Source organism: Bradyrhizobium sp. Kon56 (genome assembly GCF_055807635.1).
In genome coordinates this window covers 166,694-222,796 of the sequence record NZ_JBVVOU010000003.1, presented here as the reverse complement: position 1 = coordinate 222,796, position 56,103 = coordinate 166,694, and the positions used below count along the sequence as shown (strand labels likewise).

Here is a 56,103-nt window from a genome sequence, read left to right as displayed (position 1 = left end):
CACTATCTGCTGCACGAGAGCGTCGCGGGCTCCGCGGACGAAGTCTCGAAATTCTTCGTCGCACCGCTGCTGGATTTCCATCGCCGCCTGCTCGCCGAAGGCGTCAGTCAGGGCGAATTCCGCGCCACCGATCCCGTGCTGTTCTACACCAGCCTGATCGGCGCCTGCGATCATTTGTTCTTCGGCCGGCACGCGATGTCACGCGCGACCGGCGTCGGCCCGGTCACCGACGACGTCTGCCGGCAATATATCAAGCACATGGAAACGCTGATCTGCGGCGGCATTCTCACGAATATCGAGGAAGCCGCCGCGGCCGGATGATCCGGCCAGAACGCAGAAGTCTAGAGAAGAAACGCCCAAGAAAAGGTTCGAGGAAAGGTACAAGCGATGCAGTTGAAAGACGTAGCCGTTCTCATCACCGGCGGCGGGTCGGGCCTTGGTGCCGCGACTGCCCGCGCCATGGCCGCCAAGGGCGCCAAGATCGGCGTGATCGACCAGAGCAAGGAAAACGCCGAGAAGGTCGCCGCCGAAGTGAAGGGCATCGCGCTTCATGCCGACGTCACCAGCGAGGAGCAGATCAAGGCGGCGATCGCCAATGCGGAAGCCGCGCACGGCGTCGCGCGCGTGCTGATGAACTGCGCCGGCATCGGCGGCTCGCAGCGCATCGTCGGCCGCGATGGAGTCTACCCGCTGGAAAAGTTCGCGCGCATCATCAACGTCAATTTGATCGGCACGTTCAACTGCCTGCGTCTGTTCGCCGAGCGCTTGGTCACGATCGAGCCGGTCGGTGAAGAGCGCGGCGTCATCGTCAACACTGCTTCGGTCGCGGCTTACGAAGGCCAGATCGGCCAGATCGCCTATGCAGCGTCGAAGGGCGGCGTCGTCGGTCTCACGCTGCCGGCCGCGCGCGACCTCGCGAGCCAGAAGATCCGCGTCAACACCATCGCCCCCGGGCTATTTCTGACGCCGCTGCTGATGGGCTTGAACGAAGAGGCCCGCAAGAGCCTCGGTGCCCAGGTGCCGCATCCCGCGCGTCTCGGCGACGCCAATGAATACGGGTCGCTGGCCGTGCACATCGTCGAGAACCCAATGCTCAATGGCGAAACCATTCGCCTCGACGGCGCGATCCGCATGGCGCCGCGGTAGAGCTCTTTTTCCTTCTCTCCTTGTGGGAGAAGGTGGCGCGCTCCTGAGCGCGCCGGATGAGGGGTTCTCTCCACGATCTCACCTGTGGAGGCAGACCCCTCACCCGAGCGAATGCGCGGCGCGTGACGTACATGCCCTCTCCCACAAGGGGAGAGGGCGCAGTAATCGGCACCATCGTTGCGGATGAAGGAAGTCGCGCGCATGTCCCAACCGCTGCTGATCGAGCACAATGACGGCGTCGATACCGTGACGCTCAATCGTCCGGAACACCTCAACGCGCTCGATCCTGCGCTGATCGACGCGCTCAATGTCTACTTCCAGGGCCTCCAGCGCAACCGCGACACGCGCGTCGTGGTGCTGAAGGGCGCTGGCAAGAATTTCTGTGCGGGCCTCGACCTCAAGGCTGCAATGCAGCGTCGTGCCGGGCAGCAGGAGCCGCCTGATGTCACCGAGTCGCTGGATTCGCAGCGACGCATCGCCGACATCGTGATGCTGATGCGGCGCTGTCCGCAGCCGATCCTCGCGCTGGTACAGGGCGCGGCCGCCGGCGGCGGCTTTGCACTCGCGCTCGCCTCCGATATCCGCATCGCGACGAGATCGGCGCGGATGAACTGCGCCTTCATCAAGCTCGGCCTTGGCGGCTGCGACATTGGCACCAGCTATTTCCTGCCACGCCTTGTCGGTGTCTCCGTGGCATCGGAGCTGATCCTCACCGGACGCTTCATCGGGGCCGAACGCGCACTCGCGGTCGGGCTGGTCTCCGAGGTCGTCGACGAGGACAAGCTCGCTGAGGCCGCCGAACCCTATGTCGACGCGATGATCACGGCCTCGCCCGTGGGCCTACGCCTGTCCAAAGAATGTCTCAACATGAGCGTCGATGCCGGATCGCTGGAAGCCGTAATCGCGATGGAGGATCGCAACCAGGTCCTGTGCAGCCGCTCCGAGGAATTTTCGGAAGGCATCAGGGCCTTCCTTGAGAAGCGAAAGCCTGTCTATATCAGGCGCTGACAATGAAGATCCGTAAAGGACGAGAAATTCCGGGAGACGCACTATGAGTGGAAGCGCGGCGGCGGTGATGACGAAACCCACCTTTCGCAAGGTCAAGTGGCTTGCGCGCGACATCGACGTCGAGCGCCGCGACGACGGCACGGTGGTGCTGAAGTCGCGCATCCCGCTGCAGACCTACGAGAAGCATATTCCGGCTTCGCTGGCAAAATGGGCGAAGGAAGCGCCAGAGCGGATCTGGCTTGCCCAGCGCGGTGGCCCGAACCGCGAATGGCGCAAATTGTCCTATGGCGAAGCCAAGCGCACCGTGGATGCGCTGACGCAGGGCCTGCTCAATCTCGCGCTCGATGGCCGCCCGGTCGCGATCCTCTCCGGCAATTCGATCGAGCACGCGTTGATGACGCAGGCCGCGATGCAGGCGCGCGTCCCTGCCGCGCCGGTCTCGCCGGCCTACTCATTGATGAGCCATGATCACGTCAAGCTGAAATACCTGTTCGACCTCATCAAGCCCGGCGTGGTGATGGTGCAGGACGGCCCAACCTTCGAGAAGGCGCTGAAAGCGCTCGATCTCACCGGCGTCACCGTCGTTCACGTCTCGCGGCCCTGCGAGGGTATCGAGAGCGTCAGCTTCGCCGAGCTCGCGGCGACAGCCGTGACCGCCGATGTCGAAGCGTCGATCGCGAAGATCACGCCTGAGACCGTCGGCAAACTGCTGTTCACGTCAGGTTCGACCGGCATGCCCAAGGCCGTCATCAACACGCAAGCGATGATGTGCGCCAATGCGGCGATGATGATGCAGGTACGGCCGCGCGATCCCGGCGGTCCGATCTCGACCATGCTGGACTGGATGCCCTGGAACCACACCATGGGCGGCAATGCGGCGTTCCATCCGATCCTGGTCGATGGCGGCACGCTCTATATCGATGACGGCCGGCCGATGCCGGGCCAGTTCGATGAGACGCTGCGCAATCTGCGCGAGATCTCGCCGACCTATTACGCCAACGTCCCCGCGGGCTATGCCGCGCTCGCCGCCGCCATGGAAAAGGACGACGCGCTGTGCCGATCCTTCTTCAAGAACCTCTCGATCATGGCTTATGGCGGCGCGCGACTGCCGGATGATCTCTACGACCGCATGCAGGCCCTCGCCGTGAAGACCACCGGTGAGCGCATCGTGTTCTACACCGGGTGGGGCTCGACCGAGACCGCGCCGACATCGACCGGTACCTATTGGGACACCGAACGCGTCGGCCTGATCGGCCTGCCGTTCCCCGGCGTCGAGTTGAAGATGGTGCCCTGCGGCTCGAAATACGAGCTGCGTCTGCGCGGCGTCAACGTCACCCCGGGTTATTTCGGCCAGCCTGACCTGACGAAAAAAATGTTCGACGAGGAAGGTTTTTATTGCATCGGCGACGCCGGAATCTTCGTCGACGACACCGATCCGGTGAAGGGCATCATCTTTGCCGGGCGCGTCGTCGAGGATTTCAAGCTGACCACCGGCACCTTCGTCCATGTCGGTTCGCTCCGTACGGATGCGATCGCCGCCGCGACGCCCGTCGTGCATGACGCGCTGGTCGCGGGGCAGGATCGTGCCTTCATCGGCCTGCTGGCGTGGCCGAACCTGCATGCCTGCCGCCAGCTCGTCGGCAATCCCGATCTCAGCTTCGAGGATGCAGTGAAGCATCCCGAGGTGATCGCTTGCTTCAGGCGCGGGCTGGAAGCTCACAACAAGGAGTGCGAAGGCGCCAGCAGCCGTATCATCGCGCGCGCCATGCTGATGGCGGAACCGCCATCGATCGACGGTAACGAGCTCACCGACAAGGGTTACATCAACCAGCGCGCCGGCCTGGAGCGCCGCGCCGGGCTGGTGGAGCGCCTTTATGCGGAGAATCCTGATCGGGACGTCATCATTCTCAAGTAATCGACATCATCAACACGGGTACGCGCCATGAACTTCGATTTCTCCGACGACCAGAAGCAGCTCCGCGACCAGGCGCGCAAATTCCTCACCGAGAAGTGCCCACCGAAGGCGGTGCGCGCAGTTCTCGACGGCAAGGCGCCGTACGACAAGGACCTGTGGAAAGGCCTCGCCGAGATGGGTTTTCTCGGTGTCGCAATCCCGGAGGAATTCGGCGGCGCGGGCGCCGGTCATCTCGAACTTTGCGTGATCGCCGAAGAAATGGGCCGGGCGAACGCGCCGGTGCCGTTTTCCTCCACCGTCTATCTGGCTGCCGAGGCGCTGCTGATCGCCGGCAGTGACGCGCAGAAGAAGAAATGGTTGCTGGCGATTGCCTCGGGCGAGGCGATCGGAACGCTGGCGCTGTTCGAGGGAAAAGGCAATCCGTCACCGAAGACCATCAAGCTGACGGCTGCGAATGGCATGCTCAACGGTGTCAAGAAGCCGGTCGCCGATGGCGCGATCGCGGACTTCGCGGTGGTCGCGGCACGCACGGGATCGAGCGGGCGCGACGGCGACATCTCCTTGTTCATTGTCGATCTCAGGGCCGGCGGAGTCGAGGTGAAAAGCCTGACCAATCTCGATCCGACCCGCGGACAGGCCGAGATCACTTTCAGGGATTGCAAGGCCGAGCCGCTGGGCGCGGCCGGCGAAGGCTGGAGCATCTTGACTCAAGTGCTCGATCGCGCCGCGGTGCTCTGCGCATTCGAGCAGGTGGGCGGCTCCGACCGCGCGCTGGAGATGGGCCGCGACTACGCGCTCGACCGCATCGCCTTCGGGCGACAGATCGGCTCGTTCCAGGCCGTCAAGCACATGCTGGCGGACATGTACGTGTCGGCGACGCTGGCGCGTTCCAACAGCTATTACGGCGCCTGGGCGCTCTCGACCAACGCCGCGGAGCTGCCGGAAGCCGCCGCCGCGGCCCGCATCAGCGCGACGCAGGCGTTCCAGCACTGCGCCAAGAACAACATCCAGGTTCACGGCGGCATGGGTTTCACCTGGGAGTTCGACTGCCACATGTACTACCGCCGCGCCAACGCGATGGCGCTCGGGCTCGGCAGCCTGTCCTATTGGGAAGACCAGTTGATCGACCGCATGCGCAAGAAGAACGCGGCGTAGGCGAAAGGCAACGTCATGAACTTCGACGACACTCTGCAAGAAGCCGAATTTCGCGCCACGGCTCGCGCCTGGATCGCGGCAAATGCGCCCAAGCAGTACGAGGAGGAGCTTCGCAAGTCCTCGCTCGGCCGCACGCAATTGAAGAACGCCAACATTCTGGAAGTGGCAAAGGCCTGGCAGAAGAAGAAGGCAGATGCCGGCTGGGCCTGCCTGCATTGGCCGAAGGAGTATGGTGGCCGCGGTTCGTCGCCGATCGAACGTGTGATCTGGCAGCAGGAAGAAGGGCCGTTCGGCCAGCTATCCCGCATGTTCATCATCGGCCACGGCATGTGCGGGCCGACCATGATGGCGTTCGCGCGCGAGGAGCATAAGCGCGCCTATTTGCCGCCACTCGCCTCCGGCGAAAAGGTCTGGTGCCAGCTGTTCTCCGAGCCCGCCGGCGGCTCCGACGTTGCGGGCCTACGCACGCGCGCCGAGAAGGATGGCGATGACTGGGTGATCAACGGCCAGAAGATCTGGACGTCGGGCGCGCACTATTCCGATTACGGCATTCTGCTCACCCGCACAGATCCGACCGTGCCCAAGCACAAGGGCCTTACCATGTTCTTCCTGGACATGAAGAGCCCTGGCGTCGAGGTGCGGCCGATCAAGCAGGCGAGCGGCGCTTCCGACTTCAACGAAGTCTATTTCACCAACGTCCGCATTCCCGATCACCAGCGCCTCGGCGAGGTCGGTGACGGCTGGAACGTCTCGCTGACCACGCTGATGAACGAGCGCAGCGCGATCGGCGCGGCCGTCTCGACCGGCTTCCCCGAGCTGTTCGAATATTGCTCCAGCCTGATGCTGGACGATGGCCCGGCAATCGAGGACCGCGCGGTGCGCGCGAAGCTGGCGAGCTGGGCGGCGAAAGCGAGCGGACTGAAATACACCAGCATGCGCGCGATCTCGGCGCTGTCGAAGGGCGAGCGTCCGGGACCGGAGAACTCCATTGGCAAGCTGGTCGCGGGCTCCATGATCCAGGATGTCGCGACCTATGCGCTGGATCTGCAAGGCGCTGCCGGTGTGATCAGCGGTGCCGAAGATTCCGAACTCGCCGGCCGCTTCCAGGCGATGCTGCTGCGCGCGCCGGGAACCCGTGTCGAAGGCGGCACTGACGAGATCATGCGCAACATCATCGCCGAGCGGGTGCTGGGCCTGCCCGGCGACATCCGTGTCGACAAGGACGTGCCGTTCAACAGGATCCTGACGAAGGGAAGAGGCTGATGATCCTCATCCTGAGGAGCCGCGGAGCGCGGCGTCTCGAAGGATGCAGGCCCAACTGGGGCCTCGTGGGTGGAGACGGCGCTGCGCGCCACTCACCATGAGGGACTAAGACAGAGCAAGAACGAAGAGGTCCGCCATGAATTTCGACGACACCCCGCAGGAAGCCGCCTTGCGCGAGACCGCGCGCAAATGGGTCGAGGCCAACGCGCCGAAGGAGTTTTTGGCTGAGCTGTCAAAATCCTCGCTCGGCCGCATCCGGCTGGCCAACCACGACATCGTCGATGTCGGCAAGGCCTGGCAGAAGAAGAAGGCCGAAGGCAATTGGGCCTGCCTGCATTGGCCCAAGGAATATGGCGGCCGCGGTGCGACGCCGATCGAGCGCGTGATCTGGCAGCAGGAGGAAGGCGTCTATGGCAAGCTGACGCAGCCGTTCCAGATCGGCGAGGGCATGTGCGGGCCAACCGTGATGGCTTTTGGCAGCGAGGAGGCCAAGCGGCGCCATTTGCCGAAGCTGGCCGCGGGCGAGGAGATCTGGTGCCAGCTGTTCTCCGAGCCATCAGCGGGCTCTGACGTCGCGGGCTTGCGCACGCGCGCGGAGAAGAAGGGCGACAATTGGGTCGTCAACGGCCAGAAGATCTGGACCTCGGGTGCGCACTATTCCGACTACGGACTTTTGATCGCGCGCACCGATCCCAATGTGCCCAAGCACAAAGGTCTCACCATGTTCTTCCTGGACATGAAGAGCCCCGGCGTCGAGGTGCGCCCGATCAAGCAGGCCAACGGCATGCAGGAGTTCAACGAGGTCTATTTCACCGACGTCGTCATTCCCGACAGCCAGCGTCTTGGCGCCATCGGCGAGGGCTGGAGCGTGTCGCTGACCACGCTGATGAACGAGCGCATGTCGATCGGCTCGCGGCTTGCGACCGGCGTCCCGGAGATGTTCGAGTTCTGCTCCAACCTGATGCTGGAGGATGGCCTCGCCATCGACGATCCCGCCGTGCGCTCAAAACTCGCGAGCTGGGCGGTGAAGTCGAGCGGGCTGAAATACACCAGCTACCGCGCGATCTCGGCGCTGTCCAAGGGCGAGCGGCCGGGACCGGAAAATTCGATCGGCAAGCTCGTCTCCGGCATGATGCTACAGGACATCGCGACCTATGCCATGGACCTCCAGGGCGCGGCCGGCGTTCTCACCGGCACGGACGAGGAGACCGTGCAGGGCCAGTTCCAGCAGATGCTGCTGTCCTCGCCTTCGATGCGCATCGCGGGCGGCACCGACGAGATCTTGCGCAACATCATCGCCGAGCGCGTGCTGGGATTGCCGGGCGACATCCGCGTGGACAAGGACGTGCCGTACAACAAGATTCCGACCAAGGGGCGTTGACATCTCGTGTCCCGGACGCGCGAAGCGCGAGCCGGGACCCAGGAGCCGTAACAGACAGGCCACAATGGGCCCCGCCTCAGCGCCGCATCACTTCGTGCTGCGTCGCGTCCGGGGCACGAAAGCGAGCTTAAGCAATGGACGCTGCAGTCAATCATAACAACCGCATCGGCGTGCTCGAAGAGCTGCTCAACGAGCGCTACTCGGTGCGCGCCTTCCTGGCCAAGGAAGTCGATCGCGCGACGATCGAGCACGTGCTGACCACCGCGCAGCGCACGGCGTCCTGGTGCAACAGCCAGCCCTGGCAGGTCGTCATCGCCAGCGGCGAGGCCAAGGAGCGTTTCCGCAAGCTGATCTACAAGGAGGCTTCGGGCGGGCTCGGGGACGACTATGATTTCACGCCGCCGCGCGAATATCTCGGCGCCTATCTCGAACGCCGCCGCGAGAGCGGTTTTCAGCTCTACAACACGCTCGGCATCGCGCGCGGAGACAAGATGGCCTATGCCAAGCAGGCGCTGGAGAACTACAATTTCTTCGGCGCGCCGCATGTGGCCGTCATCCATACCGACGAGCCGCTCGGCATCTACGGTGCGATCGATTGCGGCGCCTATGTCTCGAACTTCATGCTGGCCGCGCAGGCGCTCGGGCTCGGCACAATTCCGCAGGCGGCGCTCGCGCGCCACTCCGGCCTGATCCGCCGCCATTTCAATTTGCCTGATGATCGCCGCATCGTTTGCGGTATCTCGTTCGGCTATGCCGACAATGCCCACAAGGTCAACAGCTACCGGACGTCGCGTGCGAGCCTGGCCGAGACCGTGACCTTCGTGGACGAGTGATCGAGGCGATGCACGCTCCGTATTGGACGTGATCCCGTTCGCGCGAAAAGACGGCCGCGGATGCGGCCGCCTTCATCGCGGTCTCAGTTCGATTGACGCCGGCCGTCAGCCGCCGCTGCCGCCGATCACGGCGCGAATGGTCTCGTCGGGCCCGAAATCCTCGGCGCCGTCGACATAGAGCAGCGCCGCGAGCTTGGAGCGCGCACGGTTGACGCGGCTCTTGATCGTGCCGACTGCGCAGCCGCAGATCGAAGCCGCGTCCTCATAGGAGAAGCCGGAGGCGCCGACGAGGATCAGCGCTTCACGCTGGTCCTGCGGAAGCTTGTCGAGCGCCGTGCGGAATTCCTCGAACTCAAGATGGGCGTTCTGCGAGGGCTGCGTCTTCAGCGTCTTAGCATAATTGCCTTCGGCATCCTCGACTTCCCGCCGCCGCTTGCGATAGTCGGAGCGGAACAGGTTGCGCAGGATCGTGAACAGCCATGCCGGCAGATTGGAGCCGGGCTGGAACGAGTCGATGTTGGCGAGCGCCCGCAACAGCGTCTCCTGGACCAGATCGTCGGCGCGGTCCGCATTGCCGCTGAGCGAGATGGCAAACGCGCGCAGACTGGGCACGGCCGCCAGGATGTCGTTACGCAGGGAATCCGTGAGAGGCATCAATCCCTCCCATTGTTGTCGTTAGAGCCGCCACCATTTTCCACTTGGGGGGTCGCTCCCGGCGCATCAAGTTTCTTGATCAGTTCCGCGAACCGGTCCGGAACCCCCTGCCGCACCACGTCGTCGTACATGGCGCGCAGCTGGTGCCCGATCCGGGACTGGATCTCCGGAGTGAGCCCCCCCTTGCCGGGGGTCGTGCTTTTGCTGGCTTGAGACTTGAGATCTTTCATGACCTGTTCCACGTTTCCCCGAGTTAAGTAACTGTAAAATCGAGAAGTTCTCTCAACCGGGAGCCGTTCCCTGGATAGGCTCAATGCGAGCTGCGAGAAAAAGTTCCGCCCCCATGCGGAACTTTTCTCAGGCTGAGGCGTAATCAGCCCAGCAGGGGAACCCGGGCCCCCCGCCTAACGCCTGCACGTCAAGGTCGGCCCGATGATGATATGGAGTGGGGATGTCCCGTTCACAGCTTGTTGCTGAACACTTGCCGTTGTTGCGCCGGTACGCACGCGCCCTGACCGGCAGCCAGTCCTCCGGTGACGCCTATGTCGCAGCCATGTTGGAAGCCATGCTGGGAGATCCGTCGGTGCTCGACGAGAGCCACGGGCCGCGCGCCGGCCTGTTCCGGCTGTTCACCCAAATCTGGAATTCCGTTTCCGTCAACGACGATTCCGAGGTGACGAACCTGCCGATGCCGCCGGAGCGGCGGCTGTCCAACATCACGCCCTTGCCGCGGCAAGCCTTCCTGCTGCTCTCGCTCGAGGGATTTTCGGAAGAAGAGGTCGGCTACATTCTCGGCACCGACGTCGGTGAGACGCGCCGGCTTGCGGATGCCGCAGGGCGTGAGATGGCAGCCGAGATCGCCACCGACGTGCTGATCATCGAGGATGAGACCTTCATCGCCATGGATCTCGAGAGCCTGGTGAAGAACCTCGGCCACAATGTCGTCGGCGTCGCCCGCACCCACGCCGATGCGGTCGCGCTGGCAAAGAACAAGCGACCGGGCCTGATCCTCGCCGACATCCAGCTCGCCGACGGCTCGTCGGGCCTCGACGCCGTCAACGAGCTGCTCCGCACCTTCGAGGTGCCGGTGGTGTTCATCACCGCATACCCCGAGCGCTTCCTCACCGGCGAGCGACCGGAGCCGGCCTTCCTGATCTCGAAACCGTTCCAGCCGGCGATGGTGTCGGCGGTGGCGAGCCAGGCGCTGTTCTTCCAGCGCAACTCCCGCAACCGCGCGCCGAAGGTACCGGCGGCGTAACGAAGGCGCCAGCGCCCGGCATTTTGACGAAATCCGATCCGGCGTGCCGCAAGGTGCGCCGGATTTTTGTTGATCCGGTTGTCACGCTTGACGGCCATCGAATTCGCCGCTCATACCTCGCGCAGCGGCCGTTGCAGCCGCGGTGCCATCGGAGACGTGTTCATGGACCAGCAACTCCTCGATCGCCTCGCCATCCGCGACGTCGTCGAGAACTGGGCGGTGTGGCGCGATGCCGGCGATTGGGAGCGCTTTGCCACCGTCTGGCACGAGGAAGGCTGGATGTCCGCCACCTGGTTTCAGGGGCCGGCGCGGGATTTCATGCGGGTCAGCCAGGAGGGGTTCGCCAAGGGCGTGCGCATCCTGCATTTCCTCGGTGGCTGCAGCATCGATCTCGAGGGGGCGCGCGCCATCGCGCAGACCAAGATGACCATCTCGCAGCGCGCACCGGTGCACGACGTGCCCTGCGACGTCGTCTGCACCGGGCGCTTCTACGATTTCCTGGAGAAGCGGCAGGGAAAATGGGGCATCGTCCGCCGCCAGCCGATCTACGAGAAGGACCGGATCGACCCGGTTGATCCCTCCGCGACGCTTCAGCTCGACCAGAAAGCCCTTGCCGCGCTGCCCGAAGGCTACCGCCACCTCGCCTACATGCAGGAGCTGATCGGCTACAAGGTCAAGCGCGACATGCCAGGCCTCACCGGGCCCGAGGTTGAGAAGCTCTATGCGGAGGGGCGGGAGTGGCTTGCGGGGAAGGCGAACTGAACGCCAGACAAAAGTAAGGCGCGACTGGCATCACCACAGTCGCGCCCTACGTCGCCGGCTTATGGGGCAGGGGGGAATAGCCGGCTGTTGATACGACTCCCGTCCCTGAAAGTCGTTCCAGGGGGTTGCAAAATTTTTCGTGGGGCCATCCTTTTCGCACCCTGCCTTTTCGCACACGGTTAAGTGATCTTAACGCCTGAGAACTCTGGGTCCTCTCCTCGCGTTGTTCCCGCGATCGCCATGGGGCGAGGGACCGACAGCCATGTCACAGATTCAAAAGGTATTTTTAGGCGCCGTCGCGATCGCCGCGACGCTTGGCGCCGTCCAGGTCGGCGCCGTGCAGCTGGCCTCCGGCCATGATCCGGCCGACCGCTGGCAGGCGGTCGCTGACAAGCCGGGCCATAACGTCAATCGCTCCAGCAAAGCGGACCGGCTGGCCGACATCAAGCAGGCTGAGGTTCCGACCCGCACCGTGTCGATGCGGCTGAACGATCTGGCCGACACGTCGGTGCTGCTGCGGGTCCCCGCGGTGATCGAGACCGGCAACGCCAAGCCGCCGGTGTTGCTCCCGGACCAGAAGCAGAGCCGCAAAAAGCCGACGATCGCCTGCGAGCCGATGGTCAGCTCCCTGACCGAGGTCGCAAAGCTGCTCCAACCCGGCCGCTGTGTGACTTGATCGGCTTTGGCCACGGACAAGTCGCCCTCCGCCCGGAGGGCGATTGCTGACGTCTACTTGATCCCCTGCCCCCTCGCGTTATATCCCGGGTTTCTTCCTCTTTGGATTGACCGGGTAAACGCATGACGACGTCAGACACGGCTGTGCATACGCAGCCCTTCCAGGCCGAGGTTTCCGAGCTTCTGCACCTGATGGTGCATTCCGTCTATTCCGAGACCGATATCTTCCTGCGCGAGCTCGTCTCCAATGCCTCTGACGCCTGCGACAAGCTGCGCTATGAGGCCATCGCGAATCCGGCGCTGCTGGGCGAAGGCGACGCGCTCAAGATCCGGATCATTCCGAACAAGACGGCCGGAACGCTTGCGATCGCCGACAATGGCATTGGCATGGAGCGGCAGGAGCTGATCGACCACCTCGGCACCATCGCCCGCTCGGGCACCAAGGCCTTCGTATCGAAGCTCAAGGAGGCCAAGGATGGTCTCGGCCTGATCGGCCAGTTCGGCGTCGGCTTCTATTCCGCCTTCATGGTAGCCGACAAGATCGTCGTGGTGAGCCGCCGCGCCGGCGAGAGCGACGTCTGGACCTGGACGTCCTCGGGCGGCTCGGGCTTCGAGATCGCGCGTGCCAGCGAGGAGGATGCGGGCCGCGTGCAGCGCGGCACCGAGATCGTCCTGCATCTCAAGGACGATGCGAAGAAATATCTCGAAGCTTACGAGATCGAACGTATCGTCGGCGCTTATTCCGACAACATCCTCTTCCCCATCGAGCTCGTGCCTGAAGGGGGCGAACCGCGTCAGATCAATTCTGCGAGCGCGCTGTGGCAGCGCTCGAAATCCGAGCTCACGCCGGAAGACTACAAGAAGGCCTATCAGCAGATCGCCTCCGCCTTCGACGATCCCGCGATGACGCTGCATTATCGCGCGGAGGGACGTTACTCCTACGCCGTGCTGCTGTTCGCGCCCTCGACGAAGCCGTTCGACCTGTTCGAACCGAACCGCAAGGGGCGCGTCAAGCTCTATGTCCGCCGCGTGTTCATCACTGACGATGCCGATCTGCTGCCGGGCTATCTCCGCTTCATCCGCGGCGTCGTCGACAGCGAGGATCTCCCGCTCAACATTTCCCGCGAGATGCTTCAGAACAATCCGCAGCTCGCGCAGATCCGCAAGGCCGTGGCGACCCGCGTGCTGTCCGAGCTCGAAAGCCTGGCGGAGAAGGATCCGGAGAACTTCGCGAAGATCTGGGAGGCCTTCGGCGCGGTGCTGAAGGAAGGCATCTACGAGGATTTCGAACGCCGAGAAAAGCTGCTCGCGCTGTCGCGTTTCACCACGACCTCGGGCGAGAAGCGCTCGCTCAAGGACGTCGTCGCCGGTTTCAAGCCGAACCAGACCGAGATCTATTATCTCGTCGGCGACAGCATCGACCGGCTGAAGTCGAACCCCCGGCTCGAGGCGGCGACTGCGCGCGGCATCGAAGTTCTGCTGCTGTCCGATCCCGTCGACGCCTTCTGGACCTCGATGCCCTCGGAGTTTGACGGCAAGCCGCTGAAGTCGCTGAGCCAAGGCGATCTCAATCTCGACCTGATCCCGCGCGTCGACGAGGCCGACGAGGCGAAAAAGGACGAGCCGCTCGCCGACGAGGCCGCCACCATTGCGGTGATCAAGGCCGCGCTGGGCGAGCGCGTCAGCGACGTCAAGGCCTCGACGCGTCTTACCAGCTCCGCTTCCTGCCTCGTCGCCGACAGCCAGGGCCCGAGCCGCGAGCTCGAGCGCATCCTATCTCAGCAGAACCGTGGCATGCGCACCAAGCCGATCCTTGAGATCAACCTGCGCCATCCGCTGGTGACGGCGATCACGAAGGCTCAGGCCGGCTCCAAGATGGTTGACGATCTCAGCCTGCTCCTGCTCGAACAGGCGCAGATCCTAGACGGCGAGCTGCCGGAGGACCCTGCGGCGTTTGCGGCAAGGTTGAACCGGCTGGTGTTGCAAGGGCTCGGCGCGTAGCGGGCGCAGTGCACCGCACTCACCTTGCCGTCATCTGCGCGCAGGAACGGTCGCCTCTGCCATGGTGTTATGCCATACGAGGTGGCCGGCATCCGGGCCGCCGACATGGCCGACATGACAGATTCGAGGATTTCTCCATGCGTTTGCCGATCCTGACCCTGACCGCAATTGCCACGCTGTTCGTGGCGGCAGATGCCAGCGCCCAGACCTACGATCCGCGTTACCCGGTGTGCATGCACGTCTATACGCCCGGTAGTTTTGGCGGGGGCGGTGGCGATTATTTCGATTGCTCCTTCACCTCGCTGCCGCAGTGCCGCGCCACGGCCTCGGGCCGCTCGGCAAGCTGCGACGTCAATCCCTACTATGCGTTCGACCAACCCCCGCCGCCGCCGCGCCGGCGCCACAAGAACGTGCACTAGCGATCCGCAACGGCCTTCAGGGGGAATTTTCATGCATCGCTTGTTCGGCCTGATCATGACCGTCGGTGCCCTGCTCACGGCCGCGCCGTCGCATGCACAGACCTTCGATCCGCGCTATCCCGTCTGCATGCACGTCTATTCCGGTGCAAACGGCGGTGGCGGGGAGTGGTACGATTGCTCCTTCACCTCAGTGCCGCAGTGCCGAGCTACGGCTTCCGGCCGCTCCGCCAGCTGCGATCTCAATCCGTATTATCCGTTCAACGCACCGCCGCAGCGCTTGCGCCATCAGCGAGGCGGCTAGGGCTCACCGCCCGTTCGGCCGTCAATCAGACGGAGTATGCAGGGCTAGCTGCCGTGGGGCGCCTCGTTGGCCGCGGTGACGATCGCGTCGGTCAACTGCCAGGTCATCTTGTCCGTGGTCCAGTCGCTTGCGTGCAGCCTGCTGTCGTCGCCCGGGTCGACCATGCGGTCGAACGAAATTCTTGCAACGTCGTGCCAGCCCTTCATCAGCGCGAAGCGGCGAAAGACGTTGACCCGCTTTGCATGCGCGATCTCGCTGATCGCTGCGACCATCGCGTTCGCCTTGTCGGCCTTGGCCGGCGTCAGCACCGCCGGCACATATTGCAGATCCATTAGGATGACGTCGATCCCTCCGTCCACAAGCAGCTGATCGACGCCGTCAGCGATGGCCCTCCTGGTCTCGTCAAAGGTCGGTGGATTCTGATCGGCCGATTGCCACACCGCATTGGTGCCGACCTGCCAGATCACGAGATCCGGCTTCTGGTCGAAGACGTCGTGCTTGAACCGCAAAAGCTCCTTGGGAGCCTCTTCGCCGCCGACGCCCCGGTTGATGACATCGATCCCGGGCTTCGGAAATATGCTCCGAAGGTCCGCCAGCAATCGTTGCGGATAGGGCGCGATGCCTCCTTCGCCCGCCGTGGTCGACGAGCCGATCGCGACCACCTTGACCTGTCCGCGCCTCAGGCCATTGGCAAAATTGGTCAGCGGCTGCTCGAACGGCGCGGCCTGGACGGGAAATTCAGACGAGCCGAGAGCCACAGGTCGTCTCCCTTTCGCAACCGGGACAATGCAGGGTCAAAAAGACTAACCCGTTTGCCCGGAGCCGCCTAGCCTCACGCCCCGACAACTGGCTTTGCTATTGCAAGAACTGCCAGGCGGCGCACCTCGATCGCCTCCGGTTTGGTAAAGGATCACTAGAGTTAATCGTGCACTAACCCGGTTTTACCTTGTCTCTTAACATCTGGGCAGGGCGTGCGAGCTAAGCTGCCGGAAACCCGCAGACACGTTCCGAAAGAATGAACGGCATGACAACCGGCGTCATCGAGCAACCGAAAGCCGCGCGCGCACCTTCGGCTTCGAAAATCTGGCTGAAGGCGATCGAGCTCACCGCACGGATCGAGACGTTGCCGGGCCGGCTGTTCGCCGATGTCGTCGACGATTGGGCGCAGCGCCAGCCCAATCGCGTTGCGCTGACCACCGATGACGCGAGCCTCGACTATGAGGGACTTTCGAAACGCATCAATCGTTATGCGCGCTGGGCGCGCTCGGCCGGTGTGGCCAAGGGCGGCACTGTCGCGCTGATCATGCCGAACGGCATCGATTATGTCGCGGCCTGGCTCGGCATCAGCCGCGTCGGCGGCGTGGTCGCGCTGATCAACACCAAGCTCGTCGGGCACTCGCTCGCGCATTGCGTCGGAGTCGCAAAGCCCGCTCACATCATTGTTGCGCATGAGCTTGCAGCGGAGCTGGCCGGGCCGTTGCCGCACTTGAAGACGGAAGCAAAGGTCTGGACCCACGGCGATGCCCGCAGCGAGCGTCCGATCGATGTCGCGCTCGACGCCCTCGATGACCGGCCGCTTTCGCCGGACGAGCGTGGTGACGTCACCATCGACGACCGGGCCCTGCTGATCTACACGTCCGGGACCACCGGCCTGCCGAAAGCCGCAAGCATCAGCCATCGCCGCATCCTCAATTGGGGCTTTTGGTTCGCCGGCCTCACCGGCGCGACGCCGCAGGACCGGCTCTACGATTGCCTGCCGCTGTTCCACTCGGTTGGCGGCATCGTGGCACCATGCAGCATGCTCGCTGCCGGGGGCTCGGTGGTGATCGCGGATAAATTCTCAGCCTCGAATTTCTGGCCCGACATCGTGCGCCACGACTGTACGCTGTTCCAGTATATCGGCGAGCTCTGCCGCTATCTGCTCAAGGCGCCGCCGTCGGAATACGAGAACCGGCATCGCCTGCGGCTCGTCTGCGGCAACGGCCTACGCGGTGACATCTGGGACGATTTTCAGGCGCGTTTCGCCATTCCGCGCATCCTCGAATTCTACGCGGCGACGGAAGGCAATTTCTCGCTGTTCAACGTCGAGGGCCAGCCCGGCGCGATCGGCCGCGTTCCGCCGTTGCTTGCGCATCGTTTCCCTGCCGGTCTCGTCAAGCTCGAGCCCGATAACGGCGCCCCGCTGCGCAATGCGGAGGGGTTTTGTATCCCCTGCGCGCGCGGCGAGGCCGGCGAAGCCATAGGCCGCATCGGCACTGCGGATGAGGGCGGCGGTCGCTTCGAGGGCTACACCGAGGCGAGCGAGACCGAGAAGAAGATCCTGCGCGATGTCTTTGCCAAGGGCGATTCCTGGTTCCGCACCGGCGACCTGATGCGGCTCGACGAGAAGGGCTTCTTCCACTTCGTCGACCGCATCGGCGACACCTTTCGCTGGAAGGGCGAGAACGTCGCGACTTCGGAGGTCAACGACGCCATGCGCGATTTCACCGGCGTGATCGACGCCACCACCTACGGCGTCGGCATTCCCGGCACCGACGGCCGCGCCGGCATGAGTGCGATCGTGGTGAACGAAGGCTTCGCCGTCGAGGCACTGCCCGCCCATCTCGCACAGCGCCTGCCCGCCTATGCTCATCCCGTCTTCATACGCATCTCGCGCGAGCTCGATGCGACCGAGACGTTCAAGCAGAAGAAGGGCGAGCTCGCGCGCGAGGGATTTGATCCCGGCGCGGTCTCCGATCCGCTGTTCATGCTGGACCCGAAGACCGGCGCCTATGTCGCGCTGGACGCGGAGACGTATGCGCAAATCAACCAGGGTACGATCCGGCTCTAGCCGCGCGAAAATCCGCCAGATAGGTCCAATTTTATCCGAATTGTCCAAGAAGCCATTTACTTCTGTCGGGTAAACAAACGGGCAAGGGAGGCGGTCATCAAGAACCGCCGCAACACGAACGACAACAGAAGCGAGCCAGCCATGTCGGTACGGTCTAAGGTCATTGAAGCGATCCAGCAGATCGCCAAAGAGCAGCACGTCGCGCTTCCCGCACTCTCGGACGAGCTGTCCCTGCACGAGACGGGCTTCGACTCGCTCGCCTTCGCCATCCTGGTGGCGCGCCTCGAGGACGAGACCGGCGTCGACCCTTTCACCATTTCCGAGGACGCAGCGTTCCCCGCCACCGTGGGCGATTTCGTGCGGGCCTACGAAAATGTCCCCGCGTGAGATCTTTGCGCTCCGCGACCATCTCGGCGCGGAGCTGACCGGCCGCACGCTGTCGGACGCGCACGATGTCGTGTCGTTGACGGATATCCTGTCGCAGACGGTCCTGGGTGGCCGCCTGGGCGAGCTGTCCGGCCGCGCGGTGCTGCTGAAATTGTCCGACCAGCTCCGATCGGGTCTTGCCATGATCGAGCTCGACGGTATTGCCCGCCGCATGCTGCTGTGCCCGCCGGATCTCAACCCGGCGCATCTCGACGCGCTGATGGCGGATGCCGGGATCGATGCCGTTGTCACCGACGAGCCCGATCGCTGGGCCGAGACTGGCGTGCCGCTGGTCGTCACCGCACAACTGCCGCTTCAAGCCACAGCGCCGGCCAGGACCGAACGCGCCACGGAATGGCTGATGCTCACCTCGGGCACGTCGGGCGTGCCGAAAATCGTCGGCCATACGCTGAAAGCACTCACCGGCGCCATCGTCGCCGAAGGCCCGGCGCGCGGACCCGCGCCGGTATGGGCGACGTTCTACGACATCCGCCGCTATGGCGGCCTGCAGATATTCCTCCGCGCCGTCCTCTCGGGCGGCTCGATGGTGCTGTCCGATCCGCATGAGGCGCTCGCCGATCAGGTCACGCGGCTGAACGCGCGGGGCGTCTCCCACATCTCCGGCACGCCCTCGCACTGGCGCAAGCTGTTGATGAGCGGCTCGGCCGCGCAGTTCGCGCCGCGCTATGTCCGCCTCTCCGGCGAGATCGCCGACCAGGCGGTGCTGGACGGCCTGAAAGCGGCGTTCCCGAATTCCTCCGTCGGCCATGCCTATGCATCAACCGAGGCCGGCGTCGGCTTTGCCGTCAATGACGGACTGGAAGGCTTTCCGGCGGACTATCTCGGCAACCGCAACGGCGTCGAAATGAAGGTCGTCGACGGCTCGCTACGTATCCGTTCGACGCGCACGGCGCACGCCTATATCGGCCGCGACGCGGCTGCGCTCACCGACGCAGACGGGTATGTCGATAGCGGCGATATCGTCGAATTGCGCGGCGACCGCTACTATTTCGTCGGACGCCGCGGCGGCATCATCAATATCGGTGGGCTGAAGGTTCACCCCGAAGAGATCGAGGCGGTGATCAACCGTCATCTCGATGTGCGGATGTCGCGGGCGAAGTCACGCAAGAGCCCGATCACCGGCGGCATCGTCGTCGCCGACGTGATCCTCGCCGACGGCACCGATCCGGCGCGCGCGAAAGAGATCCGCGACCAGATTCTGGATCAGTGCCGCGCTCAGCTCGCCTCCCACAAGGTGCCGGCGGTGATCCGCTTCGTCGAGGCGCTCGACGTCACCCCGGCCGGCAAACTGGCGCGCACCGATGCATAATGTTCTCGTCACCGGCGGTAGCCGCGGTATCGGCCTTGCGATCGGCCAGCGGCTTGTTGATGGCGGCTACAACGTGATCGCGGCGGCGCGGCGCGAGAGCGACGAGCTCAAGGCGGCGATTGCCGGGTCGGAGGGGCGCCTGCATTTCCGCGCCTGCGACCTCGCCGTGATCGACGCGATCCCTGCCTATGCAAAACTCGTGCGCGACGAATTCGGACCGATCTACGGCCTCGTCAACAATGCCGGCCTCGGCACCGAAGGCCTGCTCGCGACCATGCACAATTCCGAGATCGAGGCGCTGGTGCAGCTCAACGTGCTGTCGCCGATCATTCTCACCAAATATGTCGCGCGGCAGATGATGGCCGACGGTGCCGGCCGCATCATCAACATCTCCTCGATTATCGCGACGACCGGCTATAACGGCCTCTCGGTTTACGGTGCGACCAAGGCCGCCGCCACCGGCTTCACCCGTTCGCTCGCGCGGGAGGTCGGCAAGCTCGGCATCACCGTGAACGCGATCGCGCCCGGTTTCATCGACACCGAGCTGACGCACAATCTGTCCGACGACAGCCGCAAGCGCATCGCCGGCCGTAGCGCGCTGCGCCGCCTGCCGGAGACCGACGACGTCGCGCGGATGGTGGAGTATTTGCTGGGAGAGGGCGGTCGCAATGTGACGGGTACCGTGTTTACGGTCGACGCGGGCAACACGGCGTAGGCGGAACTCCATCGCCACAATTGCATTGATCCGGCGCAATGACATCATCCGGATTTGGTCGTAAGATCCCGCGCAATCGATTGGGTTACGTCAATCGATCTGCCCTAATCGATAGGGAGCAGTCCATGACCGCTTCGAGCCCGGACAAGGCGTCGGTAAAGCCATCTTGCGCACAGCAAAGCGACGTTCACTGCGAGCCCGTTCACTGCGAGCCGATGTCTCACCAAAATTCCGGTGACCACGGTTACGAAATGTATCCGCAGAAATTCGTGCGTCTTGTCGGCTGCCATGACGTTCCCGCCTCCGCGCTACGCAAGCGCGTGGGCGAGAAGCTGCACTAGACATTCAGGTCCGATGCTTCGGCAGGTCAATCCGTTCGTGTGAGAACTCCGGCGGGCCCTCGGTCAGGCGGCGGATCCGGCGCTCGCGTTCGTCTTCAGACAGCGCAGGATCGAGCAGTCCCCCGAGTTCACGCACCGCAAGCTCTTCGATCCTGGTGGCATCCGAAGCGAGCGGGTGCCCTGGCGGGAGTGCCGGGGCCGCGACCTTCAGGCCGAGCTCGACCAGCTTACGGATGGCTTCCGAGCGCTACAGGTGATGGGTTTCGGCCCAGCTATCCACGGCCGCGGTCAGGCTTTCCGGCGTCTTCACCGCGCTGATCGGATCACGCCCAGTGCGCCGGCTTGCCGGAGCGATGGAGTCCTTCCTGTCGAAGTCGGACACGTCGATGTTCCCGCGCAACCATGTCAGATCATCGAGACTAGACGCCATTTACGGTCAACCGTTTGATGACCTTCTGTGGCATTGCAGTGCGCCCTCATCTTGTTGTCCGGGTCCATTTCGGCCAATGGTTGCAAGGGCGCGCGCCTGGCGAACCGAATCGATTCTTCTACGTATGTCCCTTTGGACGTGCGTCCCAACCATCCGGCATCATCCGATGACATCAGCGTTCTATAGCGGCATTCCGGTCTTTCGCGGCTTCACCAGTCTGATGGACCCCGCTTTGTATTCGCCGCTGCCCGACGACTGGAGCGTCGGCGTTGCCGACATCGTGGATTCGACCAAGGCCATCGCGGCGCAGCGCTACAAGGCGGTGAACATGGCCGGTGCCGCCGTGATCGCGGCCGTGACGAATGCATTGGAGGGACGCGAATTTCCCTTCGTGTTCGGCGGCGACGGCGCGAGTTTTGCGGTCGCGCCTAATGATCTCGAACTGGCCCGCGAGGCTTTGGCTGCGACCGCGACCTGGGTGCGGGAAGATCTCGACTTGCGGATGCGCGTCGCGCTGGTGCCGGTGAGCGTCATTCGCGCGCATGGCCTAGACGTGCGCGTCGCGCGCTTCGGACCGTCGGCCAATTTGTCCTATGCGATGTTTTCTGGCGGCGGGCTCGCCTGGGCGGACGCAGCGATGAAGCGCGGCGAGTTTGCGATCACCGAAGCGCCCGCGGGGACGCAGCCCGATCTCTCCGGCCTGTCCTGCCGCTTCGAGGTGATTCCGGCTGCGCGCGGCCTGATCCTGTCCGTGCTGGTCATGCCGGCCCAAGGCGCCGATCCCTCGGCATTCCGCAACGTGATCGAGGACATCATCCATCTCGTCGAGCGCAGCCCGGATGCCGGTCGTCCCGTGCCGCCACAAGGGCCGCCGCTGACATGGCCGCCGCAAGGGCTGGAATATGAGGCGCGCACCAGGCGCGGAGGTCCGTTGCTCGCACGCCGCGCCAGCGTGCTGGCCTACACCCTTTTCGTCTATCTGATCATGCGCTTCGATCTCAAAGTCGGCGGCTTCGTGCCGAAGCTCTATACACGGCAGGTCGTGGAGAACTCCGACTTCCGAAAATATGACGACGGCCTGCGCATGATCCTCGACTGTACGCCGGAGCTCGAACGCGCCCTCAGCGATCGCCTCGCGATTGCCGCGCGCGACGGCATCGTGCGTTACGGCCTCTATCAGCAGGACGCTGCGATGATGACCTGCTTCACCCCGTCGGCGTTGCGCAGCGATCACGTCCATTTTATCGACGGCGCGCGGGGCGGCTACGCCTCGGCGGCGACGGCGCTGAAGGCGATGACGGCGTGAAGCGCTAGCGCCCCGCCCGCGTCCAGGTTTCGCCGCCGCAGAGCGCGCCGACGCAGCCTTCGACCCGCAGCGAATCTGGATGGAATCACATTCCCGCGTTTATTTGCCTGCGTGCAATGACCTGCGCTTATTTGACCCAGCGCACGAAGGCGACCGAGGCCGCGGTCGACAGCCCGAATACCGCCATGGCGCCGCCGACCAGCGCGAACAGGGTCCAGGCCGGAGCCTGCGCCATCATGAGGCCGCCGCCGCCGATCGCGACGATCAGCAGCCGCGCGGTGGAGGCGAGCACGGGACCGCCGACCCGCGCCGCGCCTTGCGAGGAGAAATACAGCGACACGCCCACGCCGAAGAACACGAAGGTCGGGCCTGCCCAGTGGAAGTAGCTGTGCGCGGCGGCGGCAACGCCGGGATCCCTGGTGAAGAGCGAAACCCACAGGGATGGATCGAGCGCGATGATGAGGCCGATCAGGCCGACGGTAAGTCCCGAGGCCCCGGCCGCGGTCCAGGCCACGCGCCGCGCGCGCTTCACCTGTCCGGCGCCCATCGCCATGCCGACCATCGGCACCGATGCGATGCCGAAGGCGAAGGTGATCGGGATCAGCAAGAATTCCAGTCGCGAGCCGATGCCGTAACCGGCCAGCATCTCGGTGCCGAAGGTCGCCAGGATCTTGGTGAAGATCAAAATGGTGAGCACGGTCTGGAGCGGCGACAGGCAGGCGACCGCGCCGACCTTGAGGATGTCGAAGAACAACGCGCGATCGAAATGGAAGGCGCCGAAATCCAGCGGCAGCCGGCTGCGGCCGGACCAGAGATACCAGAGGAAGAAGATCGCAGCGCAGGTGAATGCGATCAACTGACCGGCGGCCACTCCGGGCATGCCGAATTGCGGCACGCCGAACAGGCCGAGCCCCAGCGTGCCGCCGAGCGCGATCTGGAGCACGCTCGTCCCGATCAGCGCCATCGAGGGCAGACGCATGTCGCCGGTGCCGCGGATCACCGAGGCCAGCGTGTTGACGAGCCAGATCGCGACCGCGCCGGAGAACAGCATTTGCGAATAGCCGCTGGCTTCCTCGAGCACACGCTCGCGCCCGCCCAGCAGCGCGAAGAACGAGCGGCCGAAGACGAGCATCGTCACCGTGAAGAAAAGCCCGCCGCAGAGGCCGATGATGGCGGCATGCAGCGCCAGCGTCGCCGCACGGTTCCGGTCGCCTGCGCCGAGCGCGCGGCTGATCGCAGACGAGACGCCGCCGCCCATCGCGCCCGCGCTCATCATCTGCGTCAGCATGGCGAATGGAAACACCAGCGCGATCGCTGCGAGCGGAATGGTGCCGAGCCGGCCGATATAGGAGGTCTCGGCGACCGCGACCAGCGTGCTGCCGACCATCGCGATCATGTTGGGGATCGCGAGCCGCAGCAGCGTCGGCAGGATCGGGGCCGTCAGCAAGCTGGCGATGGGCGAGGCGACCGGGGCAGGCGGCGGCATGGCGTCTATCGAGGCGTCGATCGTCATGTGTCACCGCGCGGAATATTGGATGATGATCGACATATTATATGGCGCGCAGCGCCGGCACCAGCCGCGCCTCACGCAGGGCTCACCAGGGCAGGCCGCAGAGGTCGATAGTGCCGAGTGTCGGCGCGCTGACGATGTTGCAGACATAGGGCGCCATGTGGGTGAAGCGGATCCGCCCCTCCGGCTGCTCGCAATAGACCTCGCCCTTGAAGGGGAGCCAGCTGCGGGCCTCGTAGAACGCGACATTGTGCGGCTCGCAGAACAGCAGCGCGAAGCGGACCGCCTCGTTGGCGCGCATGGTATGCACCGCGGCATCGATCGCCATGGTCGCATAGCCGCGGCCGCGCCGGTCCTCCCGCGTGCAGACGCCGCCGATGCCGCCGATGTGAACCTTCTGCCCGTTCCAGGTGACGGTGCGAAAATAGATGCCGACATGGCAGACGAGACCATCCTCGGGCGTCTCGATCAGAACGCGCAGGTCGGCATTGGCCCATTTGACGTGGGCCCAGGGCTGCTTCCCGACGATATCAGGTCCGAAGACCGCCTGGTGCAGCGGCTCCGCGATCCGCCAAGAGGCGTCGCCGTTCAAAATGTCGATCTCGATGCTCATGGCTCTCTCTTTCGCGTCTCCGCGCCGTCGGTGCGTGTCGTTCTGCCATAAGCACCTCAAAGGCAATGATATTTTATGGCCTGGTTCAAACGCCCTACATTCTTGCGACGATTTTATGCAATCCGGCTAAGCCGCCGCACCATGCCTTTTGGAAAATTCGCGGTATTTAACAGCCGCGGAACCTTCTATAAGGGGTGACCGTTAAGTCTCGTTCCCCCATCAGTCGCGGACAACACCCATGACCTTTACGCTGCCCCCACTCCCCTACGCCTATGACGCCCTCGGACAATTCATGTCGAAGGAAACGCTCGAATTCCACCACGACAAGCATCATCAGGCCTATGTCACCAACGGCAACAACGCGCTCAAGGGCACCGAATGGGAAGGCAAGTCCCTTGAGGAGATCGTCAAGGGCTCGTTCGGCAAGAACCCCGCGGTGTTCAACAATGCCGGCCAGCACTACAACCACATCCATTTCTGGAGCTGGATGAAGCCCAATGGCGGCGGCACCAAGCTGCCGGGCAAGATCGAGAAGAAGATCAACGAGGACCTCGGCGGCTTCGAGAAGTTCAAGACGGACTTCCAGGCGGCCGGCGTCGGCCAGTTCGGCTCGGGCTGGTGCTGGCTCCAGGTCAAGAACGGCAAGCTCGAGATTGCCAAGACCCCGAACGGCGAGAATCCGCTGGTGCACGGCGCCACCCCGATCCTCGGCTGCGACGTCTGGGAGCACTCCTACTACATCGACTATCGCAATCGCCGTCCCGACTATCTGAAGGCGTTTGTCGAGAATCTCGTGAACTGGGAATACGTCGAGTCGCTGTTCGACAAGGCCTGAGTTCGACGAGGCCTGGGCTTCACGCATTCCGGGGCCGGCTTTGCCGCTCCGGAATGACGGAATTGAAAGGCGGTCGCAGGCGCGGCCGCCTTTTTGTTGTGCGGAATTCGCACTTCGCCTCGCATGGCCCTGCGCGAGGTGCGCATCGCTCCCGTCATCGTACTGTTTGCATCGCATCTGCGGCGCCCTTAAGCAGGACGGGCATCACCCTCGAGCCGAACGCGCCCGTTGTCAGAACTTTCCCCGAAAGACCCTGCGCCCGCCGAGGACGCGGAATCCGAGCCGCGGCCGGGTCGCGTGCGCAAGCCGATCGGCTGGTCTACCATCATCATCGCAGCGCTGGTGGCGGTGAGCGCGGGTCTGGTCTGGCGGCGTGACGGCGCCGACGGTGTTCTCGACATACTGACCCACGATCTCTCGCTGTTCGGCGGCATCCTGCCCCGCGTGCTGGCCGGCTGCCTGCTCGGTGCGTTCATCTCCGAGATCCTGCCGCACGAAAAAGTCTCGCGCGCGCTCGGGCCGAAATCGGGCCTGAAAGGCCTTCTGATCGGCACCGCCTTCGGCGCGATCCTGCCCGGCGGTCCCTTCACCGCCTATCCCGTGGCGAGTGCGCTGCTGGCGGTCGGCGCCGATTTCGGTGCCACCATCGCCATGGTCGTGAGTTGGACCTTGATCGGCTATGGCCGGGCGGTCGCCTGGGAAATCCCGATTATGGGCACCGACTTCACGCTGTGGCGCATCCTCATCTCGCTGCCGTTGCCGATGCTCGCAGGCGCGCTCGGCCGCTTCGTCTATGTCCGGCTTTATCCGAAGCCGGGCATGAAGGACGACGAGACATGAGCGCCGCGCTCCTGATCGACATCCTGTTGTGGGGTTCGGTGTTCGGCGTTGGCCTGATCGCCTTTCGCCGTGGCCCACCGGTGTTCAAGGCCTCGCTGCGCGAAGGCTCGATGGACTTCATCAACATCGTGCCGCGGATCGCGCTGGGGGTGATCGGCTCCGGCTACATCGCCGCTATCATCCCACAGGAGGTGATCAGCGGCTGGCTCGGCCCGGACAGCGGCTGGCTGGGGGCCGCGACTGCCGTGGTCGCCGGGGCCGCGACGCCCGGTGGCCCGGTAATCGGGTTCTCGATCGGGACGGTGGCCCTGAAATCGGGTGGTGGGGTGCCGCAGGTGGTCGCCTATGTCGTCGCTTGGGCGCTATTTGCCTTCCAACGGGTGATTTTGTGGGAAATTCCGTTCATGCCGGCCCGTTTCGTCTGGTTCCGCTGCGCGGTTTCGGTGCCGTTCCCGTTCGTCGCCGCCGCCATCGCCATGCTGATCGGCAAACCCTGAGCCCGGCATGGACAGCTGTAATGTTATAATATAACATCCAGGAATGGTTCCCGCCGCGTCCCAAGCCCATCATAGCGATCATGCTCATAGCCATTCCCATGACGACGGGCATTCGCATGGACACGATCACACCCACGCACATGTCCACGGTGCGGCCTCTCCGCATCCGGCTCAGGCGGCGCACTGGTCGATCCTGCGCATGACGATGGCCGCCCGTCTCGCGGCCGCGCTCGCGGTCTGCGCCGTGCTTTGGGGCGTGGTCTTCCTGGCGATGAGGTGACCATGGCGGCGCTGCATTTCCACAACGTTACGCTCGGCTATGACCGCCATCCGGCCGTGCACCACCTCAATGGGGAGGTCGCGCCGGGCGCGCTGCTGGCCGTGATCGGCCCGAACGGCGCCGGCAAGTCGACGCTGCTGCGGGGCATCGTCGGCATCCTCAGGCCGCTCGACGGCAGCATCCATCTCGGCGGGCTCGACAGCCGCGATATCGCCTATCTGCCGCAGAGTGCGGAGATCGACCGCAGCTTCCCGATCTCGGTGCTGGACTTCGTCGCCACCGGGCTGTGGCGTGGGACCGGCCTGTTCGGCGGCATCGGCAAGGCGGCGCGCGAAAAGATCCTCCGCGCGATCGCTTCCGTTGGCCTCAACGGTTTCGAAAACCGCCCAATCGGCACGCTCTCGGGCGGCCAGATGCAGCGCGTGCTGTTCGCGCGCGTACTGCTCCAGGACGCGCGGCTGATCGTGCTGGACGAGCCCTTCAACGCCATCGACAGCAAGACCACGGCTGATCTGCTGACGCTGGTGAAGCACTGGCATGGCGAGGGCCGCACAGTGCTCGCCGCACTGCACGACATGGAGATGGTGCGCACCCATTTCAGCGAGACGCTGGTGCTGGCGCGCGGCCCCGTGGCGTGGGGCCCGACGGCGGAGGTGCTGACGCCGGAAAACCTGATGGTGGCGATGCGGATGTGCGAAGCCTTCGACGACAGCGCCGCCGCCTGCTCGGCCGATGATGCCCGCTCACGGGCGGCTTGATATCCGATGCTCTATGACGCGTTGATCGGCCCGTTCACCGAATTCGAGTTCATGCGACGTGCGCTCGCGGCCGTTATCGCGCTGTCGCTCGCGGGTGCGCCGATCGGCGTGTTCCTGATGTTGCGGCGGATGAGCCTGGTCGGCGACGCCATGGCACATGCAATCCTCCCCGGCGCCGCTGTCGGTTTCCTGCTCTCCGGTCTCAATCTGTTCGCGATGACGGCCGGAGGCCTGATCGCAGGTTTTGCCGTCGCAATCCTCGCAGGCCTCGTCGCGCGCTCGACCGGGTTGAAGGAGGATGCCTCGCTCGCGACCTTCTATCTGGCCTCGCTGGCGCTCGGCGTCACCATCGTCTCGATCAAGGGCACCAATATCGACCTGCTACACGTGCTGTTCGGCAATATTCTCGCGATGGACGACCAGACGCTGCTGGTCGTCGCATTCAACGCCACGGTCACGCTGCTGGTGCTCGCCGTGATCTACCGTCCGCTGGTGATCGAAAGCGTCGATCCGCTGTTTTTGCGCACCGTCAGCCGGGCCGGCGGGCCTGCGCATCTCGCTTTCCTCGCGCTGGTCGTGATCAACCTCGTCAACGGCTTTCAGGCGCTCGGCACGCTGCTCGCGGTCGGCCTGATGATCCTGCCGGCCGGCATCGCGCGGTTCTGGTCGCGCGATCTCACCGTCATGATCTGCATCGCGGTCGTCGCTGCCGCCGTGTCCGGCTATGCAGGTCTCGTGCTGTCGTTCCAGACCCGTGTGCCGTCGGGCCCTGCGATCATTCTGGTGGCGAGCGCGCTCTACACCGTCTCCGTCCTGTTCGGCCGGGTCGGCGGCGTCGTTAGGCAGCTGTTTCCCGGCCGGCATTTGGAAGCGTGATAGCGATGCGGCGCATCCTGCTTTGTGTGCTTATGCTGATCGCCTCGCCGCTGCACGCCGCTGAGCAACTGAAGGTCGTCGCGAGCTTCTCGATCCTGGCCGACTTCGTCCGTAATGTCGGCGGCGACCGGATCAATCTGACGACGTTGGTCGGGGCCGACAGCGACGTCCATGTCTACGCGCCCGCGCCAAGCGATGCGAAGCGGATCGCGGACGCAAAGCTGGTCATCGTCAACGGGCTTGGTCTCGAGGGCTGGCTGCCACGGCTCGTGCAGTCCTCGGGCAGCAAGGCGCAGGTGGTTATCGTGAGCGCCGGCATCGCGCCGCTCAAGCTCGGCTCGGCCGCAGATCCGCATGGCTGGCAGTCGGTCCCCAACGCCAAAATCTACGTCACCGACATCGCCAATGCGCTGGCCGCGGTCGACCCGGACGATGCGGAGTTCTTCCGCGCCCAGGCCAAGGCCTATTTGGAAAAGCTCGAAACGCTCGACCGCGAGGTCCGCGAAGCCGTGGCCAAGATCCCGCAGGAGCGTCGCAAGGTGATTTCGACCCATGACGCTTTCGGCTATTTCGCCGCCGAATACGGCGTCCAGTTCATCGCGCCCTTGGGCGTCTCCACGGAAACCGAGCCCAGCGCGCGGGACATCGCCACCATCATCGGCCAGATCAAGGCCCAAAAAATCCCCGCCGTGTTCCTGGAAAATATCAGCGACGACCGGCTGATCCGGCGGATCGCGGCGGAGACCGGCTCAAAAGTCGGTGGGACCCTGATTTCGGACGGTTTGACCGGCGAAAAGGGGCCTGCACCCACTTACATTGATATGGTCAGGCACAATATAAAGGCCCTGACCAGTGCGCTTGACCACTAGGGCAGGGGCCACCCCGCCTCGCGTCGCGCGAAAAGCCCGAAGTCCGGAGTTGTTATGTCTGAAGCGACCGCCCCAAAAATTCCCGTGACCGTCCTGACCGGCTATCTCGGTGCGGGCAAGACCACGCTGTTGAACCGCATCCTGTCGGAAAACCACGGCAAGAAATACGCCGTCATCGTCAACGAATTCGGCGAGATCGGCATCGACAACGACCTCATCATCGGTGCCGATGAGGAAGTGTTCGAAATGAACAACGGCTGCATCTGCTGCACCGTGCGCGGCGATCTCGTGCGCATCATGGAAGGCCTGATGAAGCGCAAGGGCAAGTTCGACGCCATCATCGTCGAGACCACCGGTCTTGCCGATCCGGCCCCCGTCGCCCAGACCTTCTTCGTCGACGAGGACGTGCAGAAGAGCGCGCGCCTCGATGCGGTGGTCACGGTTGCGGACGCCAAATGGCTATCCGACCGCCTCAAGGATGCACCTGAGGCCAAGAACCAGATCGCCTTTGCCGACGTCATCGTGCTGAACAAGATCGATCTCGTTTCCAAGGGAGAACTTGCCGAGGTCGAGGCCCGCATCCGCGCCATCAATCCCTATGCGAAACTGCATCGCACCGAGCGCTGCTCGGTGGCTTTGGCGGACGTGCTCGACCGCGGCGCTTTCGACCTCGACCGCATCCTCGACATCGAGCCGGACTTCCTGAATGCCGAGGATCATGACCACGACCATGATCATCACCATCACGACCATCATCACAATCATGATCACAGCCACGGCCTGAAGCACTATCACGACGAGGACATGCAGTCGCTGTCACTCAAGACCGACAAGCCGCTCGATCCGAACGTGTTCATGCCCTGGCTTCAGAACCTGGTGCAGGTGGAGGGCGGCAAGATCCTGCGCTCCAAGGGCATCCTTGCTTTCCACGACGATGATGACCGCTACGTCTTTCAGGGTGTCCACATGATGCTGGAGGGCAACCACCAGCGCAAATGGAAGGACGGCGAGCCGCGCGAGAGCCGCCTCGTCTTCATCGGTCGCGAATTGCCGCAAGACCTCATTCGCCAGGGTTTTGAGAGCTGCATCGTCTCGTGATGAAAGAGTTTACGCCACCCGCCGATTCCGCCTCGATCGTCTCCGTCACCGAGCGCGTCAAATCGCTCGCGCTCGGCATGGTCGTGACCTCCGTGCATTTCCTTGGCAACCGCGCCGCCTTCGTCGGCGGCGAGGAGAATGTCGCGCTCGTGGATAGCCAGGGTGAGATCAGCAAGATCGCCGTGCACAGCGGCGGCATTCTCTCGGCCGCCTCCGACGGCAAGCGCCTCGTGATGGGCGGCGACGATGGAAAAGTCGTGTCGCTCGAGGCCAAAGGCGAAGTGACGCTGCTTGCGACCGACCCGAAACGGCGCTGGATCGATGCGGTGGCGCTGCATCCGGACGGTGCCTACGCCTGGTCGGCTGGCAAGACTGCTTTCTTCAAGAGCGGCAAGAGCGAGGAGAAGTCGCTCGAGGTGCCCTCGACCGTCGGCGGCCTCGCGTTTGCGCCGAAGGGCCAGCGTCTCGCGATCGCCCATTACAACGGCGCGACGCTGTGGTTTCCCAACATGGCGGGGTCGGCCGAATTCCTGCCTTGGGCCGGCTCGCATCTCGGCGTCACCTTCAGCCCGGACAACAAATTCCTGGTCACCACGATGCACGAATCGGCGCTGCACGGCTGGCGGCTTGCCGACAACAGGCACATGCGCATGACCGGCTATCCCAGCCGCGTCCGCTCGATGTCGTGGAGCGCGGGCGGCAAGGCGCTGGCGACCTCGGGCGCCGACACGGTGATCCTGTGGCCGTTCGCTAGCAAGGATGGCCCGATGGGCAAGGAGCCAGCGATGCTCGCGCCGCTGCAGGCGCGCGTGTCGGTCGTCGCCTGCCACCCCAGGAACGACATCTTCGCCGCCGGCTACAGCGACGGCACCGTGCTGATGGTCCGTCTGGAGGACGGCGCCGAGATCCTCGTCCGCCGCAACGCCACGCCCGCAGTCGCCGCGCTCGCCTGGAACGCGAAGGGGACGCTGTTGGCGTTCGCCGACGAAAATGGTGATGGCGGCCTGCTCGAGCTTTAATCTGTCATCGTTCCGACCGTGGATGGGGCCATGTGGCGCGCAGCCGTCGAGTTCCGGCCGCCACGGGCGGGAACCGCAGAGCGGCAATTTCGTTGATCCCGCAGACAAAGGCGGTGATCGACATGCCCGGCCAATATGACAAGCGCAGACTGAAGCTCGACTTGATGGTCGCCTGCTCGCTGTTCGCGGCAGGCGTCGTGGTGTCAGGCATGTCGCTGGCGCAAATCCGCGCCGAGACCCGGATGCAGACAGCCCAAGCGACGCAACCCCTTCAGGGCACGCCGTCCGACGATCAGAATAAGCCCGCGGAAGCCAAGCCCGGCGGCGACCGGCCGACCACGCCCGCCCCAGAGCCCGCGCGGCCCGAACCGCAGACGCAGGGCGCTGCCGGCGCGGCGAAACCAGCATTGCCGCCAGCCCCAGCCGAGAAGATCGCGCCGCCGATCGAGAGGAAGTAGGTTCTGCATCTACGCGGGTGCTGTCATCGTCCGCGAAGGCGGCCGATCCAGTATTCCAGAGGCTGTGCGTGGATACGGAGATGCTGCGGCGTACTGGATGCCCCGCCTGCCGCTTACGCTAAAGTTCGGCGCGCCTGGACCTCAACCTCGGCTAAGCCTTGGCGTAGCCGGGTCGCGGGGCATGACAGCAGTGGCCGTGGCGCGACGCCGCCTCACCGCACCAGAACATTCCGGAACTGCCAGGGATCGCTAGTGTCGATGTCCTCCGGGAACAGTCCCGGACGGTCCGTCAGCGGCGTCCAGTCGGTATAAAAACCCTTCACCGGGCCGAGATACGGCAGCTGAATTTCCAGTAGACGATCGAAATCCATCTCGTCGGCTTCGACGATGCCCTCGTTCGGGTTTTCCAGCGCCCACACCATGCCGCCGAGCACGGCGGAGGTCACTTGCAGGCCGGTGGCGTTCTGATAGGGCGCGAGCTTGCGGGTCTCTTCGATGGAGAGCTGCGAGCCGTACCAGTAGGCATTGTTGTCATGGCCGAACAGCAGCACGCCGAGTTCGTCGATGCCGTCGACGATTTCGTTCTCGTCGAGGATGTGGTGCTTTTCCTGCATCTTCGCGGCGCGGCCGAACATTTCATGCAGCGACAGCACGGCATCGTCAGCCGGATGATAGGCATAGTGGCAGGTCGGCCGATAGACCGCCGTGCCCGATGCGTCGCGCACGGTGAAATAGTCAGCGATCGAGATCGACTCGTTGTGGGTGACAAGGAAGCCATACTGCGCGCCGCGGGTCGGGCACCAGGTGCGCACGCGCGTGTTGGCGCCGGGCTGCATCAGATAGATGGCAGCGCCGCAGCCGGCTTCGTGAGTCCGCGCATTCTCGGGCATCCATTTTTCGTGGGTGCCCCAGCCGAGCTCGGAGGGCTGCACGCCTTCCGACAGGAAACCTTCCACCGACCAGGTGTTGACGAAGACATCGGGCTCTTTCGGCTTCTTGGAGCGCTGGGTGTCGCGTTCGGCGATATGGATGCCCTTGATGCCGGCTTGTCGCATCAAGTCCGCCCATTCGGCTTTTGTCTTCGGCTTGGGGGCATTGAGCTTCAGATCGGCGGCGACGTTGAGCAGCGCCTGCTTGACGAAAAACGAGACCATGCCGGGATTGGCACCACAGCAGGAGACGGCCGTCGTCGACCCCGCAGGGCGCGCCTTCTTGGCGGCCAGCGTCGCTTCGCGAAGGGCGTAGTTGGAGCGCGCTTCCGGGCCTTTCGAGGAGTCGAAATAGAAGCCGAGCCAGGGCTCGTTGACGGTGTCGATATAGAGAGCGCCGAGCTCGTTGCAGAGCTCCATGATGTCGGTGGAGCCGGTGTCGACCGAGAGATTGACGCAAAAGCCCTGGCCGCCGCCCTCAGTGAGCAGCGGGGTCAGCAACTCCCGATAATTGTCCTTGGTCACGCCCTTCTGGATGAAGCGCACATTGTGCTTCTCGCAATGAGCCTTGCGACCCTCGTCCTTTGGGTCGATCACGGTAACGCGCGACTTGTCGTAATCGAGATGCCGCTCGATCAGCGGCAACGTGCCTTTGCCGATGGAGCCGAAGCCGACCATGACGATGGGACCAGTGATCTTCGCGTAGATCTGCGAGGCGGGGCTCATGGGATGGTTTCTCCGGAACGTGCTGGCGAACAAATGGTGAGGGATGGCTCAAGCGCTGCGGCGCTTGGCGGTGGCTTCGATTTCGACCTTCATCTCGGGCTTGTAGAGCGCCGAGACGACGAGAAGCGTGGCGGCCGGGCGGATCTCGCCGAGGACTTCGCCGCAGACCGCGAAATGCGCGTCCGCATCCTTGATGTTGGTGAGGTAGTAGGTCACGCGGACGATGTCGGCCATCTCGAAGCCACCCTCCTTCAGGGCAGCTTCGATGGTCTTGAAGCAGTTGCGTGACTGGCTCGTGACATCGGCCGGCATCGTCATGGTGGTGTAGTCGTAACCGGTGGTTCCCGCGACGAAGGCGAACTCGCCGTCGATCACGGCGCGGCTGTAGCCGGCGGTCTTCTCGAACGGGGAGCCGGTGGAAATCAGGCGGCGGGACATGGTCGTAGGCCTCGACTGAAGAGGAATTTCGTGGGGTTTACGCAATTTGCCGGCCTGCGCAACCCCAAAGGAATGGAGCTTAACGCAGGCACAGCCGGGCGTTGCCGCTTAACGCGGCTAGGTCGTCGCCATCATGGCGATCCTTAAGCCGCGCGCGCCTGGAGGGCGCGAACTACCCTTCGTTTGGGCAGGGCCGCACCAGTCGGGACGATCATCCCGGCGGCGCCGTCCAGCGCGCCTGTTGTGAATTCGATCGCCAGCAGGCGGTCGCGCTCGAACGGACCGGGCAGCGACAGCTCGCCGGTGTTGGCGGCCGAGAAGCCGAAGCGGGCGTAATAGGGGGCATCGCCGAGCAGGATCACGGCGGCATGCCCGCGCGCCCGGGCGGCAGCCAGCGCTTGTTGCATCAGCGCGGCGCCGATCCCGAGCTCGCGGCAGGCAGGGTCCACTGCCAGCGGTCCGAGGACCAGAGCGGGCCTGCCTCCGGCGCTGACGTGCCACAGCCGCACGGTTCCCACGAGCTTCCCCTCGCGCATCGCGGCCAGCGCAAGGCCGGCAGCGGGTGCGCGTCCGTCACGCAGGCGCTGACAGGTACGGCCATGGCGGTTCTCGCCAAAGGACGCATCGAGCAGCGCTTCACGCATCGCAACGTCGACAGCACGCTCCGCACGGATCGCGAACGGAGCGGCTTTCGAAGTGGGGTCAATTTGTGTCTTCCGAAGAGCAGTCATGGCGCGTCAGTCCCCGCTTGAAACTGACGTGCGCAAAGCACGCCGGTTCAAGGCGTCGTCAGAAATCGAAATGTCAGGGAGGGAGCCGGCAAGCCGGCTCCCGGGTTCGTCTGGCCTCAGACGCGAGGCGGATCAGATGTGGTAGGTCTTCAGCGGCGGGATGCCGTTGAAAGCCACCGCCGAGTACGTCGACGTATAGGCCCCGGTGCCTTCGATCAGCAGCTTGTCGCCGATCTCGAGCGTCACCGGAAGCGGATACGGGTTCTTCTCGTACAGCACGTCGGCGCTGTCACAGGTCGGGCCCGCGAGCACGCACGGCGTCATGTCCGCGCCGTCATGCGGGGTGCGGATGGCGTAACGGATCGACTCGTCCATGGTCTCGGCGAGACCGCCGAACTTGCCGATGTCCAGATAAACCCAGCGCACCTCGTCCTCGTCGCTCTTCTTCGAGATGAGCACGACTTCGGACTCGATGATGCCGGCGTTGCCCACCATGCCGCGGCCCGGCTCGATGATGGTCTCCGGAATCTGGTTGCCGAAGTGCTTGCGCAGCGCGCGGAAGATCGAGCGCCCGTAGGTCACCACCGGCGGTACGTCCTTCAGGTACTTGGTCGGGAAACCGCCGCCCATGTTGACCATGGTCAGGTTGATGCCGCGCTCGGCGCAGTCGCGGAACACCTGCGAGGCCATTGCCAGCGCACGGTCCCACGCCTTCACCTTGCGCTGCTGCGAGCCGACATGGAAGGAGATGCCGCACGGCTCCAGGCCCAGACGCTTGGCAACGTCGAGCACGTCGACGGCCATCTCCGGGTCGCAGCCGAACTTGCGCGACAGCGGCCATTCGGCGCCGGCGCAGTCATAGAGGATGCGGCAGAACACCTTTGCGCCGGGCGCGGCACGGGCGACCTTCTCGACTTCGGCGGCGCAATCGACCGCGAACAGCCGAATGCCGAGCGCGAAGGCGCGCGCGATGTCGCGCTCCTTCTTGATCGTGTTGCCGAAGGAAATGCGGTCGGGCGTCGCACCGGCGGCCAGCGCCATCTCGATCTCGGCGACCGTCGCGGTGTCGAAGCAGGAGCCCATGGAGGCGAGCAAAGCCAGCACTTCCGGCGCCGGGTTCGCCTTGACGGCATAGAACACGCGGCTGTCGGGCAGCGCCTTGGCAAAGGTCTGGTAATTGTCGCGCACGACTTCGAGGTCGACGACGAGGCACGGCTCGGTGTCGAGGCCCTCGCTGCGGCGGTTGCGCAGGAATTCCTGGATACGGTCGGTCATAGCACTCTCCCAAACGGCCCAGCGACGGGGATCCGTTCAAAAAATGACGTCGGATAAGAGCGCTCCGGCCAGATCGCGCGATGGAGGCGCGACGAGCCAAAGACTCACATCAGACTGTGCTGCCGTGGATTGGTTGGGAATGTTCCCGCCCGCACACCTGGCAATGAAGGACAAGCCTTTTCAGTAGCCCGCGCCGGCGTTGGACTGCCGGTAGAGACCAAAAAAGCCCGATCCGTCGTTGCTTTAAGTCGCGTCCCCCGTTGAGAGCGGGGTGCGCCGGTTCGCCTCCGGCTGCCAGTCACGGTTGCAAAGAGCAAAGTCACCTTCGACAAGGCATCTCTTTGAGAGAGATGCTGGACGCTCCGGGTTTGCTTTCGTCTTCCGGCGATGAGCCTTCCGACTTCCACACTTCCGAAGAGCCCCTCGGCTTCTTCACCCCTTGGCGGCTGTCCGGCCTCTTGTCCGGATACCTACCGACTGACACACGACCACAGGCACGTGCGAAATTGGGCAATCCGCACATAAGTGTTTTGACTCTGCTTCGCAAGAGATTTTTTAGGCTGCGAACAGAATTGCCTAACATCTGCTTGCGCAGTGTTGCGCGCGCGACGCGAAAGATGAACGCGCGTTAAGTTTTCTGCGCGGCGCGCGTCACTCGCGAGCGTCCGCGCTTCAGCCGCGCTTCGTGAACGGCTCGACGCGTTGAGCGGCGCGGATGAAGGCCGTCATCACGAGCACGCCGAGCGCAAACAGCGTGGCCTGAAGGATGTGCGTGCCTTGCTCGCCCAGCCCGAACAGGATCGCGAGCGCCCAGCCGCCGGCAAACGCCGCGCCGAACACCTCGGCGCCGATCAGGATGGCGGCGCTGACGACGGTGATGACGCTCGGCCAGACGATCCGACGGGAAGACGAGGAGGTCGCGTTCATGAGCTCAGGGGTCCTAGGCTTGGAGGGCCGCAATCTCACCGAAAAGGCAGCCGGGAGCAAGGGCAAACGGCCCAAAAAAGCCCTATCGCGTGCTATAGCTGGCCGCAACAATCGAGCCACAAATCGGGACTTGTAATGTCAGAACCCCGCCAAACTACGGACTCCGAGACCAACCCGCTGCTGAAGGCGTGGGTGACGCCGTTTGCGACCCCGCCCTTCGACGAAATCAAGCCGGAGCACTTCCTCCCGGCCTTCGAGCAGGCCTTCGCCGACCACTCCGCCGAGATCGCAGCGATCACCAACGACCCGACCGCGCCCGACTTCGCCAACACCATCACGGCGCTGGAGCGCTCGGGCAAGCTGCTCAGCAAGGTCGCGTCGGTCTTCTACGACCTCGTCTCGGCGCATTCCAACCCGGCCATTCTGGAGATCGACAAGGAGGTTTCCTTGCGGATGGCGCGGCACTGGAATCCGATCATGATGAACGCCGTGCTGTTTGGCCGCATTGCCCAGCTACACGAGAACCGCGCCAATCTCGGTCTGACACCGGAACAGCTCCGCCTGCTCGAGCGCACCTACACCCGCTTCCACCGCTCCGGCGCCGGCCTCTCCGAAGAGGCCAAGACGCGGATGGCGGAGATCAACGAGAGACTCGCCCAGCTCGGCACCAGCTTCAGTCATCATCTGCTCGGCGACGAGCAGGAATGGTTCATGGAGCTCGGCGAAGCCGACCGCCAGGGCCTGCCGGAGAGTTTTGTCGCCAGCGCCAAGGCTGCGGCGGAAGAACGCGGCATGGCCGGCAAGGCCATCGTCACCCTGTCGCGCTCCTCGGTCGAACAGTTCCTGAAGAGCTCGGCCCGGCGTGACCTGCGCGAGAAGGTCTACAAGGCCTTCACCGCGCGGGGCGACAACGGCAATGCCAACGACAACAACGCGACCATCGTCGAGGTCCTGAAGCTGCGCGAGGAGAGCGCCAATCTCCTGGGTTATCCGACCTTCGCGGCCTACCGGCTCGAGGATTCCATGGCCAAGACGCCGGAAGCGGTGCGCGGCCTTCTGGAGCGGGTCTGGAAGCCGGCCCGGGCGCGGGCGCTCGCCGACCGCGACGACATGCAGGCGCTGATCACGGAGGAGGGCGGCAATTTCAAGCTCGCCCCCTGGGACTGGCGCTTCTATGCCGAAAAGCTGCGCCTTCAGCGCGCCAATTTCGACGACGCCGCGATCAAGCCGTATCTCGCGCTCGATCACATGATCGCCGCCGCCTTCGACTGTGCCACGCGCCTGTTCGGCGTCACTTTCGAGGAGCGCAAGAACGTGCCGGTCTGGCATCCGGACGTCCGGGTCTGGGAGATGAAGGGGCGGGACGGCAAGCACAAGGCGCTGTTCTATGGCGACTACTTCGCCCGGCCGTCGAAGCGCTCCGGCGCCTGGATGACCTCGCTGCGCGACCAGCAGAAGCTCGACGGCGAGGTCGCGCCGCTGATCCTCAACATCTGCAACTTCTCCAAGGGCGCGGACGGGGAACCCTCGCTGCTGTCGCCCGACGATGCCCGCACCCTGTTCCACGAGTTCGGCCATGGCCTGCACGGCATGCTCTCCAACGTGACCTATCCGTCGCTGTCGGGCACCTCCGTGTTCACCGACTTCGTCGAATTGCCCTCCCAGCTGTACGAGCATTGGCAGGAGCGGCCCGAGGTGCTGCAAAAGTTTGCCCGCCACTACCAGACCGGCGAGCCGCTGCCGGACGATCTGCTGCAACGGTTCCTGGCCGCGCGAAAATTCAACCAGGGTTTCGCCACGGTCGAGTTCGTCTCCTCGGCGCTGATCGATCTCGAATTCCACACCCAGCCGGCCTCCGCCGCGCAGGACGTCCGCGCCTTCGAGAGACGCGAGCTGGAGAAGATCGGCATGCCCGAGGAGATCTCGCTGCGTCACCGTCCGACGCAATTCGGTCACATCTTCACCGGCGATCATTATGCCGCCGGCTATTACAGCTACATGTGGTCGGAGGTGATGGACGCCGACGCCTTCGGCGCATTCGAGGAAGCCGGCGACATCTTCGATCCCGCCGTCGCAAAACGCCTGCACGACGACATCTACTCGAGCGGCGGATCGGTCGATCCGGAAGCCGCCTATGAGGCCTTCCGCGGCCGCCCGCCGGAGCCCGATGCGCTGCTGCGTCGCCGAGGTCTGCTTGACGCCCCGAAGGCGGCCTGATGGGCGTGCGCGCCCTGCTCGGGCTGCTGCTCGCCGCTGGCCTCACCTTTGTGGCCGGGGCGGCGCAGGCGCACCCGCATGTCTGGATCACCGCGACCAGCGAGTTGCTCTATGCCGCGGACGGCACCATCACCGGCGTGCGCCACGCCTGGACGTTTGACGACATGTTCTCGGCCTATGCCGTGCAGGGGCTCGAGAGCAAGACCAAGGGCGTCTATACCCGCGAGGAGCTCGGACCGCTGGCGCAGACCAATGTCGAGTCGCTGAAGGAATATGCCTACTTCACCTTCGCGCGAGCCGACGGCAAGAAGGAGCGATTCCAGGAGCCGGTCGACTACTTCCTCGACTACAAGGATACGGTCCTGACCCTGCACTTCACGCTGCCGCTGAAGAATCCGGTCAAGCCCAAGCAATTGATGCTCGAAGTGTTCGACCGCTCATTCTTCATCGACTTCCAGATGGCCAAGGACAACCCGATCAAGCTGGTCGGCGCGCCCGCCGGCTGCCAGATGAAACTTGAGCGGCCGAGCGACGGCACCGCGAGTGCGCAGAAGCTCAACGAGCAGACCTTCATGAACGGCGAGAACTCCAATTTCGGCATGATGTTCGCCAACAAGATCACGGTGGATTGCCCTTGATCGGTCGTCTTCGTTCGCCGCTTGCCCGCGGGCTTCTCGCCTGCGCCGCCGTTATTGTCGTGCTGGGCGTGGCCGATGCCGCGCTGCATGATCTCCTTGCCCAGAACCCGTTCGGCGCGCCGCGGCCAGCCCCGGCGGCCGAGCCTGAGGCCAGTGGCCTCATCGGCTGGCTCTTGGCAAAACAATCGGAATTTTATCGCCAGATGTCGGCGACCATTCGCGCCGCCAAGTCCGACGGCTCGGCGGTGTGGACGCTGCTCTTCATCTCCTTTGCCTACGGCATCTTCCACGCCGCTGGGCCCGGCCACGGCAAGGCGGTGATCGCCTCCTATCTCGTCGCCAATCGCGAGACTGCCCGGCGCGGCATCGTGCTGTCGTTTGCATCGGCGTTGATGCAGTCGCTGGTGGCGATCCTGATTGTCGGCATCTCGGCCTGGGTGCTGAATGCGACCGCCAGGACCATGTGCAAGGCGGAAGGCGCGATCGAGATCGCAAGCTACGCCCTGATCGCGCTTTTCGGCCTGCGCCTGGTCTGGGTCAAGGGCCGCACCTTCATCCGTGCGCTGCAGGCGGTTCAGCCGGTGCCGGCGATCGCGGGCGTGCCGCATGACCATCATGATCACGGTCACCACCATCATGATGCGCATGATCATCATCGTCACGATCATGCGCACGCCCATCATCACCACGCGCATCACCACGTTCATGACGAGCATTGCGGCCATTCCCACGGCGCCATGCCGAGCGAGCTCGCCGGCCCCGGAGGCTGGGGACGCGGCTTTACCGCGATCCTGACCGTCGGCATCCGTCCCTGTTCGGGCGCGATCCTGGTGCTGGTGTTCGCGTTGGCCCAAGGCCTGTTCTGGGCCGGCATCGCCGCAACTCTGCTGATGGGGCTCGGCACCGCGATCACCGTCGCGGTCATTGCCGTGGTCGCCGTCTCCGCCCAGGACATCGCCGCCCGCCTGAGCGCCGGACGCGACGGCAACGGCGCGCTGTTCATGCGCGGCATCGAAATCGCCGCCGCCGGCCTCGTGCTGCTGTTCGGTGCAGGCCTGTTGTTGGGTTACATCGCGGCCGAACGGACGACGTGTTTCTGAGTTTTTCCCTCTCCCCTTGTGGGCGAGGGTGGCTCGCCGCGTAGCGGCGAGACGGGTGAGGGGTTGTCTCCGCGAGCGATCCTCTTGCAGCTGCGTTCGCCGATAGAACTCCTCATCCGGCGCTTCGCGCCACCTTCTCCCACAAAGGGAGAGTCACACCGGCAAGAACTGCTTCAACGCCGGCATGAAGAAGATCCCGAGATTGATCGCAAAGCCGATGCTCCAGAGGATGGAGCGCAGCGTCGGGCGGTTCCCGAGATAGGTCAGCACATAGGCGATCCGTACGATCAGGAACAGCACCGCGAGCTCGTCGATCATCCGCTGCGGCGAGTCCCGGAATTCGGCCAGCAGCACCGCGAAGGCGAAGAACGGAAAGGTCTCGATACCATTCTGGTGGGCGCCGAGCGCGCGCTGCGCGATGGCCTCTTCGTAGAAGGCGGGATCGCGCGGGCGTGAATTGTCGAACCCGCGAAACCTGATCCATTTGACCGAGACGATCGTCACCAAATAGAGCAGCAACGCTCCGAAGACGCACCATTCCGCGAGTGTCATCTTTCCTCCCCCGCCTCGGTGCGACCCTAGCGAAACCGGCCTGATCTTGACAAGCTCGGGGCAACGCGCGACCCAACGAGCATGACAACCCTAGCCCCTCTCAAGACCACGAAGCCGCTGCCTCAGTCCGGCCAGCCGCGCGTCGGCGTACTCCTGGTCAATCTCGGCACGCCCGATACCGCCGACACGCGCGGCGTGCGGGTCTATCTGAAGGAGTTCCTCTCGGACGCCCGCGTCATCGAGGATCAGGGCTTGATCTGGAAGCTGGTGCTGAACGGCATCATCCTGCGCACCCGCCCCCGCGCCAAGGCGCGCGATTATCTCAAGATCTGGAACACCGAGAAGAACGAGTCGCCGCTCAAGACCATCACGCGCTCGCAGAGCGACAAGCTCGGAGCCATGCTGTCGGACCGCGACCAGGTCACGGTGGAATGGGCTATGCGCTACGGCAATCCCTCGATCAAGTCGGGCGTCGATGCGCTGATTGCGAAGGGCTGCGATCGCATTCTTGCCGTCCCCCTCTATCCGCAATATTCCGCCGCGACGTCGGCCACCGTCTGCGATGAGGTGTTTCGCGTGCTTGCGCGGCTGCGCGCGCAGCCGACGCTGCGGGTGACGCCGTCTTACTACGAGGACGAAGCCTATATCGAGGCGCTCGCCACCTCGATCGAGACGCATCTGGCGAGCCTGTCGTTCAAGCCAGAGCTGATCGTCGCCTCCTTCCACGGCATGCCGAAGGCCTATGTCGACAAGGGCGACCCCTATCAGGACCAATGCGTGGCGACCACCGAGGCGCTGCGGCGCCGGCTCGGCATGGACGAGACAAAGCTGCTGCTGACCTTCCAGTCGCGCTTCGGATTCGACGAGTGGCTGCAGCCCTACACTGACAAGACCATGGAGCGTCTGGCGAAAGAGGGCGTGCGCCGTATCGCGGTGATCACGCCGGGTTTTTCCGCCGACTGCCTGGAGACGCTGGAGGAGATCGCGCAGGAGAATGCCGAGATCTTCAAGCACAATGGCGGGGAGCAGTTTTCCGCGATCCCCTGCCTCAACGACAGCGACCCCGGCATGGATGTGATCCGAACGCTGGTGCTGCGCGAGCTCCAGGGCTGGATATAGTGAGCCTGGATCCGAGGAGCGCCCCATGAACCGCCGCGAGGTTCTGGCGCTTCTTGGGGTGACCACGATGCTGCCGGCCTCGGTGCTGGCGCAAGCGAATGCGACGCGCCGGCTCGGCGTGCTCTCGGTCACTGCGGCGGACGATGCGATCGGGCAGACGCGTAGCGCGGTCCTGGTCGAGGCGCTTGCCGGCCATGGCTGGAAGGAGGACGGCAGCCTTGAGATCGATTGGCGCAACGGCGGCGGCGACCGCGCGCGGATCGCGCAACTCGCCGACGAACTCGTGGCGCTCAAGCCCGACATCCTGCTTGCGGTCGGCACGCCCTCAGTGGAGGAGCTGCGCCAGCGCACGACGACGATCCCGATCGTTTTCGCCGTCGTCACCGATCCTGTCAGCCAGGGCTTTGTCCAGAATCTCGCCCATCCCGGCGGCAATATCACCGGCTTCACCGATTACGACGGCCCGCTGGCCGGCAAATGGCTGGAGATGCTTACGCAGGTCGTGCCAAAGCCGTCACGCGTTTCCGTCGTCTACAATCCCGCCACCGCGCCGTTCGCGCCGCTGATGCTGCGGACGATCGAAGACGCCGGCCGCGCGCTCGATGTGACGGTGGTGCCCGCGCCGGTCCATGACACGGCCTCGATCGCCGCCCTGGCCTTGCGGAAAGACGGCGGCCTGCTGGTGCTGCCGGATTTCTTCACCATGTCCAACCGTGCGCTTCTCCTGGCAGCCATCAATGAAGCGCGCGTGCCGGCGGTGTTCTGGAGCCGGACCTTCGTCGACGAGGGTGGCTTGATGTCCTACAGCACCGACAGCGCCGAGCAGCTCCGCCGCGCCGCCACCTATATCGATCGCATCCTGAAGGGTGCGCGAGCGGCCGACTTGCCGGTCCAGAATCCGACCACGTTCGAGCTGGCGATCAACTTGAAGACGGCCAAGGCGATCGGCGTCACGCTTCCGCCAAGCCTGCTCGCAACCGCGAACGAGGTCATCGAGTAGGATTTGGCTGCGACCGCCGGATTCGTTAACGTCGTCGCTAGGTGTGCGCCAGCACGCTTTCAAGAGCGCCTCGCAAATACATAATCGCGACCATTCCCTCTCCCGGTGTCTTGTGTAGAATCCTACCGATGCCGAAATCAGGCACGACCGCTGAGCCTTGAATCCTTCTGAACTCTTTACTGAACGCTTTACTGAACCCTTGGGGTCGTGATCCCGACCAATGACAGCGCGGAAAAGGCCTTTTCCCGCCAATCTTTTCCGCCTTGGAGGAAATATGAGCGGTTTCGACATTTTCGCGATTGTTCTGGTCTTGCTCGTCATCGTCACGCTGGTGGCCGGCGTGAAGACGGTGCCGCAGGGCTATGACTGGACCATCGAGCGGTTCGGCAAATACACCCAGACGCTGAGCCCCGGGCTCAATCTGATCGTGCCCTATTTCGATCGCGTCGGACGCAAGATCAACATGATGGAGCAGGTGATCGACATTCCCGAGCAGGAGGTGATCACCAAGGACAACGCCACCGTGACGGTCGACGGCGTCGCCTTCTTTCAGGTGTTCGATGCCGCCAAGGCGAGCTACGAGGTCTCTAACCTGACCCAAGCCGTCACCGTGCTGACCATGACCAACATCCGTTCGGTGATGGGTTCGATGGATCTCGACCAGGTGTTGTCGCACCGCGACGAAATCAACGAGCGCCTGCTGCGTGTAGTCGATGCCGCCGTCTCGCCCTGGGGCCTCAAGGTCAATCGTATCGAGATCAAGGACATTGTGCCGCCGGCGGACCTCGTCGAAGCCATGGGCCGACAGATGAAGGCCGAGCGCGTCAAACGCGCCGACATCCTTCAGGCCGAAGGTGCACGCCAGTCCGAGATCCTGCGCGCAGAGGGTGCCAAGCAGGGCCAGATCCTCCAGGCGGAAGGTCGCCGCGAGGCCGCCTTCCGCGACGCCGAAGCACGCGAGCGGTCGGCGGAAGCTGAGGCCAAGGCGACGCAGATGGTCAGTGAAGCCATTGCCAAGGGCGACGTCGCGGCGCTGAACTACTTTATCGCCGACAAATATATCAAGGCGTTCGGGCAGTTTTCGGACTCGCCGAACCAGAAGATCATCATGCTGCCGATCGAGGCCACCAGCATGCTCGGCTCGCTCGCCGGCATCGGCGAGATCGCCAAGGCGACGTTCGGCGAGAGTGCTGCATCCGCCGCTGCCGCCGCTCGTCGCGGTTCGGTGCCGACGACTGGGAGCACGCCCCCGGCGGTGCCGCCGCGGCAGGGGTAAAGCGCATGCCCCGGAAAAGTGGACACCGGTTTTCCGACAAGGGCATGCGCCATTTCAAAGAGGTCGTGTCATGACCGACATGTTCGTATCGCTCGGCACCTGGAACTGGCTGATCTTCGGCTTCATCCTGATGGCGCTGGAGGTGCTGGCGCCGGGAGTCTTCCTGTTCTGGCTCGGGCTCGCCGCGCTGCTGGTCGGGCTGATCTCGTTCGGAGTGGCGATATCCTGGCAGATCCAGCTCGTGATGTTCGCGATCTTCGCCGCCGCCGCCGTGCCGGTTTGGCGTCGGCTCGCCCGGCCGAAGCCGGATGCAATTGCCGCCAGCCCCTTCCTCAACAAGCGCGCGGATGCGCTGCTCGGCCGCGAGTTCACGCTGGAGAAGCCGATCGTCGACGGCAACGGCACCATGCGCATCGGCGACACCGTCTGGCGCGTCGCAGGTCCCGATACGCCGGCGGGCACGCGTGTGAAGGTGGTGCAAGTGGACGGTGCGAATCTGACGGTGGCGGCGGCTTAGTCCACCGTCATTGCGAGCGCAGCGAAGCGAAGCAATCCAGACTGCTGCCGGTGGAAAGATTCTGGATTGCTTCGCTTCGCTCGCAATGACGAGCTAGTCGGGACGGCATCGCCAGACTTACGCGCCGCTCTTGCTGCGCCACCGCTCCGCAAACCTATGCAGCGGCATGAACGTCTCGCACAAGTCCCGCCCGAGCGCCGTCAGCCCGTAACCGCCGGCTTCGCCGAGCTCCACGAACCCGGCCTCGCGCAAATCGTCCAGCCGCGCCTGCAGCACCGTCGGCGAGGCCTCGTCGCAGGCCGTTCGCAATGCGCGCGAGGTGAGGGGGGCGTCGCGTAGCTCCCACAAGATTCGCAGGCTCCAGCGTCGTCCGAGGAGGTCGAGCAGCACCATGATCGGCCGCCCGCTGCGCGAGCCACGGACGCCGCGCGATCTCGAAGTGGTCTGTTTCGCCATCGTCGCCCTCTTGCGTGGTGCTACAAATAGTGTAGCTTTATGCTACGTTAAATGTAGCAAGAGAGGCGGCCAATGTCCCCGGTCACAGCGCGCATTGCCCCGCTCACCCCGCCTTATCCCCCGGAGATCCAGGCCCAGTTCGACCGCATCATGCGCGGCGCGCCGCCACTGCTGCTGTTCCGGGTCATGGCGGGCCACACCCGCGCCTGGGACAAGTTTCGCGCCGGCGGCTTGCTCGATCCCGGACCGCTGTCGCTGCGCCAGCGCGAGATCGTGATCGACCGCACCTGCGCGCTGAACAAATGCGAATATGAATGGGGCGTGCATGTCGCGGTCTTTGCCGGGCCGGCGAAACTCACCGAGGAGGAAGTGCGCGCCACCGTGCAGGGTGATGCGGCGTCGTCGTGCTGGTCCCCGGCCGAGCAGACGCTGATCGCCGCCGTCGACGCGCTGCATCACAGCGCGACGTTTGACGACGCTGAGTTCGCTGCGCTGTCGGCGCATTACGACGAGGCGCAGATCCTGGAGATCATGCTGCTGTGCGGCTTCTACCGCACGGTCTCGTATCTGGCGAACGGACTGCGGTTGCCGCTGGAGGAGACGGCGGCAAGATTTCCTGCGCCGCTCTAGCCGCCGTCGTTGCGAGCGTAGCGAAGCAATCCAGAGTCTTTCCGCGGTGGCACTCTGGATGTTTCGCTGCGCTCGCAATGACGGTGAGTGGCTCCCTACGCCACGCCTGCCCGCAGCAGATCGTGCAGGTGCACGATGCCCACCACCTTGTCCGCCTCGGTCACGACCAGCGTCGTGATCTTGCGGGTGTTGAGCACCTCGATCATCTCGGTGGCCAGCATCGAGGGCGGTACGGTTTTCGGCTGCCTGGTCATGACGTCGTCGACCGACGCCGTCAGCAGGTCGGGCCGCATGTGGCGGCGCAGATCGCCGTCGGTGATGATGCCGAGAGCCTCGTTCGCCTCGTTGACGATGCAGACGCACCCCAAACCCTTGGCGGACATCTCCATCACCGCGTCCGACATCTTGGTGCCGAGCGGCTTGACCGGGATTTCCGCACCGGTGCGCATGTAGTCGCGGACGAATTTCAGCATCGCCCCTAACTTGCCGCCGGGGTGGAAATGCGCGAACTCCAGCGCGGTGAAGCCGCGGCCTTCGAGCAGCGCGATCGCAAGCGCATCGCCTATCGCGGCCTGCATCAGGGTCGAGGTGGTCGGCGCCAGATTGTGCGGGCAGGCCTCGCGCGCCTTCGGCAGCTCGATCACGACGTCGGCCGCTTGTCCCAGCGAGGATGCCGCGTTCGACGTCACCGCGATCATCGGGATTGCGAACCTTGCGGAATAGTTCACGAGAGTCTTCATCTCCGGCTGCTCGCCGGACCAGGACAGCGCCATGATGACGTCGTCGGTGGTAATCATGCCGAGGTCGCCATGGGCGGCTTCGGCGGTGTGCACGAAGAAGGCGGGCGTGCCGGTCGAGGCCAACGTTGCCGCGATCTTGCGGCCCATATGGCCCGACTTGCCGAGCCCGGTGACGATGACGCGGCCCTTCGCGTTGCGGATTAGATCGACCGCCTGGGCGAAGCTCGCGCCAAGCGGGCCGCGCAGGGCGGCGGCGAGCGCGTTGATACCGCCGCTCTCCGTTTCCAGCGTGCGGAGTGCGGATTCGACGCTGTCGGGAATGGGGCCGGATGATTGGGTCATCAGCGGTTTCGAACTCGGCATGTTCTGGTCCAGGAGGAGGGGCCTTCGCCCGTTGGCGCCTGCTTAACACGCCGCGGCCTTCGAGGCGACGAGCCCGACCCGACCCTCAACCGGTCGTTAACCATAATTGTTTTAACTCCATTAACGATAGTTCCCGCCGATCGGTGGGGACAATCGCGAAAGTGTTTGATTTCGTTGGAGTTCTTCCATCGTGGGGTCGTCTCCAGGCACGAGCCGGAGCAAACGCGCGCATTTCCTGCGCGCGGCTTTGCCGTGCTTTGCGCTGACGGTCCTCGGAAGCGCCCCCGTGGCCGCCCAGAGCCTCACCCCCGACCTGTTCAGTCCCAACCGCGGTGGCTTCGCCTCGCCCGACACGCTGCCGACGCGCCGCACCGCGGGCGTTCCGCAGGCACCGTCGGATGCGCTGCCGGCGCTGCCCGATCCCAACTCCGACTTTCGCAAGCGCCAGCAGGCGCCGGCGCGCCCATGGCAGAACCCGACGAACCAAAACGCGACCAGCCAGGTCCCGACCTATGGCCTGCCTGCCGCCAACGGTGCGAGCAGCTCCGGCTACGACTCGCTGAACCGCAAGCGGCAGCAGCCGAAGTTCTATCCGGGTCAGCCCAAGCCGAAGCGCCCTGCTGGTCCCGGCTCGCGGGCGCCGACCACTACGCCGCCGCCATCCACGCTCGGTCCGCCGAAGATCGCGCCGCCCCCGTCCGCCTCCGCCAACAAGGCGCCCGTGCCGGCGGCGATGGCGGGCACCGTGCCCGGCCAGCCGCTGCGCCGCCGCCTCAAGGCCGATGACGATGCGTTCGGCGCGGTCGGCGACTATGCCGGCAGTTTCCTGATCAAGGGCGGGCTCGAGCTCTCCACCGGTTACGACACCAATCCGGCGCGTCTGAACAAGCCGGTCGGCTCGCCGGCCTATGTGGTTGCACCCGATCTCCTCGTGGCGTCCGATTGGGAGCGCCACGCGCTGGTCGCGGATCTGCGCGGCTCGTTCTCGGGCTACACCAACAACATGCCGGCGACGATCGACGGCTTTGCCTCGCCTTCGCCGGTCGAGGTCGACCGCCCCGACTTCAACGGCCATGTCGACGGCCGCCTCGACGTCAATCGCGATCTCAAGCTGACCACGCAGCTGCGCCTGCGGCTCGCCACCGATAATCCCGGCAGCCCGAACGTGCAGGCCGGCCTGCAAAAATATCCTGTTTATGCCGCCTATGGCACGACCGTCGGCTTCGACCAGAGCTTCAACCGCTTCCAGGTCGCGGCCGGCGCCACTGTCGATCGCACCGCCTACACCAACTCCAAGCTCACCGACGGCGCCACCTTCAGCAACGACGATCGCGACTTCAACCAGTATGGCGGCGTCGGACGCTTCTCCTACGATCTCAAGCCGGGTCTGAAGCCGTTCGTCGAGATCCAGGGCGACACCCGCGTGCACGACCGGGCCGCCGACCGCAACGGCTACTTCCGCGATTCGGACGGCGGCTACGCCAAGGTCGGCACGTCCTTCGAGTTCTCGCGTATCCTCACCGGCGAGGTCTCGGTCGGCTATTCCGCGCGCAATTACGTCGATCCGCGCCTCAGCCAGCTCGCGGGCTTCCTCACCTCGGGCTCGCTGATCTGGAACGCAAGCGGCCTCACCACCGTGAAATTCGCCACCGACACGCAGATCGCCGAGACCACCGTCCCCGGCTCCTCCGGCGTGCTGGTGCACACCTACGCCGCCGAAGTCGATCACGATTTCCGCCGCTGGCTTACGGCAGTGGGCAAATTCACCTACGGCACCTACGACTACCAGGGCCAGAATCGCAACGACAAGACCTACTCGTTCGAAAGCAATCTGATCTACAAGCTCAACCGCAACATCTGGATCAAGGGCACGCTCCGACACGACATCCTGGATTCGAACCAGCCCGGGTCAAGCTCGCAGGCGACGGTCGTGATGGTCGGGGTGAGGTTGCAGAATTAGAGGGGGCGACGGCCGCTTTTTGAGCGTACGTGGCTTAGTTGACTCCGCTCGGACCACTCACTCAGCTGTCATGCCCGGCTTGACCGGGGCATCCAGTACGCCGCGGCGTTTCGGCCCAATCACTGCGGTCTCTGGAATACTGGATCGCCCGCTTTCGCGGGCGATGACACTGTGTGAAAATTAGGCGGCAAAGCTTGTCCAGTCGAGCCTACCGCGGCAGATCCGTCTTCCCCATCAGGAACGTATCGATCGACCTGGCGCACAGCCGGCCCTCGCGGATGGCCCAGACCACCAGCGATTGGCCGCGGCGCATGTCGCCGGCGGTGAACACGTTCGGGCGCGAGGTCTGGTAGTCGAGCGTGTTGGCCTTGACGTTGCCGCGAGGGTCAAGCTCGACCGAGAGCATCTTGAGCAGGCCCTCGTGCACGGGATGGACGAAGCCCATCGCGAGCAGGACGAGGTCGGCGTCGAGTTCGAACTCGGTGCCGGCGATCGGCTTGAACTTGTCGTCGACGCGCACGCAGTGCAGCTTCTTGACCTTGCCGTTCTCGCCCGAAAACTTCTGCGTCAGCACCGCGAATTCGCGGATCGCGCCTTCGGCCTGGCTCGAGGACGTTCGCATCTTCAGCGGCCAGTTCGGCCAGGTCAGGCCCTTGTTCTCGTGCTCTGGCGGTGCGGGCATGATCTCGAGCTGGGTCACGGAGAGCGCGCCCTGGCGCAGCGAAGTGCCGATGCAGTCGGATCCGGTGTCGCCGCCGCCGATGACGACGACATGCTTGCCGCCGGCCAAGATCTCCTGGACGCCGCCCAGCGGTTCCTCGGAGACGCGGCGGTTCTGCTGCGGCAGGAAGTCCATGGCGTAGTGGATGCCGGCGAGGTCGCGGCCGGGGATTGGCAGGTCGCGCGGGGCTTCGGCGCCGCCGGTCAGCGCCACGGCATCGTACTCGTTGAGCATCTCGCGCGGGTCGACATTGCCGTCGGCGCCGACATGGCTGTTGTAGTGGAAGGTGACGCCTTCGCCTTCCATCTGCGCGACGCGGCGGTCGATGATGCCCTTCTCCATCTTGAAGTCGGGGATGCCGTAGCGCAGCAGGCCGCCGGCCTTGGCGAACTTCTCGAACAGATGCACGTCGTGACCGGCGCGCGCGAGCTGCTGCGCGCAGGCCATGCCGGCCGGACCCGAGCCGATCACCGCGACCTTCTTGCCGGTCTTGTGGGCGGCGATTTCGGGCTTCAGCCAGCCATTGTCCCAGGCGCGATCAACGATCGCGCATTCGATGGTTTTGATGGTGACGGGGTTGTCGTCGATGTTGAGCGTGCAGGAGGCTTCACACGGCGCCGGGCAGATGCGCCCCGTGAACTCCGGGAAATTGTTGGTCGAGTGCAGATTGCGCGAGGCTTCTTCCCAGTTGCCCTGATAGACGAGGTCGTTCCAGTCCGGGATCTGGTTGTTGACCGGGCAGCCCGGCGTGCCGGGCGAGACCGAGCCGGTGCCGTGGCAATAGGGAATGCCGCAATTCATGCAGCGCGCGGCCTGGTCGCGCGTTTCCTTCTCGGAGAGGGGAACGACGAACTCGTGGAAATGCTTCACGCGCTCGGCGACCGGGGTGTACTTGCGGTCATGCCGTTCGATTTCGAGAAAACCCGTGATCTTGCCCATTAAACCCGAAGTCCCTGCCGCTTAAATTCGTTGTGTTTCTCTCTCGTCGTCATTGCGAGGAGCGTGAGCTTCGAAGCAATCCAGTCCGCATCGGAGGAGAAAGTCTGGATTGCTTCGCTACGCTCGCAATGACGGGGTGTGATGCTCAGGCCCCGATCGCGATTTTCGGCTCGGCGTCCGCGTTGGCAGCCATTTCGCGCAGAGCGCGCCGGTATTCGACCGGCATCACCTTGCGGAATTTGGGCAGCCAGTCCTTCCAGTTCGCCAGGATGTCGGCGGCACGCCTGGAGCCGGTCGCCTTCGCATGGCGCGTGATCAGGACGTGCAGCCGCTCGACGTCGGAGGCGAGCAGGTCCTTGAACACGTCGACCCGGCCGTGCGCTTCGAGGTCACCGGAGTGGTGATAGGTGCCGGCGTTGATCAGCTCTTCCGACAGCACCGGCTCGAGCTCGACCATCGCCATGTTGCACAGCCTGTCGAAGTCGCCGGTCTCGTCCAGCACATAGGCGATGCCGCCGGACATGCCGGCCGCGAAGTTGCGTCCGGTCTTGCCGAGCACGACCACGATGCCGCCGGTCATGTATTCGCAGCAATGGTCGCCGGCGCCCTCGACCACCGCCACGGCGCCGGAATTGCGCACGGCAAAACGCTCGCCGGCGATGCCTCGGAAGTAGCACTCGCCTTGAATGGCGCCGTACATCACGGTGTTGCCGACGATGATGCTCTCTTCCGGCACGATGCCGCTGTTGGCCGGCGGCTTGACGATGATCTTGCCGCCCGAGAGGCCCTTGCCGACATAGTCGTTGGCTTCGCCTTCGAGCTCGAAGGTGACGCCTTGCGCCAGCCAGGCGCCGAAGGCCTGGCCGGCGGTGCCCTTGAGGCTGACATGGATGGTCTCATGCGGCAGGCCGGCATGGCCGTAGATCTTGGCGACCGCACCCGACAGCATCGCGCCCGCGGAGCGGTTGGTGCTGTTGATCTTGGCCTCGATCTTCACCGGCGCACCGCGGTCGAGCGCAGGCGTCGCCTGCTCGATCAGCGTGCGGTCGAGCACCGCTTCCAGATGATGGTTCTGGCGCTCGGAGTGATAGATCTTCTGGCCCTTCTCTTCCTTCTGCTTGACGAAGAGCTTGGAGAAATCGAGCCCCTTGGCCTTCCAGTGCGCGACCAGCTTGGTCTGGTCGAGCAGCTGCACCTGGCCGATCATCTCGTTGAAGCTGCGGAAGCCGAGCGAGGCCATGATCTCGCGGACCTCCTCGGCGACGAAGAAGAAGTAGTTGATCACATGCTCGGGCTGGCCGGTGAAGCGCTTGCGCAGGACGGGGTCCTGGGTCGCGACGCCGACCGGGCAGGTGTTGAGATGGCACTTGCGCATCATGATGCAGCCGGCCGCGATCAGGGGCGCGGTGGCGAAGCCGAACTCGTCGGCGCCGAGCAGCGCGCCGATCACGACGTCGCGGCCGGTGCGGAAACCGCCGTCGACCTGGACCACGATGCGGCTGCGCAGCCGCTCGCGCACCAGCGTCTGGTGGGTTTCGGCGAGGCCGATCTCCCACGGCGAGCCGGCGTGCTTGATCGAGGTCAGCGGCGAAGCGCCGGTGCCGCCCTCGAAGCCCGCGATGGTGACATGGTCGGCGCGCGCCTTGGCGACGCCCGCGGCTACGGTGCCGACGCCGATCTCCGAGACGAGCTTGACCGAGACCGCGCCGTCCGGGTTGACGTTCTTGAGGTCGTAGATGAGCTGCGCCAGATCCTCGATCGAGTAGATGTCGTGGTGCGGTGGCGGCGAGATCAGGCCGACGCCCGGCGTCGAATGCCGGACCTTTGCGATGGTGGCATCGACCTTGTGGCCGGGCAACTGGCCGCCTTCGCCGGGTTTTGCACCCTGCGCCATCTTGATCTGCATCATGTCGGAGTTGACGAGATACTCCGTGGTGACGCCGAAGCGGCCCGAGGCGACCTGCTTGATTGCCGAGCGCATGCTGTCACCGTTCGGCATCGGCTTGAAGCGGTCGGCTTCCTCGCCGCCTTCGCCGGTGTTCGACTTGCCGCCGATCCGGTTCATGGCGATCGCGAGCGTGGTGTGCGCCTCGCGCGAGATCGAGCCGAAGCTCATCGCGCCGGTGGCGAAACGCTTGACGATGTCCTTGGCCGGCTCGACCTGGTCGAGCGGTACCGGCTTGCGCTTCTCTTCGTCCGCATTCTTGATCCGGAACAGGCCGCGCAGCGTCAGGAGACGCTCCGACTGCTCGTTGAGGATCTTCGCGAAGGCGCGGTAGCGTTCCAGCGAATTGCCGCGCGCGGCGTGCTGGAGCAGCCCCACCGACTCGGCGGTCCATGCATGGTCCTCGCCGCGGCTGCGATAGGCATATTCGCCGCCGACATCGAGCGAGGTCTTGTACACGAGCGCGTCGCCGAACGCGTCGGCATGACGGCGCACCGCCTCTTCGGCGATCTCGCCAAGACCGACGCCCTCGACGCGGGTGTGCGTGCCGGCGAAGAATTTTCCGACGAATTCCGCCTTCAGGCCAATGGCGTCAAAGATCTGCGCGCCGCAATAGGACTGGTAGGTCGAGATGCCCATCTTGGACATCACCTTGAGCAGGCCCTTGCCGATCGACTTGATGTAGCGCTTGACGATCTCGTAGTCGTCGAGCGAGCCGGGCAGGCGGTCCTTCATCGCGATGATGGTCTCGAACGCCAGATACGGATTGATCGCTTCCGCGCCGTAGCCGGCGAGACAGGCGAAGTGATGCACTTCGCGCGGCTCGCCGGATTCGACGACGAGGCCGACCGAAGTGCGCAATCCGGTGCGGATCAGATGATGATGCACGGCGGCGCAGGCCAGCAGCGACGGGATCGGAACCCGGTCGGTGCCGACCATGCGGTCGGACAGGATGATGATGTTGACGCCCTCGCGCACCGCGCTCTCGGCGCGCGCGCAGAGCTCGTCCAGCACCTGGTCCATGCCGGCCGCGCCGAGGCCGGCGTGGAAGGTGGTGTCCAGCGTGCGCGACTTGAAGTGCGACTCGGCGACCTCGGAGATTGAGCGGATCTTTTCGAGGTCCGCGTCGGTCAGGATCGGCTGGCGCGCTTCGAGGCGCTTAGTAGTGGCTAGGCCTTGCAGGTCGAACAGGTTCGGCCGCGGTCCGATGATGGAGACGAGGCTCATCACCAGCTCCTCGCGGATCGGATCGATCGGCGGATTGGTGACCTGCGCAAAGTTCTGCTTGAAGTAGGTGAACAGCGGCTTGGCCTTGGCCGACAGCGCCGAGATCGGCGTGTCGTTGCCCATTGAGCCTGCGGCTTCCTCGCCGGTGGAGGCCATCGGCGTCATCAGGATGGTGATGTCTTCCTGGCTGTAGCCGAACGCCTGCTGGCGATCGAGCAGCGACAGGTTGGAGCGCACGCCGGTGGTCGGCACCTTCGGCAGCTCTTCCAGCACGATCTGGGTCCGCTCCAGCCACTCCGTGTAGGGATGGCTCCTTGCGAGCTCGGCCTTGATCTCGTCGTCGGGGATGAGGCGGCCCTGCTCGAGGTCGACCAGCAGCATCTTGCCGGGCTGCAAGCGCCACTTGGTGATGATCTGGTCCTCGGGAATCGTCAGCACGCCCATCTCGGACGCCATCACGATGCGGTCGTCCTTGGTGACGAGATAGCGCGCCGGCCGAAGGCCGTTGCGGTCCAGCGTGGCACCGATCTGGCGGCCGTCGGTGAAGGCGATCGCGGCGGGGCCGTCCCACGGCTCCATCAGGGCTGCATGATATTCGTAGAAGGCGCGGCGCTTCTCATCCATCAAGGGATTGCCGGCCCACGCCTCCGGAATCATCATCATGACGGCGTGCGGCAGCGAGTAGCCGCCCTGCACCAGGAATTCGAGTGCGTTGTCGAAGCAGGCGGTGTCCGACTGGCCTTCGTAGGAGATCGGCCAGAGCCGGTTGATGTCCTTGCCGTACAGCTCGGAGCTCACCGAGGCCTGGCGCGCCGCCATCCAGTTGACGTTGCCGCGCAGCGTGTTGATCTCGCCATTATGCGCGATCATGCGGTAGGGATGCGCCAGCGACCACGCCGGGAAGGTGTTGGTCGAGAAACGCTGGTGCACGAGCGCCAGCGCGCTCTCGAAATCCTTCTCGTGCAAATCGGGATAGTACTTGCCGAGCTGGTCGGCGAGGAACATGCCCTTGTAGATCACGGTGCGGCAGGACATCGAGCACGGATAGTAGCCGGCGAGGCCGCGGTCGCGGCGCTGATAGATCGCTTGCGAGATCGACTTGCGCAGGATGTAAAGCCGGCGCTCGAAATCGTCCTCGGTCTTGGCGGTGCCGTTGCGGCCAATGAACACCTGCATGCAGGCGGGCTCGGTCGGCTTTACGGTGACGCCGAGCGAGGAATTGTCGGTTGGCACGTCGCGCCAGCCGAGCAGCGTCAGGCCCTCTTCCTTGATCTGGTCGGCGATGATGCTCTTGATGACGTTGCGCCAGGCAGTGTCGCGCGGCATGAACAACGCGCCGATGGCGTATTCGCCCGGATTGGGCAGCACGAAGCCGAGCTCCTTCGCCTTGCGGCTGAAGAAAGCATGCGGGATCTGCACCAGAATGCCGGCGCCGTCACCGGCGCGCGGGTCGGCGCCGACGGCGCCGCGGTGCTCGAGGTTACAGAGGATGCTGAGCGCGTCCGCGACGATCTCGTGCGACTTCTGGCCCTTGATGTTGGCGATGAAGCCGACGCCACAGGAATCTTTTTCCAGGCTCGGATCGTACAGGCCTACGGCCGGCGGCCGTGAATTGTGTTCCTGAATCGGATCGGTCGTTTTCGAGGCGACCGTCGCCGACAGTTGTTCTGCCACGATGTTTCCGCGCTCGACTTGCGACCCGTTCATGTTCTCGTCCTCTTCATGCGGCAAGCTGCCTCACCGCCATCTTCGGCGCACCTTGGGCGTCCCGCGGCACCCGCTTCTGGGTCACCGCTCGTCCGCTCGCGAGCCGCATTTTCTTAAATTCAGGCCAAGGCGTTCTTCGTCCCCGAGAACGGCTTTGCCTGTTGCCTT

General features: G+C 64.4%; 54 protein-coding genes and 2 pseudogenes (1 of these 56 running past the window's edge). 39 read left to right on the top strand and 17 right to left on the bottom strand.

Annotated features, from left to right (window positions below):
- The 8 genes from AC0L3B_RS06685 to AC0L3B_RS06650 all read left to right on the top strand — a co-directional run.
- Positions 1–321 carry the 3' portion of a TetR family transcriptional regulator gene (locus AC0L3B_RS06685; protein WP_018453285.1) on the top strand. The gene continues 282 nt to the left of window position 1, outside the view, so 321 of the gene's 603 nt are visible here — the last part of the coding sequence; the start codon falls outside the window, past its left edge; it ends in the stop codon at positions 319–321.
- A gap of 66 nt (positions 322–387) precedes the next feature.
- A complete protein-coding gene (locus AC0L3B_RS06680) occupies positions 388–1,146 on the top strand; it encodes an SDR family NAD(P)-dependent oxidoreductase (RefSeq protein ID WP_018453286.1) in 759 nt (252 codons plus the stop codon).
- 201 nt (positions 1,147–1,347) lie between these two features.
- Complete coding sequence (locus tag AC0L3B_RS06675; protein WP_204512455.1) at positions 1,348–2,154, top strand: enoyl-CoA hydratase/isomerase family protein; 807 nt, start codon at positions 1,348–1,350, stop codon at positions 2,152–2,154.
- Between the two features lie 43 nt (positions 2,155–2,197).
- Complete coding sequence (locus tag AC0L3B_RS06670) at positions 2,198–4,069, top strand: AMP-binding protein (protein WP_085350717.1); 1,872 nt, start codon at positions 2,198–2,200, stop codon at positions 4,067–4,069.
- A 27-nt stretch (positions 4,070–4,096) separates the two neighbouring features.
- Complete coding sequence (locus AC0L3B_RS06665; protein WP_204512454.1) at positions 4,097–5,224, top strand: acyl-CoA dehydrogenase family protein; 1,128 nt, start codon at positions 4,097–4,099, stop codon at positions 5,222–5,224.
- 15 nt (positions 5,225–5,239) lie between these two features.
- Positions 5,240–6,487, top strand: coding sequence for an acyl-CoA dehydrogenase (locus AC0L3B_RS06660; RefSeq protein ID WP_018453290.1), 1,248 nt, complete (start codon positions 5,240–5,242; stop codon positions 6,485–6,487).
- Between the two features lie 136 nt (positions 6,488–6,623).
- On the top strand, positions 6,624–7,868 hold the full coding sequence (locus AC0L3B_RS06655) for an acyl-CoA dehydrogenase (protein ID WP_473380187.1): 1,245 nt from the start codon (positions 6,624–6,626) through the stop codon (positions 7,866–7,868).
- 134 nt (positions 7,869–8,002) lie between these two features.
- Entirely contained in the window at positions 8,003–8,701 is a 699-nt protein-coding gene (locus tag AC0L3B_RS06650) for a nitroreductase (RefSeq protein ID WP_204512453.1), read from the top strand.
- Positions 8,702–8,806: 105 nt separating this feature from the next.
- Here the strand turns inward: AC0L3B_RS06650 and AC0L3B_RS06645 are convergent, their stop codons facing one another.
- On the bottom strand, positions 8,807–9,355 hold the full coding sequence (locus AC0L3B_RS06645; RefSeq protein ID WP_007597240.1) for a sigma-70 family RNA polymerase sigma factor: 549 nt from the start codon (positions 9,353–9,355) through the stop codon (positions 8,807–8,809).
- Positions 9,355–9,585 (bottom strand): NepR family anti-sigma factor, encoded by a 231-nt coding sequence (locus AC0L3B_RS06640; protein WP_026232505.1) that lies wholly within the window; start codon positions 9,583–9,585, stop codon positions 9,355–9,357. The genes AC0L3B_RS06645 and AC0L3B_RS06640 overlap by 1 nt, the downstream gene beginning before the upstream one ends.
- Positions 9,586–9,806: 221 nt before the next feature.
- Here AC0L3B_RS06640 and AC0L3B_RS06635 point away from each other — a divergent pair, with 221 nt between their 5' ends.
- The 6 genes from AC0L3B_RS06635 (at position 9,807) to AC0L3B_RS06610 (ending at position 14,771) form a co-directional block, all read left to right on the top strand.
- Entirely contained in the window at positions 9,807–10,613 is an 807-nt protein-coding gene (locus AC0L3B_RS06635; RefSeq protein ID WP_007597237.1) for a response regulator, read from the top strand.
- Between the two features lie 162 nt (positions 10,614–10,775).
- The gene (locus AC0L3B_RS06630; protein ID WP_473380186.1) at positions 10,776–11,375 is read left to right on the top strand and encodes a nuclear transport factor 2 family protein; all 600 of its coding nucleotides are present in this window, start codon (positions 10,776–10,778) and stop codon (positions 11,373–11,375) included.
- A gap of 262 nt (positions 11,376–11,637) precedes the next feature.
- Positions 11,638–12,051, top strand: coding sequence for a hypothetical protein (locus AC0L3B_RS06625; protein WP_018453296.1), 414 nt, complete (start codon positions 11,638–11,640; stop codon positions 12,049–12,051).
- Between the two features lie 122 nt (positions 12,052–12,173).
- Positions 12,174–14,051: a molecular chaperone HtpG gene (gene htpG, locus AC0L3B_RS06620; RefSeq protein WP_085350713.1), complete on the top strand. Its 1,878-nt coding sequence runs from the start codon at positions 12,174–12,176 to the stop codon at positions 14,049–14,051.
- Between the two features lie 137 nt (positions 14,052–14,188).
- Positions 14,189–14,470, top strand: coding sequence for a DUF3551 domain-containing protein (locus AC0L3B_RS06615; protein WP_018453298.1), 282 nt, complete (start codon positions 14,189–14,191; stop codon positions 14,468–14,470).
- Between the two features lie 31 nt (positions 14,471–14,501).
- Positions 14,502–14,771 (top strand): DUF3551 domain-containing protein, encoded by a 270-nt coding sequence (locus AC0L3B_RS06610; RefSeq protein WP_007597230.1) that lies wholly within the window; start codon positions 14,502–14,504, stop codon positions 14,769–14,771.
- Positions 14,772–14,815: 44 nt separating this feature from the next.
- Here the strand turns inward: AC0L3B_RS06610 and AC0L3B_RS06605 are convergent, their stop codons facing one another.
- Positions 14,816–15,529 carry an SGNH/GDSL hydrolase family protein gene (locus tag AC0L3B_RS06605; RefSeq protein ID WP_018453299.1) on the bottom strand — a complete coding sequence of 238 codons (714 nt, stop codon included), beginning with the start codon at positions 15,527–15,529 and terminating at the stop codon, positions 14,816–14,818.
- A gap of 257 nt (positions 15,530–15,786) precedes the next feature.
- Here AC0L3B_RS06605 and AC0L3B_RS06600 point away from each other — a divergent pair, with 257 nt between their 5' ends.
- The 5 genes from AC0L3B_RS06600 to AC0L3B_RS06580 all read left to right on the top strand — a co-directional run bounded on the left by AC0L3B_RS06600 (position 15,787) and on the right by AC0L3B_RS06580 (position 20,413).
- A complete protein-coding gene (locus tag AC0L3B_RS06600) occupies positions 15,787–17,601 on the top strand; it encodes a long-chain-acyl-CoA synthetase (protein ID WP_473380185.1) in 1,815 nt (604 codons plus the stop codon).
- 141 nt (positions 17,602–17,742) lie between these two features.
- Complete coding sequence (locus AC0L3B_RS06595; protein ID WP_018453301.1) at positions 17,743–17,988, top strand: acyl carrier protein; 246 nt, start codon at positions 17,743–17,745, stop codon at positions 17,986–17,988.
- Positions 17,975–19,357 carry a class I adenylate-forming enzyme family protein gene (locus tag AC0L3B_RS06590; RefSeq protein WP_204512448.1) on the top strand — a complete coding sequence of 461 codons (1,383 nt, stop codon included), beginning with the start codon at positions 17,975–17,977 and terminating at the stop codon, positions 19,355–19,357. The genes AC0L3B_RS06595 and AC0L3B_RS06590 overlap by 14 nt, the downstream gene beginning before the upstream one ends.
- Entirely contained in the window at positions 19,350–20,072 is a 723-nt protein-coding gene (locus AC0L3B_RS06585) for an SDR family NAD(P)-dependent oxidoreductase (protein ID WP_085350711.1), read from the top strand. Before AC0L3B_RS06590 ends, AC0L3B_RS06585 begins: the two co-directional genes overlap by 8 nt.
- A 125-nt stretch (positions 20,073–20,197) precedes the next feature.
- Positions 20,198–20,413: a hypothetical protein gene (locus AC0L3B_RS06580; RefSeq protein ID WP_204512447.1), complete on the top strand. Its 216-nt coding sequence runs from the start codon at positions 20,198–20,200 to the stop codon at positions 20,411–20,413.
- A gap of 4 nt (positions 20,414–20,417) precedes the next feature.
- Here the strand turns inward: AC0L3B_RS06580 and AC0L3B_RS06575 are convergent.
- Positions 20,418–20,843 (bottom strand): annotated as a pseudogene (locus AC0L3B_RS06575) (hypothetical protein).
- 166 nt (positions 20,844–21,009) lie between these two features.
- Between AC0L3B_RS06575 and AC0L3B_RS06570 the strand changes: the two are divergent.
- Positions 21,010–22,149: a DUF3095 domain-containing protein gene (locus AC0L3B_RS06570; RefSeq protein WP_473380184.1), complete on the top strand. Its 1,140-nt coding sequence runs from the start codon at positions 21,010–21,012 to the stop codon at positions 22,147–22,149.
- 4 nt (positions 22,150–22,153) lie between these two features.
- On the opposite strand, the pseudogene AC0L3B_RS06565 reads toward AC0L3B_RS06570, so the two are convergent.
- The 3 genes and pseudogenes from AC0L3B_RS06565 to AC0L3B_RS06555 form a co-directional block, all read right to left on the bottom strand.
- Positions 22,154–22,225, bottom strand: a pseudogene (locus tag AC0L3B_RS06565) (DUF2147 domain-containing protein); the annotation flags it as partial.
- A 51-nt stretch (positions 22,226–22,276) separates the two neighbouring features.
- Positions 22,277–23,662, bottom strand: a complete 1,386-nt coding sequence (locus AC0L3B_RS06560; protein ID WP_085350709.1) for an MATE family efflux transporter — start codon at positions 23,660–23,662, stop codon at positions 22,277–22,279.
- Positions 23,663–23,744: 82 nt separating this feature from the next.
- Positions 23,745–24,272: a GNAT family N-acetyltransferase gene (locus AC0L3B_RS06555; protein ID WP_085350708.1), complete on the bottom strand. Its 528-nt coding sequence runs from the start codon at positions 24,270–24,272 to the stop codon at positions 23,745–23,747.
- 238 nt (positions 24,273–24,510) lie between these two features.
- Between AC0L3B_RS06555 and AC0L3B_RS06550 the strand changes: the two genes are divergently transcribed.
- The 10 genes from AC0L3B_RS06550 to AC0L3B_RS06505 all read left to right on the top strand — a co-directional run bounded on the left by AC0L3B_RS06550 (position 24,511) and on the right by AC0L3B_RS06505 (position 31,802).
- Entirely contained in the window at positions 24,511–25,107 is a 597-nt protein-coding gene (locus tag AC0L3B_RS06550; protein WP_007615200.1) for a superoxide dismutase, read from the top strand.
- Between the two features lie 228 nt (positions 25,108–25,335).
- Positions 25,336–25,947 carry a permease gene (locus tag AC0L3B_RS06545; RefSeq protein ID WP_473380183.1) on the top strand — a complete coding sequence of 204 codons (612 nt, stop codon included), beginning with the start codon at positions 25,336–25,338 and terminating at the stop codon, positions 25,945–25,947.
- Entirely contained in the window at positions 25,944–26,444 is a 501-nt protein-coding gene (locus AC0L3B_RS06540) for a hypothetical protein (RefSeq protein ID WP_204512445.1), read from the top strand. The genes AC0L3B_RS06545 and AC0L3B_RS06540 overlap by 4 nt, the downstream gene beginning before the upstream one ends.
- A gap of 43 nt (positions 26,445–26,487) precedes the next feature.
- A complete protein-coding gene (locus AC0L3B_RS06535; RefSeq protein WP_039798633.1) occupies positions 26,488–26,724 on the top strand; it encodes a hypothetical protein in 237 nt (78 codons plus the stop codon).
- 2 nt (positions 26,725–26,726) lie between these two features.
- Positions 26,727–27,482, top strand: coding sequence for a metal ABC transporter ATP-binding protein (locus AC0L3B_RS06530; RefSeq protein WP_247284733.1), 756 nt, complete (start codon positions 26,727–26,729; stop codon positions 27,480–27,482).
- A gap of 6 nt (positions 27,483–27,488) precedes the next feature.
- Positions 27,489–28,358 (top strand): metal ABC transporter permease, encoded by an 870-nt coding sequence (locus tag AC0L3B_RS06525; protein ID WP_007597190.1) that lies wholly within the window; start codon positions 27,489–27,491, stop codon positions 28,356–28,358.
- Between the two features lie 5 nt (positions 28,359–28,363).
- On the top strand, positions 28,364–29,227 hold the full coding sequence (locus AC0L3B_RS06520) for a metal ABC transporter substrate-binding protein (protein ID WP_085385465.1): 864 nt from the start codon (positions 28,364–28,366) through the stop codon (positions 29,225–29,227).
- Positions 29,228–29,281: 54 nt separating this feature from the next.
- Positions 29,282–30,325 (top strand): CobW family GTP-binding protein, encoded by a 1,044-nt coding sequence (locus tag AC0L3B_RS06515; protein ID WP_026232508.1) that lies wholly within the window; start codon positions 29,282–29,284, stop codon positions 30,323–30,325.
- A complete protein-coding gene (locus tag AC0L3B_RS06510; protein WP_085385463.1) occupies positions 30,325–31,344 on the top strand; it encodes a WD40 repeat domain-containing protein in 1,020 nt (339 codons plus the stop codon). The genes AC0L3B_RS06515 and AC0L3B_RS06510 overlap by 1 nt, the downstream gene beginning before the upstream one ends.
- 122 nt (positions 31,345–31,466) lie before the next feature.
- Entirely contained in the window at positions 31,467–31,802 is a 336-nt protein-coding gene (locus tag AC0L3B_RS06505; RefSeq protein ID WP_026232509.1) for a hypothetical protein, read from the top strand.
- A gap of 212 nt (positions 31,803–32,014) precedes the next feature.
- Here the strand turns inward: AC0L3B_RS06505 and AC0L3B_RS06500 are convergent, their stop codons facing one another.
- From AC0L3B_RS06500 to AC0L3B_RS06480, 5 genes are all read right to left on the bottom strand, one after another.
- The gene (locus tag AC0L3B_RS06500; protein ID WP_007615186.1) at positions 32,015–33,457 is read right to left on the bottom strand and encodes a homospermidine synthase; all 1,443 of its coding nucleotides are present in this window, start codon (positions 33,455–33,457) and stop codon (positions 32,015–32,017) included.
- Between the two features lie 48 nt (positions 33,458–33,505).
- Positions 33,506–33,895, bottom strand: a complete 390-nt coding sequence (locus AC0L3B_RS06495) for a RidA family protein (RefSeq protein WP_085350702.1) — start codon at positions 33,893–33,895, stop codon at positions 33,506–33,508.
- Positions 33,896–34,038: 143 nt separating this feature from the next.
- Positions 34,039–34,626, bottom strand: a complete 588-nt coding sequence (locus tag AC0L3B_RS06490) for a GNAT family N-acetyltransferase (RefSeq protein ID WP_026232510.1) — start codon at positions 34,624–34,626, stop codon at positions 34,039–34,041.
- 132 nt (positions 34,627–34,758) lie between these two features.
- A complete protein-coding gene (locus tag AC0L3B_RS06485) occupies positions 34,759–35,901 on the bottom strand; it encodes a type III PLP-dependent enzyme (RefSeq protein WP_018453321.1) in 1,143 nt (380 codons plus the stop codon).
- A 672-nt stretch (positions 35,902–36,573) separates the two neighbouring features.
- Positions 36,574–36,828 carry a hypothetical protein gene (locus AC0L3B_RS06480; protein WP_018453322.1) on the bottom strand — a complete coding sequence of 85 codons (255 nt, stop codon included), beginning with the start codon at positions 36,826–36,828 and terminating at the stop codon, positions 36,574–36,576.
- 135 nt (positions 36,829–36,963) lie between these two features.
- On the opposite strand from AC0L3B_RS06480, the gene AC0L3B_RS06475 reads away from it, so the two are divergent.
- From AC0L3B_RS06475 to AC0L3B_RS06465, 3 genes are read left to right on the top strand one after another with little or no spacing between them, the layout of a single operon-like run.
- Positions 36,964–39,045, top strand: a complete 2,082-nt coding sequence (locus AC0L3B_RS06475; protein WP_018453323.1) for a M3 family metallopeptidase — start codon at positions 36,964–36,966, stop codon at positions 39,043–39,045.
- A complete protein-coding gene (locus AC0L3B_RS06470) occupies positions 39,045–39,683 on the top strand; it encodes a DUF1007 family protein (RefSeq protein ID WP_085350701.1) in 639 nt (212 codons plus the stop codon). The genes AC0L3B_RS06475 and AC0L3B_RS06470 overlap by 1 nt, the downstream gene beginning before the upstream one ends.
- Entirely contained in the window at positions 39,674–40,783 is a 1,110-nt protein-coding gene (locus tag AC0L3B_RS06465; RefSeq protein ID WP_085361219.1) for a nickel/cobalt transporter, read from the top strand. Before AC0L3B_RS06470 ends, AC0L3B_RS06465 begins: the two co-directional genes overlap by 10 nt.
- 153 nt (positions 40,784–40,936) lie before the next feature.
- Here the strand turns inward: AC0L3B_RS06465 and AC0L3B_RS06460 are convergent, their stop codons facing one another.
- A complete protein-coding gene (locus tag AC0L3B_RS06460; protein WP_085361220.1) occupies positions 40,937–41,335 on the bottom strand; it encodes an MAPEG family protein in 399 nt (132 codons plus the stop codon).
- An 81-nt stretch (positions 41,336–41,416) separates the two neighbouring features.
- On the opposite strand from AC0L3B_RS06460, the gene hemH reads away from it, so the two are divergent.
- From hemH to AC0L3B_RS06440, 4 genes are all read left to right on the top strand, one after another.
- Positions 41,417–42,454: a ferrochelatase gene (gene hemH, locus AC0L3B_RS06455; protein ID WP_085361221.1), complete on the top strand. Its 1,038-nt coding sequence runs from the start codon at positions 41,417–41,419 to the stop codon at positions 42,452–42,454.
- Positions 42,455–42,479: 25 nt separating this feature from the next.
- On the top strand, positions 42,480–43,454 hold the full coding sequence (locus AC0L3B_RS06450) for an ABC transporter substrate-binding protein (RefSeq protein WP_018453328.1): 975 nt from the start codon (positions 42,480–42,482) through the stop codon (positions 43,452–43,454).
- 274 nt (positions 43,455–43,728) lie between these two features.
- On the top strand, positions 43,729–44,730 hold the full coding sequence (locus tag AC0L3B_RS06445) for an SPFH domain-containing protein (RefSeq protein WP_085350696.1): 1,002 nt from the start codon (positions 43,729–43,731) through the stop codon (positions 44,728–44,730).
- Between the two features lie 70 nt (positions 44,731–44,800).
- Entirely contained in the window at positions 44,801–45,247 is a 447-nt protein-coding gene (locus tag AC0L3B_RS06440) for an NfeD family protein (protein WP_007597152.1), read from the top strand.
- A 117-nt stretch (positions 45,248–45,364) separates the two neighbouring features.
- Here AC0L3B_RS06440 and AC0L3B_RS06435 read toward each other — a convergent pair whose 3' ends face one another.
- Positions 45,365–45,703 carry a winged helix-turn-helix transcriptional regulator gene (locus AC0L3B_RS06435; protein WP_085350695.1) on the bottom strand — a complete coding sequence of 113 codons (339 nt, stop codon included), beginning with the start codon at positions 45,701–45,703 and terminating at the stop codon, positions 45,365–45,367.
- A gap of 72 nt (positions 45,704–45,775) precedes the next feature.
- Between AC0L3B_RS06435 and AC0L3B_RS06430 the strand changes: the two genes are divergently transcribed.
- A complete protein-coding gene (locus AC0L3B_RS06430) occupies positions 45,776–46,333 on the top strand; it encodes a carboxymuconolactone decarboxylase family protein (protein ID WP_018453330.1) in 558 nt (185 codons plus the stop codon).
- Positions 46,334–46,428: 95 nt separating this feature from the next.
- Here the strand turns inward: AC0L3B_RS06430 and AC0L3B_RS06425 are convergent, their stop codons facing one another.
- Positions 46,429–47,436, bottom strand: a complete 1,008-nt coding sequence (locus tag AC0L3B_RS06425) for a KpsF/GutQ family sugar-phosphate isomerase (RefSeq protein WP_166520846.1) — start codon at positions 47,434–47,436, stop codon at positions 46,429–46,431.
- A 190-nt stretch (positions 47,437–47,626) separates the two neighbouring features.
- Between AC0L3B_RS06425 and AC0L3B_RS06420 the strand changes: the two genes are divergently transcribed.
- Positions 47,627–49,396 carry an outer membrane beta-barrel protein gene (locus AC0L3B_RS06420; protein ID WP_473380182.1) on the top strand — a complete coding sequence of 590 codons (1,770 nt, stop codon included), beginning with the start codon at positions 47,627–47,629 and terminating at the stop codon, positions 49,394–49,396.
- 208 nt (positions 49,397–49,604) lie between these two features.
- On the opposite strand, the gene AC0L3B_RS06415 is transcribed toward AC0L3B_RS06420, so the two are convergent.
- Positions 49,605–51,056 carry a glutamate synthase subunit beta gene (locus tag AC0L3B_RS06415; RefSeq protein WP_085350692.1) on the bottom strand — a complete coding sequence of 484 codons (1,452 nt, stop codon included), beginning with the start codon at positions 51,054–51,056 and terminating at the stop codon, positions 49,605–49,607.
- A 145-nt stretch (positions 51,057–51,201) separates the two neighbouring features.
- On the bottom strand, positions 51,202–55,935 hold the full coding sequence (gltB, locus tag AC0L3B_RS06410; RefSeq protein ID WP_026232514.1) for a glutamate synthase large subunit: 4,734 nt from the start codon (positions 55,933–55,935) through the stop codon (positions 51,202–51,204).
- Between the last annotated feature and the right edge of the window lie 168 nt (positions 55,936–56,103).

Coding starts and splice junctions, on each gene's coding strand:
- AC0L3B_RS06675 (WP_204512455.1), top strand. CDS start 1,348: ATGTCCCAACCGCTGCTGATCGAGCACAATGACGGCGTCGATACCGTG.
- AC0L3B_RS06460 (WP_085361220.1), bottom strand. CDS start 41,335: ATGACACTCGCGGAATGGTGCGTCTTCGGAGCGTTGCTGCTCTATTTG.
- AC0L3B_RS06560 (WP_085350709.1), bottom strand. CDS start 23,662: ATGACGATCGACGCCTCGATAGACGCCATGCCGCCGCCTGCCCCGGTC.
- AC0L3B_RS06640 (WP_026232505.1), bottom strand. CDS start 9,585: ATGAAAGATCTCAAGTCTCAAGCCAGCAAAAGCACGACCCCCGGCAAG.
- AC0L3B_RS06480 (WP_018453322.1), bottom strand. CDS start 36,828: ATGAACGCGACCTCCTCGTCTTCCCGTCGGATCGTCTGGCCGAGCGTC.
- AC0L3B_RS06615 (WP_018453298.1), top strand. CDS start 14,189: ATGCGTTTGCCGATCCTGACCCTGACCGCAATTGCCACGCTGTTCGTG.
- gltB (WP_026232514.1), bottom strand. CDS start 55,935: ATGAACGGGTCGCAAGTCGAGCGCGGAAACATCGTGGCAGAACAACTG.
- AC0L3B_RS06450 (WP_018453328.1), top strand. CDS start 42,480: ATGAACCGCCGCGAGGTTCTGGCGCTTCTTGGGGTGACCACGATGCTG.
- htpG (WP_085350713.1), top strand. CDS start 12,174: ATGACGACGTCAGACACGGCTGTGCATACGCAGCCCTTCCAGGCCGAG.
- AC0L3B_RS06515 (WP_026232508.1), top strand. CDS start 29,282: ATGTCTGAAGCGACCGCCCCAAAAATTCCCGTGACCGTCCTGACCGGC.
- AC0L3B_RS06495 (WP_085350702.1), bottom strand. CDS start 33,895: ATGTCCCGCCGCCTGATTTCCACCGGCTCCCCGTTCGAGAAGACCGCC.
- AC0L3B_RS06535 (WP_039798633.1), top strand. CDS start 26,488: ATGGTTCCCGCCGCGTCCCAAGCCCATCATAGCGATCATGCTCATAGC.
- AC0L3B_RS06490 (WP_026232510.1), bottom strand. CDS start 34,626: ATGACTGCTCTTCGGAAGACACAAATTGACCCCACTTCGAAAGCCGCT.
- AC0L3B_RS06600 (WP_473380185.1), top strand. CDS start 15,787: ATGAACGGCATGACAACCGGCGTCATCGAGCAACCGAAAGCCGCGCGC.
- AC0L3B_RS06655 (WP_473380187.1), top strand. CDS start 6,624: ATGAATTTCGACGACACCCCGCAGGAAGCCGCCTTGCGCGAGACCGCG.
- AC0L3B_RS06540 (WP_204512445.1), top strand. CDS start 25,944: ATGAGCGCCGCGCTCCTGATCGACATCCTGTTGTGGGGTTCGGTGTTC.
- AC0L3B_RS06470 (WP_085350701.1), top strand. CDS start 39,045: ATGGGCGTGCGCGCCCTGCTCGGGCTGCTGCTCGCCGCTGGCCTCACC.
- AC0L3B_RS06520 (WP_085385465.1), top strand. CDS start 28,364: ATGCGGCGCATCCTGCTTTGTGTGCTTATGCTGATCGCCTCGCCGCTG.
- AC0L3B_RS06500 (WP_007615186.1), bottom strand. CDS start 33,457: ATGAGCCCCGCCTCGCAGATCTACGCGAAGATCACTGGTCCCATCGTC.
- AC0L3B_RS06435 (WP_085350695.1), bottom strand. CDS start 45,703: ATGGCGAAACAGACCACTTCGAGATCGCGCGGCGTCCGTGGCTCGCGC.
- AC0L3B_RS06595 (WP_018453301.1), top strand. CDS start 17,743: ATGTCGGTACGGTCTAAGGTCATTGAAGCGATCCAGCAGATCGCCAAA.
- AC0L3B_RS06630 (WP_473380186.1), top strand. CDS start 10,776: ATGGACCAGCAACTCCTCGATCGCCTCGCCATCCGCGACGTCGTCGAG.
- AC0L3B_RS06660 (WP_018453290.1), top strand. CDS start 5,240: ATGAACTTCGACGACACTCTGCAAGAAGCCGAATTTCGCGCCACGGCT.
- AC0L3B_RS06680 (WP_018453286.1), top strand. CDS start 388: ATGCAGTTGAAAGACGTAGCCGTTCTCATCACCGGCGGCGGGTCGGGC.
- AC0L3B_RS06445 (WP_085350696.1), top strand. CDS start 43,729: ATGAGCGGTTTCGACATTTTCGCGATTGTTCTGGTCTTGCTCGTCATC.
- AC0L3B_RS06505 (WP_026232509.1), top strand. CDS start 31,467: ATGCCCGGCCAATATGACAAGCGCAGACTGAAGCTCGACTTGATGGTC.
- AC0L3B_RS06510 (WP_085385463.1), top strand. CDS start 30,325: ATGAAAGAGTTTACGCCACCCGCCGATTCCGCCTCGATCGTCTCCGTC.
- AC0L3B_RS06570 (WP_473380184.1), top strand. CDS start 21,010: ATGACATCAGCGTTCTATAGCGGCATTCCGGTCTTTCGCGGCTTCACC.
- AC0L3B_RS06430 (WP_018453330.1), top strand. CDS start 45,776: ATGTCCCCGGTCACAGCGCGCATTGCCCCGCTCACCCCGCCTTATCCC.
- AC0L3B_RS06440 (WP_007597152.1), top strand. CDS start 44,801: ATGACCGACATGTTCGTATCGCTCGGCACCTGGAACTGGCTGATCTTC.
- AC0L3B_RS06530 (WP_247284733.1), top strand. CDS start 26,727: ATGGCGGCGCTGCATTTCCACAACGTTACGCTCGGCTATGACCGCCAT.
- AC0L3B_RS06650 (WP_204512453.1), top strand. CDS start 8,003: ATGGACGCTGCAGTCAATCATAACAACCGCATCGGCGTGCTCGAAGAG.
- AC0L3B_RS06590 (WP_204512448.1), top strand. CDS start 17,975: ATGTCCCCGCGTGAGATCTTTGCGCTCCGCGACCATCTCGGCGCGGAG.
- AC0L3B_RS06580 (WP_204512447.1), top strand. CDS start 20,198: ATGACCGCTTCGAGCCCGGACAAGGCGTCGGTAAAGCCATCTTGCGCA.
- AC0L3B_RS06415 (WP_085350692.1), bottom strand. CDS start 51,056: ATGGGCAAGATCACGGGTTTTCTCGAAATCGAACGGCATGACCGCAAG.
- AC0L3B_RS06645 (WP_007597240.1), bottom strand. CDS start 9,355: ATGCCTCTCACGGATTCCCTGCGTAACGACATCCTGGCGGCCGTGCCC.
- AC0L3B_RS06665 (WP_204512454.1), top strand. CDS start 4,097: ATGAACTTCGATTTCTCCGACGACCAGAAGCAGCTCCGCGACCAGGCG.
- AC0L3B_RS06485 (WP_018453321.1), bottom strand. CDS start 35,901: ATGACCGACCGTATCCAGGAATTCCTGCGCAACCGCCGCAGCGAGGGC.
- AC0L3B_RS06555 (WP_085350708.1), bottom strand. CDS start 24,272: ATGAGCATCGAGATCGACATTTTGAACGGCGACGCCTCTTGGCGGATC.
- AC0L3B_RS06625 (WP_018453296.1), top strand. CDS start 11,638: ATGTCACAGATTCAAAAGGTATTTTTAGGCGCCGTCGCGATCGCCGCG.
- AC0L3B_RS06475 (WP_018453323.1), top strand. CDS start 36,964: ATGTCAGAACCCCGCCAAACTACGGACTCCGAGACCAACCCGCTGCTG.
- AC0L3B_RS06635 (WP_007597237.1), top strand. CDS start 9,807: ATGTCCCGTTCACAGCTTGTTGCTGAACACTTGCCGTTGTTGCGCCGG.
- AC0L3B_RS06585 (WP_085350711.1), top strand. CDS start 19,350: ATGCATAATGTTCTCGTCACCGGCGGTAGCCGCGGTATCGGCCTTGCG.
- AC0L3B_RS06610 (WP_007597230.1), top strand. CDS start 14,502: ATGCATCGCTTGTTCGGCCTGATCATGACCGTCGGTGCCCTGCTCACG.
- AC0L3B_RS06425 (WP_166520846.1), bottom strand. CDS start 47,436: ATGCCGAGTTCGAAACCGCTGATGACCCAATCATCCGGCCCCATTCCC.
- AC0L3B_RS06670 (WP_085350717.1), top strand. CDS start 2,198: ATGAGTGGAAGCGCGGCGGCGGTGATGACGAAACCCACCTTTCGCAAG.
- AC0L3B_RS06525 (WP_007597190.1), top strand. CDS start 27,489: ATGCTCTATGACGCGTTGATCGGCCCGTTCACCGAATTCGAGTTCATG.
- AC0L3B_RS06550 (WP_007615200.1), top strand. CDS start 24,511: ATGACCTTTACGCTGCCCCCACTCCCCTACGCCTATGACGCCCTCGGA.
- hemH (WP_085361221.1), top strand. CDS start 41,417: ATGACAACCCTAGCCCCTCTCAAGACCACGAAGCCGCTGCCTCAGTCC.